Here is a 56,490-nt window from a genome sequence, read left to right on the forward strand (position 1 = left end):
AAGCCGTAGTCCACGAGCCGCTTGGCGACGTCGTCGACGCTCACGCCCGACTCCTTGGTGAGCCCGCGCAGGTCGAGGATGCACTCGTGCGCGACCAGCCCGCCGTGGCCGCGGTAGAGCACCGGGTAGTGCGGCTCGAGGCGGTGGGCGATGTAGTTGGCCGACAGCACGGCGATCGCCGTGGCGCGGGTGAGCCCCTCGCCGCCCATCAGCCGGATGTAGGCCCAGGAGATCGGCAGGATGCCGGCCGAGCCGTAGGGCGCGGCACTGATCGGGCCGATGCCCACGCGCTTCTCCGCCTCGGGGTGCATCGCGTGCGACGGGAGGTACGGCGCGAGGTGCGCGCGCACCGCCACCGGACCCACGCCGGGGCCACCGCCGCCGTGCGGGATGCAGAAGGTCTTGTGCAGGTTGAGGTGAGAGACGTCGCCGCCGAAATCCCCGGGGCGGGCGAAGCCGAGCAGCGCGTTGAGGTTGGCACCGTCGACGTAGACCTGGCCGCCGTGGTCGTGCACGACCCGGCACAGGTCGGTGATGGTGTCCTCGTAGGCGCCGTGCGTCGACGGATAGGTGACCATGATCGCGGCCAGGGTGTCGGCGTGCGCCTCGCACTTCGCGCGCAGGTCGTCGAGGTCGACCGAGCCGTCCTCCGCAGCCTTGACGACGACCACCTTCATGCCGGCCATCACCGCGGACGCGGCGTTGGTGCCGTGCGCCGAGCTCGGGATCAGGCAGACGTCACGCTGCTCCTGGCCGTTCGCCCGGTGGTAGCCGCGGATCGCCAGCAGCCCTGCGAGCTCACCTTGCGAGCCGGCGTTGGGCTGGATCGACACCCGGTCGTAGCCGGTGACCTCTGCCAGCCAGCCCTCCAGGTCGTCGACGAGCCGCCGGTAGCCGCCCGCGTCCTCGGCGGGGGCGAACGGGTGGAGGTCGGCGAAGCCGGGCAGGCTGACCGGCTCCATCTCGGTCGTCGCGTTGAGCTTCATCGTGCACGACCCGAGCGGGATCATGCCCCGGTCGAGCGCGTAGTCGCGGGCCGAGAGGCGGCGCAGGTAGCGCAGCATCTGCGTCTCGCTGTGGTGCGCAGAGAAGACCTCGTGGGTGAGGTACGGCGTGGTGCGCGCGAGGTCGCTGGGCAACGAGCCGGAGGTCGTCCAGGCGACCTCCCCGACGCCGAAGGACTTGAGCACCGCGGCGGAGACCGCGTCGCCTGCCGTCTCTCCGACGCTGATGCCGACGTGGTCGGCGTCGACGAGGCGCAGGTGCAGGCCCAGCGAGCGGGCGTTCGCCACCACGGTCTCGGCCTGGCCCGGGACCCGCGCGAGCACGGTGTCGAAGAGGTGCTCGTGCACGACCTCGACGCCGCCGTCGCGGAGGGCGGCCGCGAGCCCGGCGGCCTGCTGGTTGATCCGCTTCGCGATCGCACGCAGGCCCTCGGGGCCGTGGTAGACGGCGTACATCGACGCCACGACGGCGAGCAGCACCTGGGCGGTGCAGATGTTGGAGGTCGCCTTGTCGCGGCGGATGTGCTGCTCGCGGGTCTGGAGCGCGAGGCGGTAGGCCGGGCGGCCCTCCGCGTCGACGGAGACGCCCACGAGGCGGCCGGGCAGGTGCCGCTCGAGGCCGGCGGCAACCGCCATGTAGCCGGCGTGCGGGCCGCCGTAGAACAGAGGGACGCCGAATCGCTGGCTGGAGCCGACCACGACGTCGGCGCCGAACGTGCCGGGCGCCTCGATCAGGGTCAGCGCCAGCAGGTCGGCGGCCACCACAGCGAGGGCGGCGCGCTCGTGGGCGGCGTCGATGAGCGGCCGCGGGTCGAGGATCCGGCCACTGGCGCCGGGATACTGCACGAGCACCCCGGACAGCTCGCCGTCGGGCAGTCCGTCGGTGAGGTCGGCGACGACGACCTCGATGCCCATCGCCTCGGCGCGGGTGCGGACCACCTCGATGGTCTGCGGGAGGGCATCGGCGTCGACCACGAACGGTCCGGCGCCCTGACGGTTGGCTCGGCGCACTAGCGTCATCGCCTCGGCCGCGGCGGTGCCCTCGTCGAGCAGCGAGGCGTTGGCGGTGGGCAGGCCGGTGAGGTCGCCGATCACGGTCTGGAAGTTCAGCAGTGCCTCGAGCCGGCCCTGGGAGATCTCGGGCTGGTACGGCGTGTAGGCGGTGTACCAGCTCGGGTCCTCGAGCACGTTGCGCCGGATCACCGGCGGCGTGGTCGTGGCGTGGTAACCGAGCCCGATCATCGCCTCGACGGGGCGGTTGAGCGCGGCGAGGCTGCGCAGCTCACGCGCCGTCGCGTCCTCCGTGAGTGCGGGCGGCAGGTCGAGGACCGCCTCGCTGCGGATGCCCCCAGGGACGGCGGCCGACATCACCGCGTCGAGCGAGTCGAAGCCGAGCTGCTCGAGCATGGCGTCGACGTCGGGCTGGCGCAGGCCGATGTGGCGCTCGACGAAGGACGTGGACGGGTCCGGCACGGAAAGGCTCCCAGGGTCGCGGGCGGGGACGCCTCCCCCTCTGTCGGCCCGCCGGAGCGTCCCTTCAGAGTTGCCTGCTCCACGCGGTCCTGGTGCCTGAGAGGTTCCGGGGAGGAATTGCCCCTTCGGCGCCCCGACTCGCTCGAGGACTCTCCCGCGTGGGATGAACGGCGGAACCGAGTCTACCGGGAGTCCGGCGTCAGCCGATCTTTCGCGCCGCCCGGCGGGCAGCGAGCTCGTCGCTGGCCGCCGCTGCCTCTGCGGCATCACCGGTGCGCTCGCTCGGGAGGTCGGAGAGGGTGCCTTCGATCTCGCGCCAGACGCCGCCGATCGCGATGCCGAAGACGCCCTGGCCGCCCTGCAGGAGGTCGATGACCTCGTCGTTGCTGGTGCACTCGTAGACCGAGGCGCCGTCGCTCATCAGGGTCACGCGGGTCAGGTCGTCGGTGCCGCGCTCGCGCAGGTGCTGCACCGCGGTGCGGATCTGCTGCAGCGAGATGCCGGCGTCGAGCAGGCGCTTGACGACCTTGAGGAGCAGGATGTCGCGGAAGCTGTAGAGGCGCTGCGAGCCGGAACCGGAGGCGCCGCGCACGGTGGGCTCGACCAGTCCGGTGCGGGCCCAGTAGTCGAGCTGGCGGTAGGTGATGCCGGCGGCGTTGCACGCCGTGGGGCCGCGGTAGCCGAGGTCGCTCGGGAGCGTCGACACGTCGTCGGTGAACAGCAGTCCCTGCTCGTCGGCCAGCTCGGCCGCCTTGCCGGCGTCCGTCTGGCCCAGCTCGTTCTCGTTCACAGCCACAGCGACCCTCCACGGTCCTTTACTCCGTTGGCCGTAACTCCCGGGGAGACGCGGCGGGTGCGGAGGTGCGGGCAACCACAACGATGGAGTTACAACAGAGACAGTTCAAGGTAAGCGGCCGGGAGCGCACTGGTCAACGTGCCACACGGCGTGTCGCAACTCTCAACCTCAGGTTGAGGGTGAGGTCAGTGCGCGGGACCGCCGGCCTCGAAGTCTTCCGGCGAGACGTGGTCGAGGAACTCCCGAAAGCGCTCGACCTCGTCCTCCTGCTCGACGGGCACCGCCAGGCCGGCCTCGTCCAGCACCTCTTCCGACACCACGATCCGGGAGCCGGTGCGCAGCGCCAGGGCGATGGAGTCGGACGGCCGCGCGCTGACCTCCGCCCCCGAGCCGAAGATGAGTGCGGCGTAGAAGACGCCGTCCTTGACCTCGGTGATCTGGACCTCGGACAGGGTCTGCCCGGTGGCCTCGAGGACGTCGCGCATGAGGTCGTGCGTCAGCGGCCGCGGGGGTACGACGCCCTGCTGGGCGAAGGCGATCGCGGTGGCCTCGACGGCCCCGATCCAGATCGGCAGGTAGCGCTCGCCGGCGACCTCTCGCAACAGCACGATCGGCTGGTTGGTGGGCATCTCGACGCGGACACCGATGACGTCTACTTCGCGCACATCTCCACAGTACCCCCGGCCCGCACGCCTCCGGGCGGACCGGTCAGCGGCGCTTGAGGCCGGTCTTGACCAGGGTGGCGTGCAGGCGCACCGATAGTGCCGCGATCTGGCTCGTGGCGTCCTCGGCACGTCCGCGCGCGGAGGCGTCCCGTCCGCGCTGGAGCGGGGCGACGACCTGCTCCACGAGGCCGACCTCGCGGTCGGCCGCGGTCTTGAAGGCGCGCAGGTGGCGAGGCTCGAAGCCGTAGTCGGCCAGCTCCCGGGCCGTCCTCGCGACCACGAGCGCGTCGGTGTCGTAGTGGCCGGTGCCGGGGCGCGGCGAGATGAGCCCGAACTGCTCGAGCTGGGTGAGCAGCTCCTCGGAGATCTCGGCGATCTTGACGAGCTCGCGGCGGGACAGCCGCAGGTTCGACGTGCGGGCGAACGAGTCGGGCGAGGGCATCCCGTCCGCGGCCAGGGCGACCTGCGGCACGGTCGGCACGACGGGCTCGATCGGCGGCGGCTCCAGGCCCCGGTCGATGGCGTCCAGGTGCTCGCCGATCACCTTGAGCGGGAGGTAGTGGTCGCGCTGCATGCGCAGGATGTAGCGCAGCCGCTCGACGTCGGCGGTGCTGAACTTGCGGTAGCCCGCCGGCGTGCGCTCCGGCTTGATCAGGCCCTTGTCCTCGAGGAACCGGATCTTGGGGATCGTCACCTCGGGATAGTCGACGCGGAGCTGCTCGAGCACCTGGCCGATGTTCATCCGGGCTCGGGCGGCCCCCGAGGAGGCGCTCGCGGCCGTCACGGTCAGCTGTCCGTGTGGGCCGAGAAGAACACGAGGCGGTATTTCCCGATCTGCACCTCGTCGCCGTCCTTGAGCTGCACCGAGTCGATGCGGTCGCGGTTGACGTAGGTGCCGTTGAGGCTGCCGACGTCGCGCACCGAGAAGGTGTTGCCGTCGCGGTGGAACTCCGCGTGGCGGCGGGAGACCGTCACGTCGTCGAGGAAGATCTCGCTGTCGGGATGGCGTCCCGCACCAGTCACGTCGGAATCGAGGAGGAAGCGGCTGCCCGCGCTCGGGCCCCGCTGCACCACGAGGAGCGCGTGCCCCGGCGGGAGGGCGTCGACCGCCGCCGCGTCCACCGGGCTGAGCTGCCGGTCGGACGTGTCCGAGCGGGCAGGCGCGCCGAAGGTGATCGTGGAGGTAGCGTCGCTGCCGCCCGACGAGGAAGCGGCCTCTTGGGTCACGAGGCGCGTGCCGCACTGGGAGCAGAAGCGGGCATCGTCGGGGTTCTGCTTCCCACAGGCGGTGCAGAACGGCATGTGGCCCCTCCTCGGCGGGTCCTCGGTTTCGCGGTGCGATCTCGCTCAGGCCCGCCAACCCTCACCGGCGGGTTGAGGTTGACGGTTTCCCCGAACCTACCACTCAGGCCTGAAGGCCGGCCTGATAGGCGGCGGCGTCCAGGAGCCCGTCGACTGCGGCCGCGTCCGAAGGCACGACCTCGAACAGCCACCCCCCGGCGTACGGGTCGTCGTTGACGAGCTCGGGGGTCGCGTCGAGGGCCTCGTTGCGCGCGACGACCTCACCGGAGACGGGTGCGTAGATGTCGCTGACCGACTTGGTGGACTCGAGCTCGCCGCAGGACTCCCCCGCGGCGACCTGGGTGCCGACCTCGGGCAGGGAGACGTAGACGATGTCGCCCAGGGCGTCCTGCGCGAAGTGGGTGATGCCGATGCGCACCGAGCCCTCGGCCTCGCCGGGCTGACGCACCCACTCGTGCTCGCTGGTGTACTTGAGGTCCTCGGGGTACACGGCTGTCTCCTCGTCGGCTCTGGTCCTGGCTGGGTGGTCGGGGGGCAGGCTACTGGCCCTGGTCGGGCTCTGCCTCGCCGGGACGCGGGAGCTGGCGCACGCTCTCCACGTCGACGGCTTCGAGCTCCTGGACCGTCACCGTCGCCCCGTCGTACTGCTCGAGGGTCTGGATGGGTCCGGAGTTGAACGTGAGCCCGCCGTGCAGCGTGTGCGGGTCGCCGACCACGTCGATGACGTACGGCGCCTCGAGGGGCTGGTCGTCGAGCTCGATGCCGCTGACGGTGGCGTTGAAGGAGGTCTGCGCGACGACGCGGATCCGGTCGTTGAACTCCATCGCCTCGGCGTCGGCCGTGCGCAGCTCCTGGACCATGTCGAGAGCAGGGACCCCACGCTCACGGGCGTGCTGCCGGGCGTGATGGTGACCCGCAGGCCCGGACCCCTCACCGGCACCAGGCCGGCGAGGATGTTGAGGGTCCGCACCCGGGCCTGGGCCTGCTCGAGCGCGGCCTGCCTGCTGCTGGACTCCGACTGCAGCTCGTTGCGGGCCGCCTCGAGCCGGTCGATCTCCGAGCGCGCCCGCTCGGCGGTGCCGGTGAGCGCGTCCAGGATCGCGATGAGCTCCTGGTCGCGCAGCCCGGCGTAGGTGTTGCTCGCCTCGTTGTCGCGCACCTGGGTGACGCCGGCGAAGCCGAGCAGCGCGAGCAGCACCGCGACGACGGCCTGGGCCCGCGAGGGTCGCCGCAGGGCGACGAGCAGTCGGCGACGGGCGCTGTCGCGCTCGTCGGCGACCGGCGGGCCGGACGGCTGGTCAGGCATGGAACAGGTGCCTCCGGATGGCGGCGACGTTGGAGAAGATGCGGATGCCTAGCACCACGATGACACCCGTGGACAGCTGGCCACCGACACCCAGCTTGTCACCGAGGTAGACGATCGCGGCCGCGATCACCACGTTGCTCACGAACGAGACGACGAAGACCTTGTCGTCGAAGATCCCGTCGAGGAAGGCCCGGAGGCCGCCGAACACGGCGTCGAGGGCCGCCACGACCGCGATGGGCAGGTAGGGCTCGAGGCCGAGCGGGACATCAGGAGTGAAGAGCAGCCCCACCACGATCCCGAGCAGCAGACCCAGCGCAGCGATCACGGGTCGACCTCCCTCTCCTTGCCTGCGTTGTCGGCAGCAGTCCCTTCGACCGCGTGGCGCAGGGTGCGCAGCGAGGCGGCCGGGAGGTGCAGCTCGTCGACGTTCTCCGGCTCGTAGACGAACCCGAGTCCGTTGACCAGAGTGAACCACTCGGCACCCTGCGAGGTCTGTAGCAGGTCCGCCTGCAGGGCCGAGTTGTCGCCGACCGCCTCCACGACGTACGGCGGCGTGAGCGGCCGGCCGCCGACGTGGATCGCACGACCGGTGTTCCGGATGCCGGTGAGCGCCGTGAGCCGGAAGTCGTTGACCGCGATCGCCTCGGCGCCGGCTTCCCAGAGGCCGTCGACGAGGGTGGCGAGGTCCTCGTCGCGCACCTCGAAGTCGGGATCGCCGCCGGGTGCGTCGTCGATGATCATCCGGACCCCCTCCCCGCGTACCGGGATGAAGCCGGTGGGCACCTCGAGCCGCCGGATGCGGGCGGCCGCCTCCTCCTGCTGGTCGCGGAAGGCCTGGATCTGCTGGCCCGCCTCCCGGTTGGCTTCCTGGATGGCCCGGACCTCGCGCTGCAGCTCCGCGAGCTCGGCCCGCCGCTCCTCGATGCGCGAGACCAGGGCTGCCCGGCCGAGCTCCTGCACGTCGGCGTCACGGGAGGACTGCACTGCGACGAGGGTCGCGAGCAAGCCGAAGACCGCGACCACCCCGATCCGCAGCCACGACAGGGACCTTCCCTCGACCGGCCCTCCCTTCTGCCTGCGGGCGGCAACCCAGGCGTAGTCCTCGTCGAGGGATCGGGTGGTGATGAGGGTGAGCAGGGGCGTGGTGACGTGCTCGGGGAGCGGCTTGTCAGGCATCGCGGACCGTCCGGCGCACCGGCTCGGTGTCGCGCAGCAGCTTGCGGACCTGCCAGGCGTAGAGGACCCCGGCCCACCAGTAGAGGCCGATCCCCCAGAAGGCGAACGCCCAGCCGAAGACGAGCGCGAGCGTGGGCAGGACACCCTCCCCTTCGCCCAGCAGCAGGAGGGGGAAGGCGTAGAGCAGGTTGAACGTCGCGGCCTTGCCGAGGAAGTGCACCGGCAGGGCGCTGTAGCCGCGGGTGCGCAGGAACGGCACCAGGGCCCACAGGGCCAGGTCGCGCAGCGGCAGTGCGATCGCCACCCACCACGGGATGATGTCGCGCAGCGCGAGACCGATGACGACGGCGAGGATGTAGAGCCGGTCCGCCACCGGGTCGAGGATCTCGCCCAGGCTCGAGCGCTGGTCGAGCTTGCGGGCGAGCCAGCCGTCGAGGAAGTCGGTGATCCCCATGACCATCAGCAGGGCGAGGGCGAGGGCGTCGGCCTGCGGGCCGAGCACCAGCCAGAGGAACAGCGGCACGCCGGCCAGCCGCACCATGCTGAGCAGGTTGGGCACCGTCCACACGCGCGTGGAGGTGTGCCCTCGCGGGGAGCGGCCGGAGGTCTCCTGCCGGGGGTCCGGGTCGGTCATGTCGCCGACACCCTACCTACGCTCGTCACACGTCGCTGGACTCGTGGTGGGCCGCGTCGCGGATCTCGCCGACCAGCTCCTCGATGACGTCCTCGAGGGTCACCAGCCCGAGCAGCATGCCGTCGCTGTTAACCACCCGCGCCATGTGCGCTCCCTTGCGCTGGAGGGTCTCGAGGGCCTCGTGCAGCAGGTCGTCGCGCCGCAGGGACGCCAACGGCCGCACCCACTTGTCGTCGATCCGCCGGTGGCGGCGCTCCTCGTCGACCTCGAGCACGTCCTTGATGTGCAGGTAGCCGAGCAGTCGGCCGTCCTCCTCCACCGGGAACCGGCTGAACCCGGTGGCCGCGCAGACCTCCTCGACCTCCGCGGGCGTCGAGCCCCGCGCCACTGTCGTCAGCGAGTCCACGGGCATCAGCACGTCCTCGACGGTCTTCTCGGTGAAGCCGAGGGCCCCGGCGAGCCGGCCGTATTCGTCCTCCGCGAGGAGGCCCTCGCCACGGGACTGCTCGACCAGCGCGGCGACCTCCTCGCGGGTGTAGGACGAGCTCACCTCGTCGCGCAGCTCCACCCCCATCAGCTTGAGCACCCCGCGGGCGATGGCGTTGATGACCACGATGACCGGGCGCAGCACCACGACGATGCCCCACACTGGCGGCCCGAGCAACAGGGCCGCCTGCTCGGGGCCGGCGAGCGCGATGTTCTTGGGGATCATCTCCCCCATCACGACGTGGAGGTAGACGACGATCCCCAGCGCCACCACGAACGCCACCGGGTGGAGCAGTGCGTCCGGCACGCCGACGAGGTGGAACAGCGGCTCCAGCGCATGGGCGACCGCCGGCTCGCCCACCGCGCCCAGCACCAAGGAGGCCACGGTGATGCCGAGCTGGTTGATCCCGATGACGAGGGAGATGTTCTCCATCGCCTTGAGCGTGGTCCTCGCCATCGCGGAGCCGGCCGCCGCACGCGGCTCGATCTGGCTGCGGCGCGCGGAGATGAGCGCGAACTCGGCGCCCACGAAGAACGCGTTGACGAGCAGCAGGACGAGGGTGACGAGGAGCCCGGTCAGGATGCTCATAGCGAGACCTCCCCGCCCGAGCGACGCTGGAAGTCCCCGTCACCTTCGTGGTCGCCCGTGTCGTGCACCCGCAGCGACACGCGGTCGACCCGCAGCCCGTCCATCGAGACCACGGTGAGCACGCAGAGCCTCTCTCGGACCTCCTCCGGGTCGCTCCGGTCGGGTACGGCGATCTCGGCGAGGTCGCCCGGCTCCGGCACGCGGCCGAGGACGCGCATCACCAGGCCGCCGAGGGTGTCGTAGGACTCGTCCTCGGGCAACTGGACACCCACGACGTCCTCGACCTCGTCGGGCCGGAGCAGGCCGGAGAGCAGCCAGGTGCCGTCGCGGCGCTGCCGGGCCCGCGCGCCGAGCCGGTCGTGCTCGTCGGAGATGTCCCCGACGATCTCCTCGACCACGTCCTCGAGCGTGACGATGCCCGCGTGACCGCCGTACTCGTCCAGCACGATCGCCATCTGGAACCCGTCGCCGCGCAGCAGCGCGAGCAGCGGGTCGAGCCGGAGGCTGTCGGGCACGACGATCGGCTTCACCATGATGTGCTTGATGCGTGTGGTGGCGCGCTCGTGCACGGGCAGCGCGACGGCGTGCTTCACGTGGACCGTGCCGACGACGTTGTCCTCCGCATCGAGCACCGGGAAGCGGGACAGGCCGGTCTGGCGGGCCAGCTCGATGACCGCGCTGGCGCGGTCGCCCGCCTCCACGGTGGTCGTGCGGACGCGCGGCGTCATGATCTCCCCCGCTGTGCGCGACCCGAACTCCACCGACCGCTCCATCAGCTCGGCGGTCTCGGCGTCGAGGGTGCCCTCGTGGGCCGAGCGCTGGATGAGCGAGGCCAGCTCGGTGGAGCTGCGGGCGGACCGCAGCTCCTCCTGCGGCTCGATGCCCAGCCGGCGTACGAACGCGTTGGCGCTGCCGTTGAGCAGCCGGATGGGCCACCCCATCACGGCGGTGAAGGTGCGCTGGAACCGCTGGGTGGCCCGGGCGGTCTCCATCGGCCGCGCGATCGCGAGGTTCTTCGGCACCAGCTCGCCGAAGATCATCGTGAGCAGCGTGCCGAGCGCGAGCCCCAGGGCGATCGCGATCGGCCGGACCGCCCCCTCGGGCAGGCCGGCCGCGGCCAGTGGGGTGTCGACGATCTCGGCGATCGCCGGCTCGGCCAGGAAGCCGATGGCCAGGTTGGTGATCGTGATCCCCACCTGGGCACCCGAGAGCTGCGTCGACAACGAGCGCAGTGCCGACTGGACGCCCTTGGCCGCGTTGTCCCCCGCCGCGGCGTCACGGTCGACCGCGCTGCGGTCGACGGTCACGAACGCGAACTCGGCAGCCACGAACACACCGCAGGCCGCGATGAGCAGGAGGGAGGTGAGGAGGAGCAACCAGGGCGTCACGATGCGGCCCAGCGTATCGGCCGGGGACGTCGCTCCCCTCACACGGTGCGGCCCGGGTGCCGCTTTGGGGACCTGCCCGGCCTGCCCATACCCTTGACGTGAGTACGAGCGAGGACAAGGGACGAGATGCGCGGTTGGTGGCGGGGCGGGATGACCGCGCTCCTGGCCACCCTGCTCGTCGCGCTCGGCGGCGCGGTGACCGGTCTCCCGGTCGAGGACGCGGACGCGGACGGCATCCGGGTCGTGCAGGCACAGGCGCAGGTGCGGGCGCAGGAGGCCGAGGCCGGTGCCCGCCCGAACATCGTCTTCGTGATGACCGACGACATGCGCGACGACGACCTGGCCGCCATGCCGCTCACCCGCCACCTGCTCGGCGAGCAGGGCATGGAGTTCGGCGACGCGGTCTCCCCGCACCCGCTGTGCTGCCCTGCGCGCGCCCAGCTGGTGACGGGGCAGTACGCGCAGAACAACGGCGTGCAGCACAACGTCGGCCCCTTCGGCGGCTTCCAGGCGCTCGACCCCACGCACGAGATCAGCTCCTGGTTCACCGCGGCCGGCTACCGGACCGGTTTCGTCGGCAAGTTCCTCAACGGCTACTCCGCCGAGGAGCCGCGCCCCTCGGGCTGGTCCACCTGGGACGCCCTGGTCCGCGGCGTCTACGACTACCGCGACTTCGCGTTCGCCGACGGCGACCGCCGTCCGCGCAGGTTCCAGGACTCCTACGTCACCGACGTCATCGCCCAGCGCACGAACTCCCTGGTGCGCGACCTCGCAGCGGACGACGAGCCGTTCCTCGTCTACTCGTGGCACCTGGCGCCGCACTATCGCCTCGCCGACGGCCGCAAGGCGATGCCGCCCGCGGCACAGCGCGACCGCAAGGCGTTCGCCCGCGCGCTCCCGCCGTCACTGCGCACGCCTGCCTACAACGAGCGCCGCGTCACCGACCAGCCGCGACCGTTCCGCCAGCGGCGCGAGACGTCGTACGCCGAGGTGGTGCGCGAGCACCGCGCGCGCCTGCGCAGCCTGCGTGCCGTGGACCGGGCGGTCGCGTCCCTGGTCGAGACCCTGCGCGAGTCCGGCGAGCTCGACAACACCTACATCGTGTTCACCTCGGACAACGGCTACTCGCTCGGCGAGCACCGCTTCATCGGCAAGAACGTGCTCACCGACGAAGCGCTCCAGGTGCCCCTGCTCGTGCGGGGGCCCGACGTCTCGCGTGGCGCGACGTCCGAGCTGCCCGTGACCCTGGTCGACCTGCCCGCCACGTTCGCCGCGATCGCGGGCGTGGAGCCGCGGTGGATGCTCGACGGCACGTCGCTGCTGCCCGCCCTGCACGGCCAGGCGGGGACCTTCCGGGACACCACGCTGGTCCAGACCGGCGACGACGCCGGTGACGGCTGGGCCTATCGCGGCGTCCGCACCGACCGCTACCTCTACGGCGCCAACGGCTCCGACGTGTTCCTCTACGACGATCTCCTCGACCCCCACCAGCTGGTCAACCGCGCGGACGACCCGGCGTACGCAGAGGTCCGCGCGGAGCTGGAGGCCCGGCGGGCCCAGCTGGTGACCTGCGCCGGCTGGACCTGCAACCAGCAGTTCGGGCTGATGCCCGAGCCTCACTAGGCCTGAACCCGTCGGTCGGCGGAGGGCGTCAGGGCGGCACCGAAGACGTGGTGCGGATCCACGGTGGTCTTCACCCGGCGCAGCCGTGCCTGCGTGTCCGGTGTCCAGGCCCTGCTCCGTGCCACGTCATCGGCATGGCCTGCGAAGTTGACCAGCGACGTGCCGGTCGACCAGGGCTCGACCGCGTCGACCACCTGGGCGGTGACCGCGAGAGCGGCGGCCATCAGCGGGGGCGGCGCCGGTGCCACGGCGTACAACGAGAACGCCCCCTCGCGTCCCGCGACGGCGTTCGGCACCCTCGCGGGGCGGCCGAGGGCCCCTCCCATGAGCCGGAGCTCGACCACAGCCAGCGGCACGTCCACGCCGGGACCGGCCACCCCCAGCAGGCTGTCCACCAGGCGGTCGGGCATCGAGTGCACCAGCCCGCCCCTGGTGACGGCGGGCAGCGGATCCGTGGGGTCCATGTGGATGCTGTCGACGGCGGCGTACGACATCGGTCCCACCGTGTCGAGCACCGGGGTCGCGACCGTGCGCATCGGCGCGAGGAGCGCCTGCCCACGCTCCGGGGAGCCGGTGAACGCGAACCGCAGGGCGAGGCTGACGGTCCCTCGTAGAGGTGGCGGCACGTCCTCGACCGGGGGAAGCCGCAGGATCGCCACCGAGGTGGTGACCTCCTCCGGCATCGTCGGCGCCCAGGCGGCGAACGCGCGGAGGACCCTTTCGACGGCGGGCGCCGGGAAGATCATGGCGCCGCCGAAGAACTCCGCCACCGGGAGCAGGTCGAAGGACATCGCCGTCACGATCCCGAACCTGGCCTGGCCGCCGCGGACCGCCCAGAACAGGTCCGGGTCGCTGTCGGCGGTGACCGTCCTGACCTCTCCCCCGGTGGTCACCAGCTCGATCGACCGGACGTGGTCGGCAGCGAAGCCGTGGCGGCGCGCCAGGTGGCCCATGCCTCCCCCGAGGGTGTAGCCGACGACCCCGACGCCCGAGGACGATCCGGACAGCGGTGCGAGGCCATGCGGTACGGAAGCGTCGATCACTCTCCGCCAGCGCACTCCGGCCTCGACCCGTGCCACCCGGGTGGCCGGGTCGACGTGGACACCCTGCATGCGCCTCGTGGAGACGAACACCGTGCCCTCGGAGGGCACCGCTGCCCCGTGCCCGGTGGCCTGGACCGCGACCGGGAGGCCTTCCTCGCTCGCGTAGCGGACAGCCGCCGCCACGTCTCCCGCGCTGCTCGCCGCCACCACTGCTGCGGGACGGTGCGCGACTGCCGTGTTGAATCCGGCCGTCTCGGCCGCCGCAGCGGGGGCGCTGCCGTCGAGCACCACCCCGGACAGCCGGCGCGCGAGCCGCTCGTGCTTGTACGAAGATTCCATCTCGTTCCTCCTCGTCGCCTCCGCACGGTGCGGATAGGCATGGCGACGACTCTGGGACTAAGGGCTCGCCCCGGACCTGAGGAATTCACGCCGTCCCCGCTCAGCCCTGGACAGGTCCTGGTGGGAGGGCCTGGACGTCAGAGGACGTCCAGCAGGCCACGCCGCTGGGCGACCGTGACCGCCTCGGTGCGGCTGGAGACGTTCAGCTTCGCCATCAGGTTGCTCAGGTGCACGCTGGCCGTCTTCTCACTGATGAACAGCCGCTTCCCGATCTCTCGGTTGGTCAGCCCCTCAGCCACCAGCGCGAGGACGTCCTGCTCCCGCCTGGTCAGCACCGACTCCGCTGTGGTCTCCCCGCCGCCCAGCCGGGCCTGGCTCACCGTCGCCGCCACGGCTCGCCGCAGCGGGAGGGCCTGCATCCGCTCGGCCGACGCGGCCGCTGCCTCGGCGTGCCTCCGGGCGGCATCCCGGTCACCGGCGGCGATGAGCGCCTCGGCCAGCCGCCAGTGGCAGCGAGCCTGCTCGTAGACGTGCCCGTAGCCGTAGGCCTCGAGAGCCCGCCGCCACTCCTCCACGGCTGGCTCCCCGCTCAGCCGGGCGTGCTCCGCCAGCGCACGGGCGTGCCAGGCGCGGCCCTCGGGCCCCAGAAGTCCGGGACGTCCGTGCCCACCCTCGACGAGCTGCTCGACCCGGTGCAGGAGCACGTCCCCGCGTCGCAGGGCGGCCGACGCCCCGGCCTCGTCGCGCCGCCGGCGGCAGGTCGTCGCTTCGTCGGCCAGCGCAGCCAGCCCCAGGGCCGACAACCAGAGGCCGCCGTACATCCCTTCGCCGGCCACGGTGTCCAGGTGGACCTGCGCGCGCTCGGCGACCGCCACCGCTCCCGCGGTGTCGCCCTCCCAGGCCAGGTGATCGGCCTCGCAGCCGCCTGCCACCAGGGCCACCTGTGGATCGGCGTGCCAGCTCTCGCGCAGGCCGGCCAGCCGTCGTACGGCATCGGGATGACCGCAGGCGACGGCCGCGTAGCAGCCCACCGCGGCAAGCCTCGCGGCTGCCACGTCGGGTGGCCGCGTCTCGGGCGCGTGGGCCGCCTCCAGGCTGGCGTGGAGCTCACCCGAGGCGTAGAGGGCGATAGCGTGGAGCAGCCTCAGCTCGAGGCCCGGAGCGCTCCAGAGCAGGCCGCTCTCCGTGACTCGGGCCATGGCCTCCCTGAGCACGGGCAGCGACCCGCCCACGTCCCCGTTGTAGTAGTGGAGGGATGCCAGCGCGTAGTGCGCGCGCAGCTCTGCCGCCAGCTCACCCTCTGCCCGCGCCAGCAGCAGGGCCGTGCGGAGTCGGCGGGCTGCGGCCTCCAGGTCGCCGTCGATCTCGTCGAGGAAGGCCTCCGTCGTCAGCGCTTCCACCTCGAGCGAGGGCACCTCGGCACCCTTGGCCTCAGCGAGCGCGCGCTCGGCCTGCGGTCGGGCCTCGTCCGTACGACGGGCTGCCAGCAGTGCCCGCGCCAGCACCGTGCGGGCGAGTGCTCCGGTGCTCGCGTCGACGCCGGCCGACTCGGCAAGGCGGACGGCCTCCTGCGCTGGCCCGACCGTCTGGTCGGTGGCATCGATCTCCACGAGCTGCCGGACGAGCTCGGCGCGCGCCTGCACCCCTCCGGACCCGTCTCCCTCGGCGTCACAGAGCTGGATCGCCCGGCGCGCCCACTCGATGGCCTGAGTCGGTTCGCCAGCGAGCCGCGCGGCCCGCGCCGCCTGCACGGCCACGCGGCCCTGCGATCGACCGGCGAGCGCCGCTGGGTCGTCCACCAGCGGCCATGCCTCGAGTGCCTGTGCCAGGTGGTGGTGCGCCTCGCCCGGGGCCAGCACCCGCATCGCCTCGTCGGCGGCCCGGATCGACCACTGCAGCGCCCGGGCCGCATCCTGGGCCTGCGCGAAGTGATGTGCGACCTCGGCAGGAGCAGCCGGGCCGGCGGTCCAGGCCTCGAGCACGCCCCCCACGGTGAGGTGCCACCGCGCGCGCTCGCCGGGCAGCAGGTCGTCGTACACCGCGTCGCGCAGCAGGTCGTGGGTGAACGAGTAGCCCTCTCGCTCCGGCGTCACCAGCCCTTCTGCGACGGCAACCCCCATCGCGTCCGTCACGGCGGCGTCAGACAGCCCCGCCGCGCCGCGCAGCAGCCGGTCGGGTGCATGGCGGCCGACGACCGCCGCGCAGCGCAGCACCGTGCGCACGTCGTCAGGAAGCCGGTCCAGCCTTCCGACGAGGAGGTCCGACAGCCCCCGCGGCATCCCTTCGTCGATCCTGCCGTGGTGGAGGGCTCCCGCCGCGAGGGTCTGCACGTAGTAGGGATTCCCCTGGGTGCGGCGGAACACGACGTCGGCTACCCCCGCGTCGACCGGACCGCGGTCGAGATGCGCCAGGAACTCGGCCACCTCTGTCGCGTCGAAGGGCTGCAGGTCGAGGCGCTGCACCCACGGCAGCCGACCCAGCTCGCTCACGAGATGCCGCGTCAGGGGCCGCCCCGCCAGCCCGTCCGTGCGCACCGTCGCGACCACGAGGAGCCGTTCGGCCTGCACCCGGCTGAGCAGGAACCGGAAGCACTCGGCAGAGGACCAGTCGACCCACTGCAGGTCCTCGATGGCGACCAGGACGGGACCGCGGATGCGTCCGACTCCCGCGAGCAGGGCCGTCATGGCGTCGAAGACCTGGAGCCGGCGCGACTCGTCGACGGCGTCATCGCGGACCGCGTTGCGGTCGGTCAGCCTTGTGAGCACGGGCAGCCCGTCGAGGATCGAGGCGACCTCTGAATCGGTCGCGCCCACCGCCTGCACCGCCCGCACCAGGTCGACGACAGCCAGGTAGGGCAGGCCCGGGTCGCCCAGGTCGACGCACTGCGTGCGGAGCACCAGTGGCTCAGGACGGGACGGCTCTTCCAGCAGCGCGCGGACCAGGCGGCTCTTCCCGCCGCCCGCTTCGCCTGCGATCAGCACGGCACCCGGCGCGCCCTCGGCCGCCCGCCTCACTGCGGCTCGCAGGGCCGTCAGCTCGCGCACGCGACCGACGAACGGCACGTCACCCGGGGAGACCGCCACGAACGCCATCATGGCACCGGCGAGCAGGTCGGAGCAGGCAAAGGTCACCCAGTCACCGACTGGCTGGGTGAGCCGCGGAGCTCCACCGAGTGGGTCGACCGTGGCTGACACACTGAAGGGGTGATCAGCCTCGACCTCGCACGGCAGCTCAAGAACGCTGGCGTGACCTGGTCTCCTGCGCCCGGCGACACGTTCATGATCCCCCACCGGGACCTGGACGACCAGGTCTTCGCCGTCAGCGACATGGTCGTCGAGGTCCTGGACCTGCCGACCGGGCGCGTCCTTGCCTTCAACGGGACCACCGAGTGGGCGCTGGACAGCATCATGCAGCGCGACGTGGTGTGGCTCCCCCGGGAGGACCAGCTGCGGTCGATGCTGGGCGGCGGGTTCGTCTCCCTGCAGGCGGTCCCCGGGGGATTCGTCGTCGAAGTTGCCAGCGGCAGCCGCACGGAGCGGCACGTCGATGTCGACGCCGAGGGCGCCTACGCCCGCGCGCTGCTGAGCGTCCTGGCCCGTCCGCAGCCGCTCACGTGATGCGCGACCGCTGCCGAACACCAGGCAGCATCCGGGGGAGCAACCGCTTGCCGAGCACCATGCCCAGGTGCGCTCCCAGAGCGGCGAAGAACGCGAGGTGGCCGGCGACGTGGAGCCACAGCAGGTCGTCGTCAGCGGCCACGAGAAGGATGCCGGTGGCCGGGACGACGAACTGGAGGGTCAAGAGCACCGTCTCGGTGGCGTGGACAACGCGCTGGTCGCCTGGTGTCAGGCGTGGGTCCCATGGCGGAAGTGGGGTCATCCTGCGCCACAGCAGCCGGAGGACGGCCAGGGAGATGATGAGCAGCCCCAGGAGCACGTGGACTTCTGCGGAGGACACCCCGTCGCCGAGAACGTTCCCACCGCCGGTCAGCTCGGACCAGGCGGTGCCCACCGCGCCCTCCGCCTGCTCCTCGCGGCGTTCCTGGGCCGCCTCGCACCGCTCTTCGAGTCGGTCGAGCCTCTCCTCTTCGGGGTCGGAGGTGTCACCACCGCTCTGGTCCTCGCCGGGTGGGTCGCAGTCGACCGCTCGGACGTCAGCTTCGGTCTCCATGGTGTAGCCGACGTAGAACTGGGTGGCGAAGGCGAACACCGTGAGCCAATGCAGCGCCTTGGTGACGGCGCCGTACCCGTGCTCGCCGTTGCGCAGCCTCATGCGCCCTTTCTACCCGCCTGCACGGGGCATCACGGCTCTGGAGGATGCCGCCAGCGCTGGAAGGCTGATGCTGTGTCATCCAGTGCCCTGTCGAGGCGGTCGAGGATGCTCTGCCCCAGGCTGGAGAGGTCGCGGTCAGCCTCTTCCAGTCCTGCGGCCAGATCAGCGACGAGGGTGGCGCCGAGGTTGAGAGCGCTGCCCTTGAGGCGGTGGGCCGCCGCTCTCACGCGCTCACGATCGTCTGCGGCCACGGCCTCGCGGAGGTCGGCGAGCGTCGTGGGACCCGCTGCCATGAAGTTGTCGATCGCCCTCTCCACCAGGGCTGCCGCTCCACTCCCCATCTCCAGCAGGTCGTCGAGACGACGCGGGTCCAGCACCGCATCCGGCAGTGTCCACCCGTCGTGGCTCGCGGGCTCCGCGATGGCCGTCGCCGCGCGCGTCTCGTCCGGCCGGATCAGGGCCTGGAGGACAGACGCGAGTCGGTCGATCTGCACCGGCTTGGTGAGGAAGTCATCCATGCCCGCAGCGGTGCAGCTCTCTCGCTCGCTCTCAGTGGCTGATGCGGTCAGGGCGATGATCGGCACTCGGGCCCCGGACGATTCGGCGTTCCTGATCGCTCGGGTGGCGGCGTACCCGTCCATGGTCGGCATCTGGAGGTCCATGAGGATGGCGGCATAGCTGTCGCGAGTCGCACGTGCGACGGCCTCGTCCCCGTTCGCGACCACCTCGGCGGTGTAGCCCAGGGACTCGAGCAGGCCGACAGCCACGAGCTGGTTGATCTCGTTGTCCTCGGCGACAAGCACCCGTCCGGCGGGTCGTGGCAACAGGCGTGAGCCCTCGGTGGCCGTCGTGAGTGGATCGAGGCCGGCGGCCGTGCGGAAGATGGCATTGAACCGGAACGTGCTGCCGTGCCCGGGCCGGCTCGTGACCGTGATGCGACCGCCGAGTGCCTCGGCGAGCTGGCGGGAGATCGCCAGGCCAAGTCCGGTGCCACCGAAAGCTCGTGTGGTCGAGGCGTCGGCCTGCCGGAAGGGCTCGAACAAGGTGTTGAGGTGCTCGGGCTGGATGCCGATCCCCGTGTCCTGAACCTCGACGGTGACCTCGACGTCGCCGTCCGGCGTGCCGGTGGCGTCGAGACGGACGAACACATGCCCGTGCCTGGTGAACTTCACCGCGTTGCCCACGAGGTTGGTGAGTATCTGACCGAAGCGGGTGGGGTCGCCCACCACGTGCTCGGGCACTCCGTCGCTGACATGCATGCGGAGGGAGACCTCGCGGTCGATGGCAGCGCCTTCGATGAAGGCCAGCACCTGCTCCACGACTGTGCGTGGGCGGAAGACGGTCGACTCGAGCTCCAGCTCGCCCGCTTCGATCTTGGAGAAGTCGAGCACGTTGTTGATGACCGACAGGAGTGTGCGCCCTGCCGTCTTGACTCCCTCCGCGAGCTGTCTCTGCCGGGGGTCCAGCCCGGTGCGTAGGAGCAGGTCGTTGAGGCCGATCACGCCGTTCATGGGCGTGCGTATCTCGTGGCTCACAGTGGCGAGGAAGTACGACTTGAGACGAGATGCCTCCACCGCGCTGTCTCGGGCAGCGGCGAGCTGGCGGGCTGCGGTCTCGCGCTCCACCACCCGGGCGAGCTGCTCGGCGACCTGCTCCACCAGCGACCGCAACATCGCGTGTCGTTCGAACGGGGTGGCTGCGGTGATCACGACGCTCGCCACCGGAGAACCGTCGAAGAGAACGGGGAACCCGATCTGGGGAGTCTGTGGCTCGGAGTCCTCCTCGAATACCGTCTCTAGGCCCTCGAGTGCTCGCTCTGCTGTGCGTAGCTCTCGCGGAGACGGCCCTGGAGCGTGGCCGACCACCGGCTCAGCGACGAGCCATCGACCGTGTTCGTCGGAGGCGACGCTGAAGGCGACCGCGCGCTGCCAATCGGGGTGCGCCAGCAGCAGCTGCTGGATGAGCTCGAGTGCCTCCCGGAGAGTGGCTGCCTTGTTCGAGGCAGTCGCGATGAACTGCATCAGCGTGTTGATGGTCACCTGGTCCTCGAGCTCGAGCTGGGTCCGCTTGAGCTCCGTGATGTCCTGAGCCGTTCCCTGCATGCGGATCGGAACGCCGCCGCTCCCGTCGTAGGTGACTCGTCCAAGTCCGTGAAGCCAGCCGATGGTCCCGTCCCGACGCGTCATCCGGGCCTCGAACTCGAACGCGCCCTCCTTCTCTCCGTGCTCGAACGCCTCCAGGACGAGAGCCCGGTCATCGTCGAGAACCAGGTCAAGGAACCCCTCCCACGTAGGCACGAAGGACATCGGGTCCACGCCGAACATCGTGTAGAGCTCACGCGACCAGACCAGGCTGCCGGTCACCATGTCGAAGTCCCAGCTTCCGAGCTTGGCGATGCCCTGGGCCTCGTCGAGGAGGTCCCGGCTGCGGGACAGCTCGCGGAGGAGCATCTGTCGGTCCGCGTCAGCCGTGAGCCGGTGGACATAGGCGACGGGACGCCCTGCGTCGTACACCGTGGACTCACCCACGAGCAGGTGCACGGAGCTGCCGTCCTTCCGCAGGTAGCAGCACTCGACCTCGTGGGGCGTCTCGCCGACCTCCCTCAGTGCCTCGAGGTGGGTCCTGAACTGGTCCCTGCCTGCGTCGTCGAGGACGTCGAGGACGGAGGTCTGCATCATCTCCGCGCGGGTTCGTCCCAACAGCTGAGCAGCTCGCTCATTGGCGAACAAGGTGCCGCCGTCGGGGTCGATGACCCAGTAGCCGTCGCGCGACCATTCCACGATCTGTCGGTAGAAGTGCCCCGACTGGTCCAATGCCGTCCTCCAAGCGCTCCGGCCCAGCATAGACAGCGCGGCACGTGCGTTCGGCCGCGGCCGACAGACGACCCGGCGCGGGAGTTTCGCTCTCAGAGGAACTCACCACGGAGCGGCTTGGCAGGCGCATCCTCCGGCTAGCATCACGTCATGGCTGAGCTGCTGCCCATGCGTCCGAAGGCCGAGCCGGTCGAGCCGCTATGGCGTGAGCTCGCTGGCGACGTGCTTCGCCAGCGTCGCCACGAGCGCGGGGAGAAGCTTCGTGACACCGCGGGGCGGGCCGGCATCTCCACGCAGTACCTCTCCGAGATCGAACGCGGCCGCAAGGATCCGTCCTCCGAGGTGCTTGCTGCCGTGGCCGGGGCCCTTGGCCTGAGCCTGCTCGACCTCACGGTCGGTGTTGCCCGTCGCCTGCACGTGCCTGACGTCCAGGCCCCGATCCGACGGGATGCGAGCAAGGTACGGGGCCCGCTCGCCCTTGCAGCCTGATCGGCTGCCCGGGCCCGGGGGTGACGTCACCGTCGCCTGATGACCTGATCGGCCAGGCCGTACGAGACCGCCTCCTGGGCTCTGAAGATCCGGTCCCGGTCGGTGTCTCGCCGCAGCGTCTCGATGTCCTGGCCGGTGTGGAGGCTCAGCGCCCGCTCCATCTCCTCGCGCACCAGCAGGATCTCGTCGGCGGCCAGGATCAGGTCTGGAATGGTCCCGCGCCCCTGGCCCGAAGGCTGGTGGAGCAGGACCCGGGCGTGCGGGAGCACCGAGCGCTGCCCGGGCTCCCCGGCGGCGAGGAGCAGCGCCGTGCTCGAGAAGGCCTGTCCCACGCAGGTGGTCGACACGGGAGCCCGACAGAACTGGATCGTGTCGTAGAGCGCGAAGGTGGCAGTGATGGATCCGCCCGGTGAGTTGATGTACAGGTTGATCGGTGTGTCGGGGCTTTCCGCCTCCAGGTGGAGGATCTGCGCGATGAGCGCATTCGCGACACCGTCATCGATCGCGGTGCCGAGGTAGACGATCCGTTCCTCCAGCAACCGGCTGTAGACATCCATCACCTTGTCACCACGCGGTGTGCGACTCACCACGTTGGGAATCGTGTAGGTGCTCATCGTTCGCCCCCCGCAGGTGTGTGGTGATGCTGAAGTCCGGTCCTGCGGCGCGGGCTGGGACGGATCTGGCCGAGGTCGGTGATCACCTCGTCGATGAAGCCGTAGTCACGCGCCTCCTCGGCGGTGAACATGTGGTCGCGCAAGGAGTCCTCGAAGACCCGCTCGACGGTCTGGCCGGTGCGCTCGGCGATGATCCCCAGCACGGTGTCGCGCATGTGTCGCAGATCCCCGGCCTGGAGCTCGATGTCGACGGCGTTGCCACCGATGCCAGCGGATCCCTGGTGCAGCAGGACCTTGGCGTGCGGGAGGGCGTACCGCTTGCCCTCGGTGCCGCAGCAGAGCAGGAACTGACCGGCGCTGTAGGCCATGCCCATCACGACGGTGGAGACGTCGTTGGGCACCAGCCGCATCGTGTCTGCTATCGCCAACATCGCAGGTACGGAGCCGCCGGGCGAGTTGATCCAGAAGCTGATGTCGGCAGTCGGGTCCTCGGCGGACAGCAGCACGAGCTGGGCACACAGGAGCGCGCCGATCTCGTCGTCCAGCGGTGTGTCGAGCAGCATGATCCGCTGCGCGAGCAGGTCTTCGGCGATGCGCTTCCTCAGCACCAGGGGTCGTCCTTCGTCACTCATGCCACGATCGTGTCCCGACGAAGCGGCGCGACGAAGCAGATCTGCTCACAGCGGTTCTGCTGGGAGCAGATCTCCCGGACACCCCAGCTGGCACCCCATCCGCCCTCGTCGTCGACCCGAGAGGACCATTGACAGCAGTGTGACCCCTGCCATATCGTCGAAACGCTTCGTCGAAGCGTTTCGATGATTCCTGAGGGAGGCGCCGTGGTCACCATGCACGACGTCGCGCGGCACGCCGGGGTGTCGGTCAGCACCGTCTCGTACGTCCTCACCGGAGCGCGACCGATCTCGCCGGCGACCCGGAAGCGGGTCCTGGCAGCGATGGCGGAGCTCGACTACCAGCCCAACGCCATGGCCCGCGGACTGGCGAGCAGGCGCAGCCGCATCCTGGGCTTGCTCATGCCGATGGACGACCGCGGGACCGGGGCGACGGAGACTGCCTTCGTGACCGGCGCTGCCGAGGCCGCCGCCCGGGCCGCCCATCACCTGCTCTTGTCGCCGATCCCCGCCGGCGACGTCGACGCCCTGAGAAGGCTGGCCAGCCAACGCATTCTCGACGGCGCCCTGGTCATGGAGGTGCAGATGGAAGACCCGCGTGTGGAGGTCCTGCGGGAGCTCGGTGTGCCGTTCGTGCTGATCGGGCGCACCCGTGACACCACCGGTGTCCCATTCGTCGACATCGACTTCGACCACACCGTTCGCGGAGCGGTGGAGCACCTGCTCGACCTCGGGCACCGCTCCATCGTGTTCGTCAACCACTCCCAGGAGGCGCTGGCCAGCGGTTATGCGCCGGCGCTGCGCACGCAGGAGAGCTTCACGACCGTGATGGCCGAGCACGGCCTGGAGCCGCTGGTGGTCACTGCCGAGGACACGGCGGCCGCCGGCCGCGCGGCCTTGCGAACGGCCCTGGTGCAGTGCCCTGGCCTCTCCGCCGTGCTCGCCATGAACGAGCACGCGCTCTTCGGCGTCCTCGGGGAGCTGGCTCTCCAGGGGCTGAAGGTGCCGGACGACGTCTCCGTCGTCTCCATGGTCACGTCGGCGCAGGTCGCGGACCTCGCCACCCCGGCCCTCACCACGATGACCTCCCCCGGTTCCACGCTGGGCCGGCTGGCGGTCGAGGTGTTGCTGCGGACGCTCGAGGGTTCGGGCGGCCCCAGCCACCAGGAACTGGTCACGTGCTCGCTCGAGGTGCGAGGCAGCAGCGGTCACCTACGTCGCACGCCGGAGCGGACGCCCGGCGGGGTCGCGTCTCGCTGACGGACTTGGTCACAACAGCTCTACACCCAACGAGGAGATTGAGAATGTTCAGGAAGCGCAAGCTCGCGGCGGCCGTGGCTCTCGGCCTTTCCGCGGCGACACTCACCGCCTGCGGCGACGACAGCAGCAGCGCAGAGGAGGCCACGACCCTGCGTCTGTGGCACTACGAGTCCGCCAACAGCGCGATGGGCGTCGCCTGGGACCGCGCCATCGAGATCTTCGAGGAAGAGCACCCCGATGTGACGGTGACGTTCGAGCGCAAGGCGTTCGAGCAGATCCAGCAGAACGCCGCCATGATCATCAACTCCGAAGAGGGCCCGGACGTCATGGAGTACAACAAGGGGAATGCCACCGCCGGGCTCCTGTCGTCACAGGGGCTGCTGACCGACCTCACCGCCGAGGCCGAGGAGCGGGGTTGGGCCGACCAGCTCAGCGACAGCCTCGAGACCACGGCCCGGTACGACGAGCGCGGCGTGATGGGATCGGGCAACTGGTACGGCGTGCCGAACTACGGCGAGTACGTGATGGTCTACTACAACCAGGAGCTCTTCGAGAAGCACGGCGTCGAGGTCCCCACCACCCTGGACGAGATGACCGCGGCGATGGACACCTTCGTCGACAAGGGGGTCGCCCCGCTCGGCATGTCCGGTGCGGAGTATCCCGCGGGCCAGCTGTTCTACCAGCTCGCCCTCGCGGAGGCCGACCGCTCCTTCATCGACAGCTACCAGCTCTACGACGGTGAGGTCGACTTCCAGGCCGACCCGCTGGCGTCTGCCGCCGAGACCTTCGACGAGTGGGTGAAGAAGGGCTACATCTCACGGGACTCCGCCGGCCTCAAGGCCGAGGACATGGGCGTCCAGTTCATGAGCGGCAAGGTGCCGATGATCGTGTCTGGCAGCTGGTGGTACGGCCGGTTCAAGGACGAGATCCCGTTCGAGTGGGACAGCTTCCTCTTCCCCGGCAACACCTTCCACGCCGGGTCTTCCGGCAACCTGTGGGTCGTCCCGGAGACGAGCCAGGCCAAGGACCTCGCCTACGACTTCATCGACATCACGATGCGGCCGGAGATCCAGGAGCTCATCGGCAACAACGGCGGCGTGCCGATCGACGCCGACCCCTCGAAGATCGAGGACCCCAAGGACAGCAGGCTGATCGAGAACTTCAACGCGGTCACCGAGCAGGACGGGCTGGCCTTCTACCCGGACTGGCCGGTCCCGGGCTACTACGACGTGCTCGTGTCCGCCCTGCAGGGGTTGATCAACCAGTCCCGTTCCCCCGAGGAGGTCCTCGACTCCCTCGAGGGTCCTTACCAGGAGGGCGTCGAGGAGATCGACGCCCGGTGACGGCACGGGCGGGCGCGCCAGCCTCTCGCGGCGCGCCCGCCCCTCTGGAAGGACACGCACCATGACCACAGCGGCCACCCTGACGGCCCGCGAGTCGCCCCCGCGCTCGAAGCCCCGCCGCGATCCGGCGTACTGGCTGTACCTGCTGCCCGGCGCGACGTTGTTCGTGCTCATCATCGCCGTGCCGCTCGTCTACACCGTCTATCTGTCGATGACGCGTTGGTCGGGCATCGGTGACCCGCAGTGGGTGGGCCTGGAGAACTACCAGCGCCTGCTCGAGGACGAGGTCTTCTGGATCTCGTTCAAGAACACCATCGCGATGATCGTGGCGATGGTGGTGGTCCCCACCCTGCTCGGCCTGGTGCTGGCGTCCGTGCTCTTCGACGTCGTCGGCCGTCGCTTCCACCCGCACACCGCGTCCGTCCTGCGCGCCGCGATCTATCTGCCACAGGTGCTGCCCGTCGTGGTGGCCGGGATCGTGTGGGGCTGGATCCTCCGGCCTGACGGGGCGCTCAACGCGGTGCTCTCCTCGGCAGGTCTCAGCTTCCTGGAGGGCGACTGGCTCGGAGATCCCGACAAGGCGCTGCCCAGCGTGATGATGGTGATGATCTGGGTCCAGATCGGCTACCCGGTCGTCGTCTTCATGGCGGCGATGGAGCGGGTCGACCCCGAGCTGTTCGAGGCAGCCGAGCTCGACGGCGCCGGCTGGCGCCAGCGCTTCACCGCCATCACCCTCCCCCAGGTGCGCCCCGAGACGTTCGTCGTCGCGCTCACCTGCACGATCGCGGCACTCAAGGTCTTCGGCCCGATCTACGCCCTGACCCGGGGTGGGCCGGAGAACGCCACGAACGTGCCTTCCTACTACGCGTACTTCACCTTCTTCAAGAAGCTGCAGGTCGGCTACGGCTCGGCGATCGCGATCGTCCTGACCCTGATCATCGTCGTGGTGGCGATGGCATTCATGTGGGCGCAACAGCGCGGCGAGCGCCGCGAGGCAGGAGCCTGAGATGGCCACGACACTGATGCCCTCGGCGGTCACCGAGACGCAGCCCGGGCCACCTCACACCAAGGACCGCTACCGCCGGGGCGCAGCGCGGTGGGTGGTCCTGGGGCTTGTGGCGGTCGTCTGCTTGGCCATGCTGGTGCCCTTCGGCTTCATGGTCCTCAACGCCTTCAAGTCCCCGGGTGACTACTCCACCAACGGCCCGCTGAGCTGGCCCAGCGGGTTCTACACCGAGGGCCTGGAGACCTACTGGCGGGAGGCTGACTACCCGGTGAAGCTGTGGAACTCCACGCTGATCGCAGGCTCAGTGGCCGTCCTGGCGGTCCTGGTCTCTCTCCTGAATGCCTTCGCGCTCGGCATCGGGAGGGTCCGCGGGCGAGTGTGGATCGTGGGGCTCTTCCTGCTGGCCAACATGATGCCGCAGGAGGCGCTGGTCTACCCCCTCTACCACTTCGCCAAGGAGGTCGGGCTCTACAACACGAGGCTCTCGGTGATCATCATCTTCACCGTCATCCAGAGCGCGTTCGGCACCTACCTGCTCGCGTCGGTGCTGAGCACCTTCCCGCGCGCCCTCCTCGAGGCAGCGGCGGTCGACGGGGCCGGCAAGTGGCGGATCCTGTGGCGGATCGTGTTCCCCAACCTGCGGCCGACGCTCGCCGTCCTGCTCATCTTCTTCTTCATCTGGACCTGGAACGAGTTCCTCATCCCCCTGGTGATGCTGATCGACAACTCCACCCAGACCATCCCCGTGGCGCTCGCGTCCCTGCAGGGAGACCGGCTCATGGACGCCCCCACCACCAACGCCGGGTCGCTCATCAGCCTCCTCCCGGCCATCGTCTTCTTCCTCATCTTCCAGCGCACCTTGACCCGCGGGATCACCGCAGGAGCAGTGAAATGAAGTTCACCGACGGCTACTGGCAGCTCCGACCCGGGGTCAGCGTCCTGCGTCCCCGCAGCGTCGATTCCGTGGAGAGCGGCGACCGCGGCTTCACGGTGTTCGCGCCGACCGGCGAGATCACCGGACGGGGCGACACCCTCAACATGCCGGTGGTCACGGTGGAGTTCTCCAGTCCGGCCTCCGGCGTGATCGGGGTGACGATCGGCCACCACTCCGGTGGCCTGCCGAAGGAGCCGCGCTTTGCGCTCGCCGAGACTCACGACCACCCGGTCAAGGTCGAGGTCACCGACACCGAGGCGACTCTCACCTCGGGCGGGATCAGCGCGCGGGTCAGCCTCGGCGGGGCCTGGCATGTCGACTTCCTGCGCGGGGGCGACGTGATCACCTCCTCCACCGAACGCAGTGTCGGCATCGTCACCGACGGCGAAGGGCGGCGTTTCGTGCATGAGCGACTCGCCCTGGGCGTCGGCGAGGCGGTCTACGGCCTCGGGGAGCGGTTCGGCGCCTTCGTGAAGAACGGGCAGACCGTCGACATCTGGAACGCCGACGGCGGCACCGCCAGCGAGCAGGCCTACAAGAACGCGCCGTTCTACCTCAGCAACGCCGGGTACGGCGTCTTCGTCGACCACCCGGGGCATGTCTCGTTCGAGGTGGGATCGGAAGTCGTCTCGCAGACCCAGTTCAGTGTCGCTGGCGAGTCGCTGACCTACTTCCTCATCGACGGGCCCGACCCCAAGGAGGTGCTGCGCCGCTACACCGCGCTCACCGGCCGCCCCGCCCGGGTGCCGGCCTGGTCCTTCGGCCTGTGGCTGTCCACGTCGTTCACCACCTCCTACGACGAGGCGACCGTCACCTCCTTCATCGACGGCATGACGGAGCGCGATCTGCCGCTGTCGGTCTTCCACTTCGACTGCTTCTGGATGCGGCAGTTCCACTGGGTCGACCTCGTGTGGGACCCGGACACCTTCCCGGACCCGGAGGGCATGCTGCGCCGGCTGCACGACCGGGGCCTGAAGGTCTGCGTGTGGATCAACCCCTACATCGCCCAGCGGTCCTACCTCTTCGAGGAGGGCCGGGCCGCGGGATACCTCGTCACGAACCCCGACGGGTCGGTGTGGCAGTGGGACAAGTGGCAGGCGGGCATGGCCCTGGTCGACTTCACCAACCCTGACGCGGTTGCGTGGTTCTCCGGCAAGCTGCGCGCCCTGCTCCGCATGGGCGTGGACTGCTTCAAGACCGACTTCGGCGAGCGGATCCCGACCGACGTCGTCTGGCACGACGGCTCGGACCCCGAGCGGATGCACAACTACTACGCGCTGCTCTACAACCGGGCGGTCTTCGAGCTGCTCGAGCAGGAACGGGGCATCGGCGAGGCGGTGGTCTTCGCCCGCTCCGCGACGGCCGGCGGCCAGCAGTATCCCGTGCACTGGGGCGGCGACTGCGAGTCCACGTTCGGGGCGATGGCGGAATCGCTGCGCGGCGGCCTCTCCCTGGCCGCATCCGGGTTCGGCTACTGGAGCCACGACATCGGCGGCTTCGAGGGCACGCCGGACCCGGCCGTGTTCAAGCGATGGATCGCCTTCGGGCTCCTCTCCTCCCACTCCCGGCTCCACGGCTCGGGCTCCTACCGGGTGCCGTGGGCGTACGACGAGGAGGCGGTCGACGTGCTGCGGCACTTCACGCGGTTGAAGATGTCGCTGATGCCCTACCTGGCCGCCGCCGCGGAGGAGGCGCACCGTGAGGGCGTGCCGATGATGCGGCCGATGGTCGTGGAGTTCCCCGATGACCCGACGAGCGCCTACCTCGACCGGCAGTACATGCTCGGGCCGGACCTCCTGGTGGCCCCGGTCATGCACGAGCGGGAGGTGACCTTCTACGTGCCCGCCGGCACCTGGACCCACGTCGTCACCGGCGAGCAGCTCACCGGGCCGGGTTGGTTCACCCAGGACCACGGGTTCGACAGCCTGCCGGTGCTGGCTCGTCCCGGGGCCGTGATCCCGTTCGGCGCGGTGCACGACCGGCCCGACTACGAGTGGGCTGACGGCGTGCAGCTGAAGGCCTTCGCCCCCCAGGAGGGGCAGCGCACCCGGGTGAGCATCCCGTCCGCCGCGGGCGGCCCGGACGCGGAGTTCGACGTCACCGTGACGGGCGGAGTGGCCCAGGCCCGCCTGGTCGCGGGTGCCTCCGCGGCGTACGAGGCCATCGTGGTCGGCGGCGGTCGCCGCTGATGGCGGCGGCAGACTTCCCCGCCGGCTTCACCTGGGGCGCCTCCACAGCGGCGTACCAGATCGAGGGCGCGGTCGCCGAGGACGGGCGCGGGCCGTCGATCTGGGACACCTTCTCCCACTCCCCCGGCCGCACCGCCCGCGGTGAGTCCGGGGACGTCGCCGCCGACCACTACCACCGCTGGGAGGAGGACCTGGACCACCTCGCGGCCCTCGGGGTCGACGCCTACCGCTTCTCGATCGCCTGGCCGCGGACCCAGCCGTCTGGCCGCGGCGAGCTGAACGGCGCCGGGCTCGACTTCTACTCGCGGCTCGTCGACGGGATGCTCGAGCGCGGCATCCGCCCCTTCGCCACGCTCTACCACTGGGACCTCCCCCAGCCGCTGGAGGACGCGGGCGGCTGGCCGGAGCGGGACACGGCGCTGCGGTTCGAGGAGTACGCCGAGGGCTTGCTGCGCCGCCTGGGAGACCGGGTCCACACCTGGATCACCCTGAACGAGCCGTGGTGCACGGCCTTCCTCGGCTACGCCTCGGGGGTCCACGCGCCCGGACGCACCGAGCCGGCCGCAGCGCTGGCGGCCGTGCACCACCTCAACCTCGCCCATGGCCTCGCCGGGCGGGTCGTGCGCGCAGAGGCCCCCGCGGCACAGCTGTCCGTGGCGCTGAACTTCCACGTCCTTCGCCCGGCCTCGGAGTCGGAGGCCGATCTGGACGCCGTGCGCAGGATCGAGGCGTTGGCGAACCGGTCCTTCCTCGGGCCGATGCTCGAGGGCGCCTACCCAGCGGACCTCCTCGAGGGCACCGCCGGGGTGACCGACTGGCACTTCGTCCGCGACGGTGACGTGGAGACAGCCGCTGTCCCGCTCGACGCGCTCGGAGTCAACTACTACGCCACGAGCACCGTGCGGGCATGGGACGGCGAGTCCCCACGCTCCCTGGACGACGGCCACCGCACCGCCGGCCACTCGCCCTGGGTCGGAGTCGACGACGTGGAGTTCCTCCCGCAGCCCGGGCCCCACACCGCCATGGGCTGGAACATCGACCCGGACGGCCTCACCGACCTGCTGACCTCGCTCCACCACGCCTATCCGGGACTGCCGCTCGTCGTGACCGAGAACGGTGCCGCCTTCCACGACGAGGTGGCTCCCGACGGCGCTGTCCACGACACCGACCGGGTCCACTACCTGGCCGGCCACGTGGCCGCGCTGCAGGCCGCGATCAAGGACGGTGCCGACGTCCGCGGCTACTTCGTGTGGTCGCTGCTCGACAACTTCGAGTGGGCGTGGGGATATGACCGCCGGTTCGGGATCATCCGGATCGACTACGACACGTTGCAGCGGACCTGGAAGGACAGCGCTCACTGGTACCGCAGCCTCGTCGTCGGCGGGCGCTGACCGCGTCGTACGTCCCGAGCGCTGCCTGCAGCGACTGGTCGTAGACGACAACCGCCCGGCCCCGCGGAGAGCGGGACCGGGCGGTCGTTCGTGCGTCGACTCAGGAGAGGGAGAACGTGGCGACCCTGACGCCCGGGCTGAGCACGAGGTAGACGTCGCGCAGGCCTGAGACGTCGTCGAGCAGCGTGTCGACGCTGACCTCGGTGTAGTCGTACTCCCCGCCGGTGGACACCGGCGCGGTCGCCAGCAGTGGTCCGGTCGGCGAGTCGAGCCGCACCTCGAGCGTGCCGGCACCCTGGGTCGCCTTCGCCACCGAGGCCGTGAACCCGGTCGGCCGGTCGAGTCCGGAGGCTGCGAACTTCACCCAGGCCTGCCGGTCACCGGCGGCGACAGACGTTCCCCGCTCCTTCGTGGTGGGGACGAGCAAGGCGCCGTCGTAGTCGTCGAAGTTCTCGGCGACCGTCTCGAGTGCGAGGTTGCGGGGCGGGATCACCTCACCGGCCACGTCCACGGCGGTGGTCTGCCGGATGTCCTCCGCGGAGGAGCCCACCATCAGGTCATACGTCGACCGCTCGACCACCCACCTCTCGCGAGTGACGTCCCAGTGCGCCAGCTGGTCGGCGTTGACCCGGAAGCGCACCGTGACGGTGCGGCCCGGCGCCAGCGTCACCCGGCGGAAGTCCTCGAGCTCCTGCAGCGGTTGCGTCGCCCGGGAGGTCCGCTGGTGGCTGTAGAGCTGGACGACCTCCGCGCCCGCCCGGGACCCGGTGTTCGTGACGTCCACGGTCACCGTGATCCGCCCGTCCTGGCCGACGCGCTTCGAGTCGACCCGCAGGTCGGAGTAGCGGAAGTCGGTGTAGGACAGGCCGTGCCCGAACGGGTAGCCCGGCTCCCCCTCGAAGTAGAGGTAGGTCTGGCCGGTCTTGACGATGTCGTAGTCGAAGACGTCCTCGGGGAGGTCGGCGTCGGAGCGGTACCACGTCTGGGTGAGCCGGCCCGAAGGGTTGCTGTCACCGAAGAGGGTGGCAGCGACCGCGTTGCCCGTCTCGGAGCCGGCGTGCGTGGTCCACAGGAGTGCGCCAGGGTCGACGTCCATGGTCACGGGATAGCTGGACTCCAGGACCACGGCCGCCCGGGGGTTGGCCTGCTGCACCGCCTCGAGGAGGTCCTGCTGGCTGCCGCCGAGCGCCGTGCTGGCCCGGTCGTGGACCTCCCGTCCGTAGACGAACGGGTTGCTGCCCACCACGGCCACGACGGCGTCCGCCTCGGCGGCTGCTGCGGCGGCCTCCGCCGCCCCGTCACGGAGGACCTCCCGATCGAACCGGGCGGCCTGCTCCTTCGTGCCGGTGCCGACGGTCCCGTCCGGGGCGACGGTGACGTAGTGGCCGGGGATCCACCACCAGGGCTCGTTGGTCTCGTAGCCGATGTACTGGAGCAGGACGGTTCCATCGGGCTGCTCCTCGAACCGGAACTGCTGCTGGACGTACCAGCCGGTCGGGATGGTGGCGCTCGTGTTGAAGGGCCCGAAGTTGCCGGTGAGGTAGCGGCCGTTGCCCGCATTGCGCAGGGTGGCGACGTCGGCCATCCACTCGTTCACGTCCCACTGGGCGGCTTCACCGGGCTCGCCCTCGGTCCCGACGACGCGGTCCGCGCTGGTGGTCCCAGTGGCGCTCAGGTAGCGCCCGGTGGTGGTGTCACGCAGGGCCACCCGGTCGAGGCCCTCGACGCTGGTGACGACAGCGTCCTTGCCGAGACGTTCGCGGATCCCGTCGAGCGGGGTCACCTCGTAGGGCAGCTTGCCGCCGTACCAGTCGCTGAACAGCGAGTCTGCGAGCGGGCCCACGACGGCCACCTTCGTGGTCTGCTTCGGGTCGAGCGGAAGCAGGTCGTCGTCGTTGCGGAGGAGCACGAGCGCCTCCTCGGCAGTCTTCCTGTTCAGTCGCCGGTGAGCCGGGCTGTCGAGGACATCCGGCGAGGCTCCGGCGTACGGGCCGCCGTCGGGATCGAAGTGGCCGAGCCGGCAGCGGATCGTCAGTGCGTGAGTGACAGCCCGGTCGACGTCGGCCTCCGTGATCAGGCCCCTCGCCAGCGCGTCCTTGAGCGTCGCGATCATCGGCTTGCTGTTGCTGTCGTCGACGACGAACGCGTCGAGGCCCGCCTTGAGCACGTGGGCGTATGCCACCGTCTCATCGTCGTAGAAGTGCTGGGCCTGGGTCACCGCGTGAGGTCCCCACGCGTCACTCATGTTGTAGAGCGTCTCGTCGGTCCAGGAGCGCACGTCCTCGTTGAGGGCGCGGTCCACGTGCGTGGGGCGGCCGTTGACCTTGTTGTAGGACGCCATCACGCCGGTCGCGGCGCCGGCTTCGATGGCCGGCCTGAAGGCGGCGTACTCGTACTCGTGTCGCAGCTGCTGGCGTAGGTTGGACGAGCTGGCGCTGCGGTTGGTCTCGTTGTTGTAGGCGTAGAAGTGCTTGAGCACCGGCGCCGTCTTGAGGTAGGTCGGGTCGTCGCCGGAGAGGCCCTTGCCGTAGGCCGTCGCGATCTCGCTGGTGAGCAGCGGGTCCTCGGAGTAGCCCTCCTCGTTGCGGCCCCAGCGAGGGTCGCGGAGCAGGTTGACCACCGGCGCCCAGACCTGGAGCCCCCACTGCCTGGGGTTCAGGGTGTTGTAGGCGCGGGCCTCGTCACCGACGGCCGAGCCGACCCGGCGTACCAGCGCAGGGTCCCACGTGCTGGCCAGGCCGACGGCCTGGGGGAAGACGGTCGCGCGGTCTGCGAGCACCTGCTTCCAGCCGTCGTCGATGTCGTTGGACCAGGCGACACCGTGCAGCGCCTCGGTGCCGGCCTTGAAGTAGGGGATGTCCAGGCGCGGGATGGCGGCCTGGGACTGGTGGAGCAGTGACAGCTTCTCGTCCAGGGTCAGCCTGCCCAGCAGGTCGGCGACCCGCTGCTCGACCGGAAGGTCGGGGTTGCGGAACGGCAGAGCGTCCAGTTGGCTCGCCACGACGGGGAGGGCGGTGGCGGGCGCGGGCGTGGTCACCACAGGAAGCAGGGCCAGTGAAGCTGCGAGGACGGCTCCCAGGCCCCTGCGACGGGGCTTCAGTCGTCTCATTCTCTCTCCTTGTGAGCAGGTGCGCCGACGCCCGGTGCGACGACGCTTCATCATCGAAGCGTTTCGACTGCCTAACGTAGAGAACGGGCATCAGTGTGTCAACGGTCACACTCCCCCGCCCTAAGCAGCCCCAGGTGGCGGCGGATCTGGCACTATGACGGAGCAGAATTTCGACGAAGCGGTTCGACGGGCGATTCGATGACCGCCCGGCAGCAGGCAACTGGAGGAGGCGCCATGACCACGATCGCCGACGTCGCGAGGGCGGCCGGCGTCTCGGTCAGCACGGTGTCGTACGCCCTGAGCGGTAGGCGGCCCATCTCCGCCGAGACCCGCGAGCGGATCCAGGCCGCGATCGACGAGCTCGGCTACCGCCCGCACGCGGGGGCGCGTTCACTTGCCAGCCGGCAGACCCGGGTGATGGCGCTGGCCGCACCGCTGCGCACCGATCTCTACGTGCCCGTGATCATGCAGTTCGTCGCGGCCGTGGCCACGGCCGCGCGCGCTCACGACCACGACGTCCTGCTGCTGATGAACGACGAAGGCCCCGCTGGGCTCGAGCGCGTCGCGGGTGGCTCGATGGTCGACGCCTTCGTGGTCATGGACGTCGCCACGAACGACCCCCGGTTGCCCGTCCTGCGTCGGCTCCGGGAGCCCACCGTGCTCATCGGCCTACCCGGCAGGGCCGACGGCCTCAGCTGTGTCGACCTCGACTGGGAGGCCGCCGGCCGACTGGCGGTGCAGCACCTGGTGGACCACGGTCACACCGCCGTCGCTCTCGTCGGACCGCCGCCGGCCGCCTACGAGCGTGGCACGACCTACGCGCACCGGTTCCGCACGGGCTTCGAGACTGCTGCGGCCGAGACCGGGATCCGCGGCCTGGCCGTTCCCTGCGAGCCCAGCCATGACGGGCTCGGGGCCAGCCTGGCCCGCGTCGACACCGAACAGCCCGGCACCACCGGCTTCGTCGTGCACAACGAACCCGTCGTGGGGACCCTGCTCCACGCCCTCAGGGGTTCGGGCCGGGAAGTCCCGCACGACGTGTCGGTCCTCGCGGTCGGCCCGCACGAGCTGGCCGAGGGGCAGGCGGTCAGGCTCACCTCGATCGGCATCCCGGCCGACGAGATCGGCGCACTGGCCGTGGAGATGGTCGCCGACCTGCTCGCCGGCCGAAGCCCGCAGACCACGCTCGTGGCCCCGCGCCTGGTCGAGCGCGACAGCTGCGCACATCGAAGCGATTCGAGCGCAGGAGTCTGATGTCGGTGCCGTCAACGCCCCGGACGGTCACAGGGCATTGATGGCCCTGGCGGCGATCACGCCGATGGTCACCAGCGAGACGGACCCGATGGCCGCGACCAGGACCTTGGCCCGACCCGACAGCGGCGCCGTGTCGGTGGGGCTGAAGGCGGTGGCGGCGGTGAACGAGACGAACAGGTAGTCGAGGAAGGAGGGCCTCCAGGTCTGCGGATCCCATCCGGGGACGCCCGTCATCTGCGGGAAGAGCAGGTCCGGGCGGTCGGCGGGGCGGCCATGCCGCGGATCCCGGGCGAACGGGCCGCTGCGATCCATCTCCCAGAGCCCGAGTGCTCCGGTCACGACGTTGGTGGTCCAGATGAGCAGGGCGGCCTGGACCAGCACCCGCGGGTCCGTCGATTCGCCCGACGTGACCGCGGCGACCAACCGGGCCAGGTGCACCGCATTGACCACGGCCAGTGCGAGCACCAACAGGAGGGCGAGGCTTCGCAGCACCGCGGTCTCACGGTCGAGCCGGACCGGGTTCGTGACGACCAGCGGCAGCAGGAGCATCAGCTCGAGCGCTGGCGTCAGCCACCACGTGCCTGCCGCGATCTGGTGTGGGAGCACGACCTGGAGGGCCAGCACGGCCAGGACGGCCACGCTGGCCGGCCAGCGCCGCTCGTGCTCACGATGCTCGGCCATGGTCGGTCACCCTCGTGCTCGGCCGCGGCCCTCTTCCGCGAGCGACGTACCGCCCCAACACCAGCAGGGCCACGACGAGGACCGCCAGTCCGACCAGTCCCAGCCGGTGCTCCAGCATGGGGTAGGACGCCCCCGCGAGATCGGCCGCGAAGGCCACCGCCGACGCCCAGACCATCGCGCCGGCCAGATTGGCCACGGTGAACCGGCGCCGGCCTATGCCACTCATGCCGGCGGCCCCGGGCACCAGCGCACGCAACGTGGCGGCCCACCGCCCCAGGGCAACCGCCAGGGCGCCGTGCCGGCGGACGAGGTCCAACGCCCGGTCGAGTCCGGCTGAGTCACGCGCTCTTCGCGGGAGGCGTTGCACCAGGCCTGCGCCATACCGTCGACCGACCGAGTATCCGACTTGGTCCCCGACCACGGCGCCCCCGACGGCAGCCAGGATCACAGCCCAGAGCGGCACCAGGCCCGCATGCGCGGCCACCCCACCGGCGACGACCGCCGTCTCGCCGGGGGTCACGACTCCGACCATCGTGGATGCCTCCAGCGCCGGCAGCGCAGCGACGCTGCCGAGGACCAGCCACCAGGGAAGTCCGGTCAACGCGGCCACGAGACTCATGCGACCCAGAGTCGAGCACGTCAGATGAGAGGCCGATGAGGATCGGTCCGTCACGCCTCGCCGAGCCGCGGGTGGGGAAGCCGGACCGTCAGGACAGCGCCGCCCAGCGGTGGTCCGTTCCGTGCTTCCACCGCGCCTTCGTGTGCAGAGACGATGGCCCGGACGATGGAGAGCCCCAGCCCGGCCCCGGAACGGCCCGGGGTGCGGGCCTGGTCGCCCCGGACGAAGCGCTCGAAGGCCGCCGACAGGATGCTCGCCGGGAAGCCGGGTCCATCGTCGGCGATGACGACGCTGACCCAGCCGTGGTCGCGGGACACCTCGATCTGCACGGTGTCCGCGCCGGCCTGGGAGCTGTTGTGGAGCGCGTTCGCGATCACCTGGCGCAGCCGGTCCGGGTCACCCTCGACGACCGCCGGCTCGCCCGTCACGGCCACGGACAGCCGCAGACCCGGGCCGAGACGCCGGGCTTCGGTGGCTGCCAGCTCCACGAGGTCCACCGGCTCGTTGCGCACCACCAGCGAGCCGGCTCGTTCCCGTGCCAGCAGCAGCAGGTCCTCCGCCAGACGCGTCAAGCGCTCGGTCTCGGTGAGGGCGGCCCGCAGGGAGCGCTCGGTCTCGGCAGGGTCGTCGAGCGCGGACAGGGCCAGCTCGAGCTCTCCGCGCAGCACGGCGATCGGGCTGCGCAGCTCGTGGCTGGCGTCGTCGACGAAGCCCCGCTCGCGCTCGAGCGAGACGCGCAGCCGCGTCAGCATGTCATCGAGGGTCCGGGACAGCCGGGCGATCTCGTCGTTCCCGGGCACCGCGGGCAGATGGCGCGGCTCGTGGAGTGACGAGATGGCGGCCGCCTCCCGCGTCAGCAGGTCCACCGGCCTTAGCGCCGCCCAGACCGCCCACCAGCCGATGAGCGCCACCATCCCGACCAGGACCGGGCCCACGAGCAGCAGGACGAGCAGGAGCCGGTCCTGCGCCTCCTGCAGTGGCCTCGCCGACACCGCGACGCTCAGGGTCCGGGTCGCGTCCACCGGGGTCGACAGGATGCGGACGGTGGACAGGCCAGCCGGGCCGTCGGGGCCGAGAGCCACCGTCTCGAGGGTCGGGTCGGCCACCCGTCGTACCTCCTCCACGGGCAGCAACCGGAGGTCGCCGAGCACGTCCGAGCCCGCCAGCAACCGCCCGTCCGCGGCGTAGAGCTGGGCCGTCGGGTCACTCTCGACCACCTCGACGTCACCCGCTCGGACTGCCGCGACCAGGTCTGCGGCGCGTGCCCTCAGGTCCGCGTCCATCACGGCGGCCAGCTGCCGGTCGAGGGTGGCGTAGATCAGGGCGATCCCGACGCACAGCACCGCCATCGAACCCAGCGTGAACAGCGCCGTCACCCGGGCACGCAGCGACCGGGGAAGCCAGCGACTGCGCCGCACCTTCTCACCGCCCTCTCATCCTGGACCGAGCATGCTGCCGACATGATCGCCGATGCTGCCCCTACGATGGGTGACGTGCGGTTGCTCGTCGTCGAGGACGACTCCGGCATGAGGGCCCTGCTGGTGCGAAGTCTGAAGCGTGAGGGATACGCCGTCGACGTGGCCGACAACGGTCAGGACGCTCTCTGGAACACCCAGGAGAACGACTACGACGCCGTCGTCCTCGACGCGATGATCCCCGCGCCGGACGGGTTCGAGGTCTGTCGGCGGATGCGGGCCGAAGGCCTGTGGGCGCCGGTCCTCATGCTGACTGCACGGGACGCGGTGCAGGACCGCGTCAGGGGACTCGACGCCGGCGCCGACGACTACCTCACCAAGCCGTTCGCGCTGGCGGAGCTGTTCGCCCGGGTCCGGGCGCTCACCCGCCGCGATCCGCAGGAGCGACCCGCCGCTCTCCGGGTGGCGGACCTCACCCTGGATCCAGCCTCTCGCGTCGTGCGTCGCGGGAGGGTCGAGATCACCCTGTCGCCCAAGGAGTTCTCACTGCTGCAGGAGCTGATGCGGCGGCCGGGCGAGGTGGTGACGCGAACCTACCTGATCGACCACGTGTGGGACTTCGCGTACGACGGCGCCTCGAACGTCGTCGACGTCTACATCCGCTACCTGCGGGACAAGGTCGACCGGCCCTTCGGGCGGGACACGATCCGCACCGCCCGCGGCGCGGGCTACCGCCTCGACCCCGACGCCTGAGCCGAGCTCCCATCCCGCTCTCATAGTCCTCTCATCGAGACCGGTCGAGGCTGGGGCCGTCCCCTTGCACCTCGACCCCAGGAGTCCTCGATGACACGGCGCACCCCTACCCCCTTCGTGCGGCCGGCCATCGGCCCCGCCCGGACTGCCGAGCCTGAGCCGGCTCCGCGCCGGCCGCCGGCCGCGCCTCCGGTCACCCCACCGCGACGGACCTGGCTGGTCCTCCTCGCGATCGCGATCTTCCTGGCCATCCTCCTCGGCCAGCGGCTGGTCACCTCGGCCACGACCGAAGAGCTGACCTACACCCAGTTCCTGGCCGACCTCCAGCACCACGAGGTCACCGCCGTGGAGGTGGGGGACGCAGGCCAGCTCACCGGCACGCTGAAGGACGGCCGCGACTTCGTCACCCAGGCCCCGCCCTGGGCGCTGAGCACGAACGCCCTCGCGCACCAGCTGCAGGCCGCCCACGTCACGATCAGCGCCGCCGGAATGAGCACCTTCGGACAGCTGGCGATGGCGCTGGCACCGGGCCTGCTCATCGTCGGCCTGCTCGTCTGGATGGCGCGGCGCACCCAACGGATGCTCGGCTCCGGCGGAGGCGGCCTCGGCGGGCTGATGCGGACCAGGAGCCGGGTCACCGACGCCGAGCGGCCGGCCGTGCGATTCAGCGACGTCGCCGGGTACGACGGGGTCAAGCAGGAGATCCGAGAGGTCGTCGACTTCCTCCAGAACCCCGAGCGGTACAGCCGCGCGGGTGCCCAGGGCCCGCGCGGGGTGCTCCTGGTCGGCCCTCCGGGCACCGGCAAGACGCTTCTCGCCCGAGCGGTCGCCGGCGAGGCACAGGTGCCGTTCTTCGCCGTGACCGGCAGCAGCTTCGTCGAGGTGTTCGTCGGGCTCGGCGCCTCACGGGTGCGGGACCTCTTCGCCGAGGCCCGTAGATCGGCCCCGGCCATCGTGTTCATCGACGAGATCGACGCCATCGGCGGGCACCGGTCGAGGGGCGGCTTAGGCGCCAACGACGAGCGGGAGCAGACGCTCAACCAGCTGCTGGCAGAGATGGATGGTTTCGCCCAGGACGCCTCCGTCGTCGTGCTCGCGAACACGAACCGGCCCGATGTCCTCGACCCGGCGCTGCTGCGGCCGGGACGCTTCGACCGCCAGGTCCACGTGCCGCTGCCGACCATGCGGGACCGGCAGCGCATCCTCGAGGTCCATGTGCAGGACAAGCTGTTGTCGCCGTCGGTCGACCTGTCGAGGGAGGCGCGCGCGGCCGCGGGCTTCAGCGGCGCGGACCTCGCCAACCTGGTGAACGAGGCGGCGATGCGCGCGGCGCGAGACGACCGGGTCGAGCTCCTCCCGGCGGACTTCGACGAGGCCCGGGACCGGCTCACCCTCGGTCTGCGGGAGGAGTCCGGCACCTTGCTCCCCGAGGAGCGGCGTACCGTCGCGATCCACGAGAGTGGCCACGCCCTGGTGGCGGCGTTGTCACCGGCAGCCGACCCCGTCGCCAAGATCACCATTCTCCCGTCAGGGCCGGTGCTGGGCGCCACGCACCAGCTGCCGGAGGACGACCGCCGCCTCTACACCGAGGAGTTCCTCCGAGACACCCTGGTGGTCCAGCTGGGCGGACGGGCCGCCGAGCGGGTGGTCCTCGGCCAGGTGTCGACCGGGGCCGCCAGCGACCTGGCCGGCGCCACCCGTCTCGCCGTCCGGATGGTGCGCGAGTTCGGCCTCTCGGCCACCCTCGGCCCCGCGGCGTACCCCGTCGACGACGTGGGCCGGCTGGGCGCTGAACGGCCGTACGCCGAGGCGACGCAGCGGCTGGTCGACCGCGAGGTGTCCCGGCTGCTGCGTGAGGCCGAGGAGCGGGCGATCGCGGTGCTGGTGCAGCACCGAGCCGCACTCGACGAGCTGGCCCAGCGCCTGCTCGACGAGGAGACGGTGGACGGGTCGGTCGTCTACGACATCGTCGGAAAGATCGTCACCGGGCCGCCGGCGCCCACGCCGCTGGCCCGCATCGGTGCTGGGCCCGGCCACCCAGCCCTGCACGTCACCGTCGGGCCTCTCGGGCCCCGGTCATCAGCTCCCACCACCCAACCCAACCCTGAGCACGGAGGTGCCTCATGACGGTCTCAACGCAAGCGATCCATGGAAGTCGGCGCCCGCCTGCCCGCTGGCTTGCTGTTCTCCTTGGCGGCACGGCGCTCTTCGTGCTGCTCTACGCGGTGCTGCGCGACACCGGCAACCCCATCTACGTGCCGTCACTGTTGCTGCTCGGCGCAGCGGTCGTGCCCGCCACGTTCGCGATGTTCTTCCACGAGGCCTTCGGTCGCGCTCAGCTCTCCACCGGCCTGCTCGTCATCGGCGCGCTGCTCGGCGGGACCCTGGCCACGATCGTCGCCGGCCAGCTCGAGTTCGACACCCTTCGCACCCTCGGCGGCATCCCGACCCTGCTCATCGGGCTCATCGAGGAGTCGGCCAAGCTCGCCGTGCCGGCCCTGCTCCTCGCGCGGCGGAGGGTCCGGGCGGTCGACGGGCTGATCCTGGGCGTCGCGGTCGGGTCTGGCTTCGCCGCGCTGGAGACGATGGGCTACGGCTTCGTCGAGCTGCTGACCACCCGCGGCCATCTGGCGCCGGTGGCAGACCTTCTCCTGGTCCGCGCGGTCTCGTCGCTGGGCGGACACGCGGCATGGACGGGACTGGCATGTGCGGCACTGTTCGCGGTGTGCGGTGCCACGAACAAGGGGCGCGCGTGGCTGCGGTTCGCGGCCGTGTTCGCCGGCGTCGTGCTCCTGCATGCGGCGTGGGACACCCTCCTCACCGGTCCATGGCATGTCGCCATCGGCCTGCTGAGCTTCGGGCTCCTGCTCGCCGTCGCCTGGCGGCTGCGCCCGGCCAGGACGCGTTGAGCGGATGTCTGGGAAGCCTTCACCCCGCCGTGGCCCTCAGGGCTCGTCCTCCCGCACGAACCAGATGCCGACCGCCGGCTCGTCCGAGCGGTTGCGATAGCAATGCGGGGTCCGGGACTCGAAGCTGATCGCGTCCCCCGGGCGGAGCACGTGCTCCTCGAAGCCAAGGGTGAGCACCAGCTCCCCGCTGACGAGGTAGCCGTACTCCGTCCCGGGGTGACGCATCAGCCGGTCCGACGAGGACGAGGACGCACCGGGCGGGTAGGTGACGCGCAGGAACTCGGTGTGTACGCCGGGCACCTGGCCGAGCAGCTCCCAGGTGACCCCGGACTCGAGCTCGATCGGCTCCAGGTCGCCCGGCCGCACCACCGGCCCGACCCGGCGTCGTACGCCGCCCACGTCGGCCCTGTCGTCGCGACCGGCCTGGGGGTGGCCGTCGCCGCCCTCGGAGAGCAGGTCCTCGACGCCGATGCCCAGCGCCGTGGCGATCGCGTAGAGGGTGCTCACGGACGGCTGCGCCTTCGCGGTCTCGATCTGGGAGATCAGGCTCGCCGAGACCCCCGCGTCGCCGGCAAGGCCGCGGACGGTCAGGCCGCGGCGGCCACGCTCGGCGCGGATGCGCTCTCCGATCGGGGGCAGGTGCGATGTCGGCACGGCGTTCCTCCTCCGGACCCATTGACTGGGATGTCCAGGCGAGTTTAACTGCTGTTCAGCCATACTGAACGCGACGCGTCTCGAGGAGATGGTGTCCGTGGCCATCCGCACGTACGGGCCCAACGCCGTGGACTGGGAGGAACGGATCGACCTGGGCCGTCTGCGCACTGACCGGCTCGACCGGCTGAACGCCACGCTCGAGGAGTCCTGGCTCGGCTCCCTGCTGAGCTTCGACTTCTCCAACATCCGCTACATGACATCGACCCACATCGGCACCTGGGCGATGGACAAGCTGATCAGGTTCGCACTCCTCCCCCGCGGCGCCCCGCCCGTGGTGTGGGACTTCGGGTCTGCCGCGAAGCACCACCAGCTGTTCAACCCGTGGCTGGACGGGACCGCTCGGGCACGCGCCGGCATCTCCACCCTGCGGGGGGCCTTCCCCCCGGAAGCCCCGATCGCCGCAGACGTCGCCCGCAAGATCGCCGACGAGCTCCGCGAGCACGGTCTGGACGGTGAACCGGTCGGCGTCGACGTGGTGGAGATGCCGATCCTCGCCGCCCTGCGCGACGAGGGACTCGACGTGGTGGACGGCCAGCAGGTGTTCCTCGAGGCGCGCCGGATCAAGACGGCCGACGAGATCGGGCTCCTGGCCCAGGCCTGCGCCATGGTGGACGCGGCCTACGACGCCCTCTACGCGTTCCTCCGTCCCGGCGTCCGCGAGAACGAGTGCGTCGGCCTGGTCGCCAAGACGCTCTACGACCTGGGGAGCGAGTACGTCGAGGGGGTCAACGCCATCTCCGGCGAGCGCTGCTCGCCCCACCCGCACGTCTACTCCGACCGGGTCCTCCGTCCCGGCGATCCCGCCTTCTTCGACATCCTGCACAGCCACCTCGGCTACCGAACGTGCTACTACCGCACGTTCGCCGTCGGCAGCGCGTCGGCCGCCCAGCGCGACGCCTACACGCGGTGCCGGGAGTACATGGACAGGGCCATCGCGATCGTCAAGCCGGGGGTCACGACCGCAGACATCGTGGAGCTCTGGCCCACCGCGCAGGAGTTCGGCTTCCCGGACGAGGAGGCGGCGTTCGCGCTGCAGTACGGCCACGGGGTCGGGCTCTCGATCTGGGAGAAGCCGATCTTCTCCCGGCTCACCTCCCTGGACCATCCAGAGGTGCTCGAGGAGGGCATGCTGTTCGCGCTCGAGACGTACTGGCCGGCCGCGGACGGCTGGGGCGCGGCCCGGATCGAGGAGGAGGTGGTGGTCACCGCCGACGGGTGCGAGGTGATCACGAAGTTCCCTGCCGAGGAGCTGCTGGTCGCCGGCCGCAAGTACTGGACCGTGGGGGGCCAGCTCGACACCCTCCGCGACGCCCAGTCCCACCTCAACACCGCGGCCGGCCGGGGCGAGGACCGATGACGCACCAGCTCCTCGACCGCTACGAGCAGATGGCCGTGATCCGGCGCACCGAGAAGGCGGCCCACGACCTCTTCCTGGCGGGCAAGGTGAAGGGCACCACCCATCTGGCCTCCGGGCAGGAGGCCGTCGCGGTGGGCGCCAGCGCCGCACTGCGCGCCGACGACTATGTGTTCGCCACCTACCGCGGGCACCACCACGCGCTGGCGCGCGGCGCCAGCCCTGCCGCGTGCCTGGCCGAGCTGATGAGCAGGTCGACCGGTCTGTGCCGTGGCAAGGGTGGCTCGATGCACCTCACCAAGGCGGACGCGGGCATGCTCGGCTCCTACGCGATCGTCGGGTCCCACCTGCCGATGGCGGTGGGCGCGGCCTGGTCCGCGGCCTATCGCGGCACCGGACAGGTCGCGGTTGCGTTCTTCGGCGACGGCGCCACCAACATCGGCGCGTTCCACGAGGCACTCAACCTGGCCGCGGTGTGGCGACTGCCGGTGCTGTTCGTGTGCGAGAACAACCTCTACATGGAGTACACCCCGATCGGGTCGGTCACCCCTGTGCCGAACCCGGCGGCCGACCGGGCAGGGTCCTACGCCCTGCCGTCCGAGCTGATCGACGGCAACGACGTCGAGGTGGTGGAGGACGCGGTGCGGACCGCCGCGGACCGGGCTCGCGCAGGTGAGGGACCGACGGTGATCGAGGCCCGCACCTACCGGCACCACGGACACAGCAGGACCGATCCGGCGACGTACCGGCCCGCCGACGAGGTGGAGGAATGGCTGGCCCGCGACCCGCTGCTGCTCGCGCGCGCCCGGCTGGCGGAGCTCGGTGTGCCCGAGGGGAAGGTCGACGCCGCCGATGAACGGGCCGAACGGCTCGTCAAGGAGGCGGTCGCCGAGGCGGAGGCCGCGCCCGGGGCCGATCCTGCAGACGCCCTGACAGACGTGTGGGCGGACGGAGGCGCGACGTGGCGGAGCTAGTCACCTACCGGGAGTCGGTCGCCGAGGGGATCGCCCGGGAGATGCGCCGCGACCGCGACGTCGTCTGCCTGGGCGAGGACATCGGCGCTGCGGGCGGCGTGTTCAAGACCGCCGTCGGGCTGTTCGACGAGTTCGGCCCGGAGCGGGTCCGGGACACCCCCATCTCCGAGCAGGCGATCGTCGGCGCGGCGATGGGTGCGGCGATGACCGGGCTGCGTCCGGTGGCCGAGATCATGTTCTCCGACTTCCTGGCCTGCTGCTGGGACTACCTCGCCAACGAGATCCCGAAGGTCCGCTACATGACCGGCGGCCAGCTCGGCGTGCCGCTGGTGGTGCGCACCGCCAACGGCGGCGGTCTCGGCTTCGGCGCCCAGCACTCCCAGGCCGTGGAGAACTGGGCCTTCACGGTGCCCGGCCTCAAGGTCGTCGCGCCGAGCACACCGAGCGACGTGGTCGGGCTGATGGCTGCCGCCATCCGCAGCGACGACCCCGTCGTGTTCTTCGAGCACAAGGGCCTGTTCGCCGCCAAGGGCGAGCCGGCCCCTCCCGACCACGTCCTGGAGCTGGGCCGGGCCGCGACGGTGCGCCGGGGCGACGACGTCACCCTGGTCGCCCTGGCCTGGACCGTCCCCATGGCGATGGCCGCCGCCGAGGAGCTGGCCCGCGAGGGCATCTCCGCCGAGGTCATCGACCTGCGCAGCCTGGTCCCCCTGGATGCCGCGGCCGTGCTCGAGTCCGTCGGCCGGACGTCCCGCCTGGTGATCGTGGAGGAGAACCCCTACCAGGGCGGGTGGGGCGCGACCGTCGCCTCGATCGTCGCCGACGAGGGCTTCGAGTCCCTGGACGCGCCCGTACGCCGCGTCGCCGCCGAGTGCGTCCCGCTTCCGTTCGCCGACGCACTCGAGGATGTGGTCCTGCCCTCGGTCGACAAGGTCACCGCCGCGGTCCAGGCGCTGGCGGCCTACTGAGCCCCACCCCACCCTGCAGCACGAAAGGAGAGGCCATGACAACCAGGAAGCTCATCCGCGGCGGCACCGTGCTGAGCATGGACCCGCAGATCGGCGAGCTCGAGGGCGACGTCCTCGTGGAGGACGACAGGATCGCGGCTGTCCAGCCGGGCATCGATGCGGATGCGGAGGTCGTCGACGCCAGCGGCTGCATCGTGATCCCCGGGTTCGTCGACACCCACCGGCACACGTGGGAGGCCGCGATCCGCGGCTGCGCGCCGGACGCCACGCTGGATGACTATTTCGTGGAGGTGCTCGACACCTTCGCTCCCCTCTACCGGGCCGAGGACGTGCACGCCAGCAACCTGGCCGGGGCCCTCGAGTGCCTGAACGCCGGGATCACCACGCTCGTCGACTGGTCACACATCAACAACACTCCCGAGCACCCCGACGCGGCCGTCACCGCGCTGCAGGAGTCGGGGATCCGCTCGCAGTACGCCTATGGCAGCGCCAACCTGTCGCTGGCCGACTACTGGTTCAACTCGGAGATCGCGATCCCCGCCGACGACGTACGCCGGGTCCGGGACACGTACTTCAGCTCGGACTCCGGGCTGCTCACGATGGCGCTGGCCACCCGTGGGCCCGGGTTCTGCGTCGAGGACGTCGTGCGCAAGGAGTGGGAGCTCGCGCGTGAGCTCGGCCTCCCGATCACGATCCATGTGGCGATGGGCCGGCTGGCCGGCCGGTTCGGGATGATCTCGATGCTGGACGGCTACGGGCTGCTCGGCCCGGACACGACGTACATCCACTGCTGCCACTTCAGTGACGAGGAGTGGGAGCTGGTCAGGGACAGCGGCGGCACCGTCTCGGTCGCGCCCCAGGTCGAGCTGCAGATGGGCCATGGCTGGCCTCCGCTCCTCAAGGCCAGGGGCCTGGGCCTGCGGCCCGGGCTGTCGATCGACGTCGTGACCACCGTGCCCGGGGACATGTTCACCGAGATGCGGTCGGCCTTCGGCGCCGACCGTGCCCGGGTCCACGAGAAGCACTACGAGCCGAACGAGCAGGTGCCCAAGGACGTCCTCACCGCCCGGCAGATCCTCGAGGCAGCGACGATCGACGGCGCACACGTCGCCGGGGTCGAGGACCGGACCGGCTCGCTGACGCCGGGCAAGCAGGCGGACATCGTGGTGATCGAGGGGAAGTCGCTGAACATGGCACCGGTGATCGACCCGGTCGCCGCGGTCGTGCTCTGCGCCGACGTCTCGAACGTCGACACCGTCCTGGTTGCCGGCGAGTTCCGCAAGAGGGACGGTGCCCTCCTCGCCGACGTCGACAGCGCCCGGGCCGGAGTCGAGGCCTCGCGCGACTACCTCCTCGGCGCGATCGCCGCCAAGCGGTCTGCATGAGGGGCTGGCCGTGAGCGGAGGGCACGTCGTTCGCAGGGGAGACGAGATCAGGCCGCAAGCCGGAGCGGGCTGGGCGGCCACGGCGACTGGCTACCGGTCCGAGGCGGCGGTGGGCGAGGAGCAGCGGGCCGTTCACACCGGGTTCGTCATCTGCGAGCTCGACCCCGGCGGCGCCCTGCCCTCCCACGTGCACTCCTTCGAGGAGAGCTTCTTCGTCGTCGAGGGCACCGGGATCGTCGACACCACGCACGGCTCGGTCCGGGTCTCACCCGGTGACTACGGCGTGCTGGCGGTGGGCCTCCCCCACCGCTGGCGCAACGACGCGGAGCGGTCGGTCCGGTGGGTGGAGATGCAGGCACCCATGCCACGAGCGGCGCACCAGGACGACACGTTCGTCGTCCCCGATCCCCCGTACGCCGAGGCCGTGCCCGTCGACGTCCGCGACCCGCGGTCCGGCTGGCTGGGGAACATCACGCCCTCGCACATGGACGTCGGGCGCCAGTCCCAGGACTTGCTGGCGGTGTCCGCGAGCATGCGCACCGCCCTGCTCGTCTACAGCGGCATCACGGTCAAGATGATGGTCGACTCCGACCTGGGCGCCCGGCTGTCGACCATGTTCATGGTGCAGTACGCGCCCGACGGCGTCGCGGGGGCGCACGACCACCCGTTCGAGGAGACCTACTACTTCCTCGAGGGCGAGGCCGAGGCGACCTTCGACGGAGAGCCATACCGCCTCGGACCGGGGGACCTCGCCTGGGCGGGGGTCGGCTGCCAGCACAGCTTCCGCAACCTCGGCGACGGGCCGCTCCGCTGGCTGGAGACGCAGGCGCCGCAGCCCCCGTCGCGGCACTCCTACCGCTTCGCGCGTGACTGGGACTACCTGAGAGAGGTGACCTGATGGCAGCGAGGACCCTGGTCGTCGTCGGAGGCACGTCCGGGCTCGGCCTGGAGATCGCCAGGAGCGCGGTGGCCCGCGGGGACCGGGTGGTCGTCACCGGCCGGCACGCCGCCCGCGCAGCGGAGGTGGCCGAGACGCTCGGCGACCACGCCCGCGGGCTCGGGGTCGATCTCGCGGAGCCGACGATGATCGGTGCGGCCCTGGCCGACGTGGAGGCCGTCGACGGGCTGGTGCTGGCCGCGATCGAGCGTGACGCCAACGCCGTCAAGGAGTACGACGTCGCGCGGGCGCTGCGCCTGGTCACGCTCAAGCTGGTCGGCTACACCGAGGTGGTGCACGCGCTGCTCCCCCGGATGGCGGCCTCAGCCGAGACCGGCATCGTGATGTTCGGCGGCCGAGCCAAGGACCGTCCCTACCCCGGCTCCACCACGGTCTCCACGGTGAACGGAGGGGTTGAGGGCCTGGTCCGCACGCTCGCACTGGAGCTCGCGCCCATCCGGGCGAACGCGATCCACCCGGGCATCGTCGGGGACAGCCCGTTCTGGGCGGCGAAGCCGCCTGAGGTGCTGGCCGCCTATCGCGCGCGCACGCCGTCCGGTGAGCTGGCGACCATGGCCGACGTGGTCGACGCAGTGGAGTTCCTCCTGCGGAACCGGTCGGTGACCGGGGCGAGCCTGAACGTCGACTGCGGATGGGAGGTCACATGACCCTGCGCGTCGCCGTGGTCGGCACCGGCAGGATGGGATCGGCCATGGTCGGCCGGGTCACCGGCGGCGGTTTCCCGGTCGTGGTCCACAACCGCAGCCGGGACAAGGCCGAGGTGGTCGCCGAACGGCACGGGTGCGAAGTGGCCGACACCGCCCGCGATGCCGTAGCCGGCGCGGACGTCGTCCTCGTCTCACTGCCCGACGACGCGGCCGCGCACGCGGCGTACGGCGGAGACGCAGGGATCGTCGCCGGGCTGGCCCGGGGCGCCGTGGTCACCGACACCAGCACGATCGCGCCAGCCACGGTGCGACGGCTGGCCACGGACGTGGCCCACGCCGGCGCCACCCTGCTGGACACACCGGTGTCCGGCAGCGTGAGCACCGTCGAGGCGGGCCAGCTCACCGTGATGGCCGGCGGCGACCCGTCCGCTCTGGATCGCGCCCGGCCGGTGCTCGAGACGATGGCCTCCAGCATCGTGCACTGCGGCCCTCAGGGCAGTGGCGCCGCGCTCAAGCTGGCGGTGAACACGATCGTTCACGCCCTCGATATCGCGCTCTCGGAGGCGCTGGTGCTGGCGGAGAAGGCCGGCCTCGACCGGGAGACGGCGTACGACGTGTTCGCGCACAGCGCCGTCGGCGCGCCGTTCGTGCACTACAAGCGCGCGGCGTTCCTGTCCCCGGGGGTGACACCGGTCGCCTTCGCGCTGGACCTCGTCGCGAAGGACCTCGAGCTCGCCGCAGCCCTGGCGAGCGAGGTGGGCGCGCGGACTCCGCAGCTCGAGCGCAACCGCGAGGTCGTGGCCGACGCCGTCTCGACCGGCCTGGGTGGAGCGGACCTCTCCGCGGTGGCGGAGTATCTGCGGCGCTGATCGTTGCCCGACAGGATGCGCCGCGCCGGGAACCGCAAGCATGGTTGAAGCGCCAACTGCCCACGCGAGGTGCAACCTGAGTCAGCGCAGCAGCTGCCGCGCCCGCCGCGCCATCGCCGCGTCGACCATCGAACCGTCCGGCAGGGAGGCGACACCGGCGCCGCCCAGTGCCTCGAGGACCGCGTGCGCCCAGGCGAGCTCCTCCTCGGTCGGTGCGAACGCCTTCCGGATCACCGGCACCTGCGCGGGGTGTACGGCGGTGCGGCCCCACATGCCCATCCGTCGCCCGCGGCGGCAGGAGGCGGCCAGTCCGTCGAGGTCGCGGACTCCCGGGTATGCCGACATCATCGGCGCCGGCAGCCCGGCGGCCGCAGCCGCCACCACCACGCGCGAGCGCACCCAGGCGAAAGCCTCCTCGTCGGCGAGCCCGAGCTCCGCGGCGAGGTCGGCCTCGCCGAGCGAGAGTGACACCACCCCCGGGGCGCGGGCGATCTCCGCGGCCGCCTCGATGCCACGGGCCGACTCCAGCAGCGCGTGCACCCGGCGCCCGGCCACCGCGGCCAGGTCGGAGACCGCCTCGACCTTGGGGAGCCGCAGGTCGACCTGCGCGGGGAGCGAGGCCAGGTCGGCGGCCAGGTCGGCGGAGCCGGGCGCGTTGACCCGCACCTGCACCGGGCCGTCGTACGACCCCAGCCAGGCCGCCACGGCCTCCCGCGCCGCCGGGCGCTCGGCCGGCGCCACCGAGTCCTCCAGGTCGAGGATCACCTCCGCGCCGGTCGCGGCCGCCTTGTCGAACCTGTCCGGTCGTGAGCCGGGGACGTAGAGCGCGACCACCGATGCCCCGCCGGTCACACCGCCCCCTCCGCTCGCAGCCGGGCGATCTCCTCCTCGGACAACCCGGCCTCGGCGAGCACCTGGTCGGTGTCGGCGCCCGGTGCCCGTCCGGCCCAGCGCACCTCCCCCGGCGTCGCCGAGAGCCGGAACAGCACGTTCTGCATGACAAGCGGCCCGAGGTCCTCGTCGTCGACGGTGAGCACGGTGCCGAGCGCCTGGTATTGCGGATCCTCGAGGATCCCGCGCACGTCGTACACCGGCGCGACGGCGGCCTGCGCCTCCTCGAACGCCGCGAGCACCTCGTCGCGGTCCCGCTCGGCGATCCAGCCACCGACCGCCTCGTCCAGCTCATCGGCGTGTTCCGCGCGCTGGCCCCCGGTGGCGAACCACGGCTGCTCGACCAGGTCGGGACGACCGACCAGCCGCAGCACCCGCTCGGCGATGCTCTGCGAGCTGGTGGAGACCGCGACCCAGTGCCCGTCGCCGGTGCGGTAGACGTTGCGCGGCGCGTTGTTCACCGACCGGTTGCCGGTCCGGGGCTGCACGTAGCCCAGCTGCTGGTAGGCCGTCAGCGGGGCGCCGAGCATCATCAGGATCGGCTCGACGATGGCCATGTCGACCACCTGGCCCTCCCCTGTCGCGTCGCGGTGCCGGAGCGCCGCCATCACGGCGTACGCCGTGGCCAGCGCGGCTATCCCGTCCGCCAGCCCGAACGGCGGCAGCGTGGGCGGACCGTCGGGCTGGCCGGTGACCGCTGCGAAGCCGCTCATCGCCTCCGCCAACGACCCGAAGCCGGGCCGTCCGGCGTAGGGCCCGGTCTGGCCGAACGCCGTCACCCGGGCGATCACCAGGCGCGGGTTGTCGGCGAGCAGCACGTCGGGGCCGAGCCCCCAGCGCTCGAGCGTGCCCGGGCGGAAGTTCTCCACCAGCACGTCGGCATCCGCGAGCAGCCGCCGCAGCGTCGCGGCGCCGGCGGGATGCCCGAGGTCGAGCGTGACCGTGCGCTTGTTGCGGCCCAGCGTCTTCCACCACAGGCCGTGGCCGTCCTTGACCTGGCCGTGCCCCCGTGCGGCGTCCGGCCGCCGCGGGTGCTCGATCTTCACCACGTCGGCGCCGAAGTCACCGAGGTAGGTCGCGGTCAGCGGTCCGGCGAACAGCGTCGCCGCGTCGACCACCTTCAGGCCCTGCAGGGGTCCACTCATGCCCGCTCCTCGAGGTCGACGACGCACCGGAACCCGATGCACTCCGAACGACCGGTGCCGGCCTGCGTCAGGAGGAACCGTACCGACCACTCGGGCTCCTGCGGCCCGCCGTCGACGTACCAGTCCGACCCGGTCGCGGCGAACGACGAGCCGCCCTTGAGCACCGACCACCGGGTCCGGCCGTCACGGTGCTCGCTCTCGGTCCACTGCCACACCAGCGGCTCGGCGCGCCGGAAGCCCGGCTCCTCCGCGGCCGCCTGCCACTCGTCCTCGGTGGGCAGCCGGGCGCCGCGCCACCGCGCGTAGGCACGGGCGTCGTCGAGGTCGACGTACCGCACCGGCTCGTCCGCGGTGCCGGGCTCCGGGACGCCGTCCCGCCAGTGCGCCAGGAACCGGTGCGCGGTGTGCGGTCGGTGCCCGCTCGCGGCCAGGAACCGCGCGAAGTCGGCGTTGCTGACCTCGACCGCGTCCACCGCCACCGCCCCGAGCCGCACCACCCGGGTGTCCTCGCGCAGCTGGTGCAGCCGCGGCGGCAGCGGCTTCCAGTCGTCGACGAAGGGCGCGGCCTCGTAGAGGCCCGTCTCGCGGTGCCGCCACCGCACGGCCAGCCGTCGCTCCCCTGGCGTCGGACGGACCGCGCCCGCTGGCGCGACGCCGAGGGCGGGGGCAGGCAGCACGCGCTGGGGCGACGGTGGGGTGACCGGCCCCTCCGCCGGCGCGGCGGAGGGCACCGGATCGGCGGCGTTCTCGGCGACCAGCGTCCCCAGCCAGCCTGGCGCGCTCGCCCCGGCGGGCACCCGGACCAGTCCGGCGATGCCGCCGGAGGGCACCGTGCCGTCGCCGAGGACGACGTGGACCGCGCCGCCCTCGGGAGCGTCCACCAGCAGCGGTCCGTCGTACGCCGTGCCATCGCGCTCGCCGGACCCGGCGAGCGTCCACAGCTCGACGCCGTCCAGTCGCCAGCACGAGGCGGCCACCCCGGCCACGGTCGCGTCCGGGTGCAGCTCGGCGAGCGGCTCCCACTCGCCACGCAGGAAGTGCGCCTCGGCGTGCCGCTGGACCCGCCGCATCGCGCGCAGCGCTGCCCGGTCGCGGGGCTGCCAGTCCACGCGGACGCCGAAGACGACGTCCCAGACCAGCACACCGGCGCCGTTCACCCAGGCCGAGCGCAGCTCGGCGCCGTGGTCGCGGTTCCACCGGCGGGTGTGGTGCATCATGTGCCGCTGCTCGAACCAGCGGGCCCGGAGGACACCGGGGACCGGGCTGTCGGCGAACCACTGCGCCCACGAGGCCTGGTGGTCGGTGATCCGGGCCAGCGGCACCCGCGACTCCCCCTCGAGCACCGGCCGGGGCCGCAGCTGGGCGAGCGTGTCCAGCAGCCCGGGGTCGCCCTGCTTGAGGGTGTCGAGGAAGACGCCGTCCGCCCCGAGCCGGGTCACGGTCTCGGCGAGCTGCTGGGCGTCGCTGCGCCCGGTGCGCCGGGTGCCGACGTCCCACGGGTTGTAGTCGAGGAAGACACGCACCCCGCGCGCCTGCAGCCCGGTGACGAGGTCCTGGAGCCCGGGCACGTCGTACCAGTCGAACTGGTTGCGCGGGTCGACGCCGATGACCGGGTAGGCGTGCCACAGCACGACCGCGTCCAGGCCGCCGAGGTCGTCGTACGCCGCGAGCAGCCGGTCGGCGTCGAAGCACTCGCCGCCCCAGTCGCGGACGACCTCGTCCCAGAGCCACACCAGGGCGACGTTCCACGCGGTCGCGGCCCAGCGGCCGTCTCCGGCGTCGTAGAGCGACCCGTCGTAACCGATCCGGCCGCGTGCCTCCTCCCGCCAGCGTTGCAGCGCTGCTCGCCAGGCGGGCCGGTCCCCGGGGTCGTCGGGTGCGGCGATGATCTTGGCCTCGTCGAGCACGGAGAGGTCTGCTCCCGGCTCGAGCGGCACGGGGGTGGGCAGGTCGATCGGCCGTGGCGCGTAGGGGTCGCGCGGGGCCTCGACGGGGAGGGTCATCGGCTCGCTTCCTGCCGCAGGCGTGCGGCGATGGCGTCGGAGGTGGGGATGGACGGGACGGCGCCGGCCGTCTCGACGGCGAGGGCCCCGGCGACCACCGCGCGCCGGGCGGCGGCGTCCAGGTCGGGGTCCGTGGCGAGGGTGGCGGCGAGGACGCCGGTGAAGGTGTCGCCGGCCCCGGTGGTGTCCACGACGCGAGCCGTCAGGCCGGGCACACGCCGTTCACCGTCGGCGTCGAGCAGCAACGCCCCCTCGGCGCCGAGGGTGACCACGACCGCCCCCGCCAGCCGGAGGAGCGTGCGGGCGGCGGAGGAGGGGTCGGCCTCGCCCGACAGGTGGCGGGCCTCGTGCTCGTTGACGACCAGCACGTCGACGCAGCGCAGCAGCTCCTCCGGCAGCTCGGAGGCGGGCGCGGCGTTGAGCAGGAACCTGGCGCCCGAGGCCTGCGCCGCCTCGGCCGCCTCGCGCACCGCGCTCAGTGGCGTCTCGAGCTGGGCGACCACGACGGCCGCCTCCGACACCGCGGTCCGTTCGGTGAGGGTCAACGAGGTGAGCGTGGCGTTGGCGGCGCCGTCGACGACGATCGCGTTCTCCCCGTCGGGGCGGACCATGATCCAGGCGGTGCCGGTGGGGCCGTCGGCGCGACGGACCAGCCCGGTGTCGACCCCGGCGGCGGCGGCCTCGGCCAGCAGCATCTCGGCGCCCTCGTCGCGCCCCACGACGGCGACGAACGTGGTGGCGGCACCCGCGCGGGCGGCCGCGACCGCCTGGTTGAGGCCCTTCCCGCCGGCGCGCACCTCGCGCCCGCGGGCGAGCACGGTCTCCCCCGGGGCGGGGATTGCCGGCACGGCGGCGAACAGGTCGACGTTGGCGCTGCCGACGACGACCACCCCGGCGCCCGCTGTCACCGGGCACCTCCCCGGGCCAGCGCGAGGGTGCGGTCGGCGAGCGCGTCGAGCCCGATCCCGTCGAACCCGGGCAGGCTGCTGGCCACCCGGTTGCCCAGGGGGGCGACCCAGCGGGACGGCAGCGCGGCGGCACCCGCGACGGCCCCGCAGACCGACCCGACGGTGGCGCCCACCGAGTCGGTGTCCCAGCCGCCGGTCACCGCGGTGCAGATGCTCCGCTCCAGATCGCCGTCGCCGACGGTGAGCGCGTACGCCGCGAGCGCGGCGTTGTTGAGGACGTGCACCCAGTGCCGGTGGCCGTGCTCGGCGTACAGCTCGTCCAGGGCCTCCTCGATCGCCAGCCCGGAACGGCCCAGCTCGACGCCGAGGCGGACCGCCTCGGCGTAACGGCTTCGCGGCGGCACCACGGAGAGGCCGGCCTGCAGCGCGTCGTGGACCGTGCCGCCGGTGACCGCGCGGGCACAGGCGGCGGCCACGAGCATCGCACCGTAGACGCCGTTGCGCACGTGGCTGAGTCGCGCGTCGGTCCACGCGGCCCGGGCGGCCGCCGCGGGGTCACCGGGGTGCACCCAGCCGTAGAGGTCGGCGCGGATCTGCGCGCCGATCCACTCCCGGAACGGGTTGTGCCGGGTGGCCGTCCTTGGTGGGTCCTCGCCGAGCAGCAGGTTGCGGTAGGCGACCCGCTCGGCGGTGAACACGCGACCCCCGGGCAGCCCGGCCAGCCAGGCGTCGGCGACGTCGTCGGTGGCGAAGCCGCGGCCCTTCTGCTCGACCAGGCCGAGGGCGAGCATCGGGAAGTTCAGGTCGTCGTCCTCGGGCACGCCGGCGATGTTCTCGGCGAGGCTGGTGGGTGCGCTGCGGCGGTTCCACGGCCAGCGGTCGGCGATCTCGGGGGCCAGCCCCTCGGCGGTGAACCAGTCGCGCAGGGGCCAGCGGCCCTGGCTCTGCAGGATCTCGCGAATCCCCTCGCGCGGGATCTTCTCCACCGGCTTGCCCAGCAGGCACCCGACCGCCCGGCCGGTCCACGCGCCCAGCAGCCGGTCGGGCAGCGCGGGGTCAAGGGCGGCATCGACCGTGACAACCTCCGGCGGCCCCGGCAGCGAGGCCTCGATCGCCGCCAGGTCGTCGGGCTCGCGGTCGGCGACCTCGGGCGGGACCGGACGGGCGTCGAGCTCGTCGAGCAGCTCGACCGCCAGCGCCCGCAACGTCGGGTCGCCGGGCTGGCCGAGGCCGGCACGCGGGGCCTCGGCCCGCCCGCCGGCCCTGGTCCAGCGGTCGCGGACGTCCTGGACCGGCTTGCCGTCGTCCGCGCTCGCCACCAGCTCGTGGGCGAGCAGGTCCGGTGGCTGCACCCAGGTGAGGCGGCTCATCGAGCGGCTTCCCCCCGGGTCAGCGTGGCGCGCCGTTGGTCCCGCTGCCGGGCGCGCTCGGCGTCGCGGGCGAAGACCTCGCGGGCGACCACGGCGAGGGTCTCGCCTGCCGGCTCCAGCGGGGTGCGGCTGGCCTCGGCGACCGTGGTCGCCCAGTCGGAGCGCACCGCGGCGTGCCCTCCGAGCGCGCCGCAGATCGCCCCGGCCATGCTGGCGATGGAGTCGGCGTCGCGGCCGTAGTTGACCCCGCCCAGCACCGCGGCCTCGTAGTCGCCGTCCGCGACCAGCACCATGCCGAGCGCGATCGGCAGCTCCTCGATCGACTTCGTCCGGCTGGGCAGCCGGGCGTCCATCGCGGGCTCCCGGTAGTGCGGACCCACGGTGTCGTACGGCGCGACCGCCGACCGCAGCCTGGGCAGCGCCTCCCGCCAGTCCGAGACGCCCAAGGCGGCCTCGGCGACCGCCTCGATCGCCGCCCTGGTGCCGTCGTGTGCGATGGCGAGCGCCTGCTCCACGACGTCACGCGGCGTGGCTCCGTCGACGCAGGCGGCCGCGACCGCGGCGGCGAGCACGCCCGCCGCCTCCTTGCCGTAGCTGTGCTGGTGCGCGGAGGCGACGTCGATCGCCTCGGCGTAGGCCCCGGCCGGGTCCGCCGCGTTGACGATCCCGACCGGTGCGACGTACATCGCGGCACCGCAGTTGACGATGTTGCCGACGCCCGCCTCGCGTGGGTCGATGTGCCCGTAGTGGAGGCGGGCGACCAGCCACTTCTCGGCGAGGAACACCCGCTGCAGCAGCAG

Annotated in this window: 50 protein-coding genes and 1 riboswitch (2 of these 51 cut by a window edge); of the genes, 21 read left to right on the top strand and 29 right to left on the bottom strand. The window is 71.6% G+C overall.

What is annotated here, in order from left to right; translation table 11 throughout:
- The 7 genes from gcvP to DDE18_RS06715 all read right to left on the bottom strand — a co-directional run.
- Positions 1–2,477: the 5' portion of an aminomethyl-transferring glycine dehydrogenase gene (gcvP, locus tag DDE18_RS06685; RefSeq protein WP_116571433.1), read on the bottom strand. Its footprint begins 352 nt before the window's first position; 2,477 of the gene's 2,829 nt are visible here — the first part of the coding sequence; it begins with the start codon at positions 2,475–2,477; the stop codon falls past the left edge of the window.
- A gap of 74 nt (positions 2,478–2,551) precedes the next feature.
- A riboswitch (glycine riboswitch) is annotated at positions 2,552–2,644 on the bottom strand.
- 32 nt (positions 2,645–2,676) lie between these two features.
- A complete protein-coding gene (locus DDE18_RS06690) occupies positions 2,677–3,267 on the bottom strand; it encodes a MerR family transcriptional regulator (RefSeq protein ID WP_211754449.1) in 591 nt (196 codons plus the stop codon).
- Between the two features lie 191 nt (positions 3,268–3,458).
- Complete coding sequence (locus DDE18_RS06695) at positions 3,459–3,938, bottom strand: bifunctional nuclease family protein (protein WP_116571435.1); 480 nt, start codon at positions 3,936–3,938, stop codon at positions 3,459–3,461.
- Between the two features lie 43 nt (positions 3,939–3,981).
- Positions 3,982–4,722: a transcriptional regulator FtsR gene (ftsR, locus tag DDE18_RS06700; RefSeq protein WP_245916484.1), complete on the bottom strand. Its 741-nt coding sequence runs from the start codon at positions 4,720–4,722 to the stop codon at positions 3,982–3,984.
- A 2-nt stretch (positions 4,723–4,724) separates the two neighbouring features.
- Complete coding sequence (locus tag DDE18_RS06705; RefSeq protein WP_116571437.1) at positions 4,725–5,240, bottom strand: zinc-ribbon and FHA domain-containing protein; 516 nt, start codon at positions 5,238–5,240, stop codon at positions 4,725–4,727.
- Positions 5,241–5,343: 103 nt separating this feature from the next.
- Complete coding sequence (gcvH, locus tag DDE18_RS06710; protein ID WP_116571438.1) at positions 5,344–5,730, bottom strand: glycine cleavage system protein GcvH; 387 nt, start codon at positions 5,728–5,730, stop codon at positions 5,344–5,346.
- Between the two features lie 49 nt (positions 5,731–5,779).
- A complete protein-coding gene (locus tag DDE18_RS06715; RefSeq protein WP_116571439.1) occupies positions 5,780–6,100 on the bottom strand; it encodes a DUF881 domain-containing protein in 321 nt (106 codons plus the stop codon).
- 30 nt (positions 6,101–6,130) lie between these two features.
- Here DDE18_RS06715 and DDE18_RS06720 point away from each other — a divergent pair, with 30 nt between their 5' ends.
- Entirely contained in the window at positions 6,131–6,373 is a 243-nt protein-coding gene (locus tag DDE18_RS06720; RefSeq protein ID WP_116571440.1) for a hypothetical protein, read from the top strand.
- Between the two features lie 165 nt (positions 6,374–6,538).
- Here the strand turns inward: DDE18_RS06720 and DDE18_RS06725 are convergent, their stop codons facing one another.
- From DDE18_RS06725 to DDE18_RS06745, 5 genes are read right to left on the bottom strand one after another with little or no spacing between them, the layout of a single operon-like run.
- A complete protein-coding gene (locus DDE18_RS06725; RefSeq protein ID WP_116571441.1) occupies positions 6,539–6,871 on the bottom strand; it encodes a small basic family protein in 333 nt (110 codons plus the stop codon).
- On the bottom strand, positions 6,868–7,722 hold the full coding sequence (locus DDE18_RS06730; protein WP_116571442.1) for a DUF881 domain-containing protein: 855 nt from the start codon (positions 7,720–7,722) through the stop codon (positions 6,868–6,870). The genes DDE18_RS06725 and DDE18_RS06730 overlap by 4 nt, the downstream gene beginning before the upstream one ends.
- Complete coding sequence (gene clsA, locus DDE18_RS06735) at positions 7,715–8,356, bottom strand: cardiolipin synthase ClsA (protein ID WP_116571443.1); 642 nt, start codon at positions 8,354–8,356, stop codon at positions 7,715–7,717. Before clsA ends, DDE18_RS06730 begins: the two co-directional genes overlap by 8 nt.
- 25 nt (positions 8,357–8,381) lie before the next feature.
- The gene (locus tag DDE18_RS06740; RefSeq protein WP_116571444.1) at positions 8,382–9,431 is read right to left on the bottom strand and encodes a hemolysin family protein; all 1,050 of its coding nucleotides are present in this window, start codon (positions 9,429–9,431) and stop codon (positions 8,382–8,384) included.
- Positions 9,428–10,819, bottom strand: coding sequence for a hemolysin family protein (locus DDE18_RS06745; protein WP_116571445.1), 1,392 nt, complete (start codon positions 10,817–10,819; stop codon positions 9,428–9,430). Before DDE18_RS06745 ends, DDE18_RS06740 begins: the two co-directional genes overlap by 4 nt.
- Before the next feature lie 150 nt (positions 10,820–10,969).
- Here DDE18_RS06745 and DDE18_RS06750 point away from each other — a divergent pair, with 150 nt between their 5' ends.
- Positions 10,970–12,442 carry a sulfatase family protein gene (locus DDE18_RS06750; protein WP_116571446.1) on the top strand — a complete coding sequence of 491 codons (1,473 nt, stop codon included), beginning with the start codon at positions 10,970–10,972 and terminating at the stop codon, positions 12,440–12,442.
- Here the strand turns inward: DDE18_RS06750 and DDE18_RS06755 are convergent.
- Complete coding sequence (locus DDE18_RS06755; RefSeq protein WP_116571447.1) at positions 12,439–13,824, bottom strand: FAD-binding oxidoreductase; 1,386 nt, start codon at positions 13,822–13,824, stop codon at positions 12,439–12,441. The genes DDE18_RS06750 and DDE18_RS06755 overlap by 4 nt on opposite strands.
- 137 nt (positions 13,825–13,961) lie before the next feature.
- Entirely contained in the window at positions 13,962–17,018 is a 3,057-nt protein-coding gene (locus DDE18_RS23950) for a helix-turn-helix transcriptional regulator (RefSeq protein WP_133241178.1), read from the bottom strand.
- Between the two features lie 9 nt (positions 17,019–17,027).
- Here DDE18_RS23950 and DDE18_RS06765 point away from each other — a divergent pair, with 9 nt between their 5' ends.
- Positions 17,028–17,441 (top strand): pilus assembly protein CpaE, encoded by a 414-nt coding sequence (locus DDE18_RS06765; protein ID WP_116571449.1) that lies wholly within the window; start codon positions 17,028–17,030, stop codon positions 17,439–17,441.
- Here DDE18_RS06765 and DDE18_RS06770 read toward each other — a convergent pair.
- Positions 17,434–18,096, bottom strand: coding sequence for a cytochrome b (locus DDE18_RS06770; RefSeq protein WP_116571450.1), 663 nt, complete (start codon positions 18,094–18,096; stop codon positions 17,434–17,436). The genes DDE18_RS06765 and DDE18_RS06770 overlap by 8 nt on opposite strands.
- Before the next feature lie 29 nt (positions 18,097–18,125).
- A complete protein-coding gene (locus DDE18_RS06775; protein WP_116571451.1) occupies positions 18,126–20,939 on the bottom strand; it encodes a PAS domain-containing hybrid sensor histidine kinase/response regulator in 2,814 nt (937 codons plus the stop codon).
- Positions 20,940–21,059: 120 nt separating this feature from the next.
- Here DDE18_RS06775 and DDE18_RS06780 point away from each other — a divergent pair, with 120 nt between their 5' ends.
- The gene (locus DDE18_RS06780) at positions 21,060–21,398 is read left to right on the top strand and encodes a helix-turn-helix domain-containing protein (protein ID WP_116571452.1); all 339 of its coding nucleotides are present in this window, start codon (positions 21,060–21,062) and stop codon (positions 21,396–21,398) included.
- Positions 21,399–21,424: 26 nt separating this feature from the next.
- Here the strand turns inward: DDE18_RS06780 and DDE18_RS06785 are convergent, their stop codons facing one another.
- Positions 21,425–22,012 carry a ClpP family protease gene (locus DDE18_RS06785; protein WP_116571453.1) on the bottom strand — a complete coding sequence of 196 codons (588 nt, stop codon included), beginning with the start codon at positions 22,010–22,012 and terminating at the stop codon, positions 21,425–21,427.
- Entirely contained in the window at positions 22,009–22,644 is a 636-nt protein-coding gene (locus DDE18_RS06790; protein ID WP_116571454.1) for a ClpP family protease, read from the bottom strand. Before DDE18_RS06790 ends, DDE18_RS06785 begins: the two co-directional genes overlap by 4 nt.
- 183 nt (positions 22,645–22,827) lie before the next feature.
- Between DDE18_RS06790 and DDE18_RS06795 the strand changes: the two genes are divergently transcribed.
- From DDE18_RS06795 to DDE18_RS06820, 6 genes are all read left to right on the top strand, one after another.
- On the top strand, positions 22,828–23,901 hold the full coding sequence (locus tag DDE18_RS06795) for a LacI family DNA-binding transcriptional regulator (protein ID WP_245916485.1): 1,074 nt from the start codon (positions 22,828–22,830) through the stop codon (positions 23,899–23,901).
- Positions 23,902–23,945: 44 nt separating this feature from the next.
- Positions 23,946–25,244 (top strand): ABC transporter substrate-binding protein, encoded by a 1,299-nt coding sequence (locus tag DDE18_RS06800; RefSeq protein WP_116571455.1) that lies wholly within the window; start codon positions 23,946–23,948, stop codon positions 25,242–25,244.
- Positions 25,245–25,305: 61 nt separating this feature from the next.
- On the top strand, positions 25,306–26,250 hold the full coding sequence (locus DDE18_RS06805) for a carbohydrate ABC transporter permease (RefSeq protein WP_116571456.1): 945 nt from the start codon (positions 25,306–25,308) through the stop codon (positions 26,248–26,250).
- 1 nt (position 26,251) lies between these two features.
- Positions 26,252–27,145, top strand: coding sequence for a carbohydrate ABC transporter permease (locus DDE18_RS06810; RefSeq protein WP_116571457.1), 894 nt, complete (start codon positions 26,252–26,254; stop codon positions 27,143–27,145).
- Positions 27,142–29,373 (top strand): alpha-xylosidase, encoded by a 2,232-nt coding sequence (gene yicI / locus DDE18_RS06815; RefSeq protein WP_116571458.1) that lies wholly within the window; start codon positions 27,142–27,144, stop codon positions 29,371–29,373. The genes DDE18_RS06810 and yicI overlap by 4 nt, the downstream gene beginning before the upstream one ends.
- Positions 29,373–30,764 (top strand): GH1 family beta-glucosidase, encoded by a 1,392-nt coding sequence (locus DDE18_RS06820; RefSeq protein ID WP_116571459.1) that lies wholly within the window; start codon positions 29,373–29,375, stop codon positions 30,762–30,764. The genes yicI and DDE18_RS06820 overlap by 1 nt, the downstream gene beginning before the upstream one ends.
- A gap of 100 nt (positions 30,765–30,864) precedes the next feature.
- Here DDE18_RS06820 and DDE18_RS06825 read toward each other — a convergent pair whose 3' ends face one another.
- Positions 30,865–33,873, bottom strand: coding sequence for a glycoside hydrolase family 3 protein (locus DDE18_RS06825; RefSeq protein ID WP_165821065.1), 3,009 nt, complete (start codon positions 33,871–33,873; stop codon positions 30,865–30,867).
- Between the two features lie 234 nt (positions 33,874–34,107).
- Between DDE18_RS06825 and DDE18_RS06830 the strand changes: the two genes are divergently transcribed.
- Positions 34,108–35,127, top strand: coding sequence for a LacI family DNA-binding transcriptional regulator (locus tag DDE18_RS06830; protein ID WP_116571460.1), 1,020 nt, complete (start codon positions 34,108–34,110; stop codon positions 35,125–35,127).
- Positions 35,128–35,154: 27 nt separating this feature from the next.
- Here DDE18_RS06830 and DDE18_RS06835 read toward each other — a convergent pair whose 3' ends face one another.
- The 3 genes from DDE18_RS06835 to DDE18_RS06845 are packed head-to-tail and all read right to left on the bottom strand — an operon-like array spanning position 35,155 to position 37,803.
- Complete coding sequence (locus DDE18_RS06835; RefSeq protein ID WP_116571461.1) at positions 35,155–35,808, bottom strand: hypothetical protein; 654 nt, start codon at positions 35,806–35,808, stop codon at positions 35,155–35,157.
- A complete protein-coding gene (locus DDE18_RS06840; RefSeq protein WP_116571462.1) occupies positions 35,792–36,427 on the bottom strand; it encodes a DedA family protein in 636 nt (211 codons plus the stop codon). Before DDE18_RS06840 ends, DDE18_RS06835 begins: the two co-directional genes overlap by 17 nt.
- Before the next feature lie 50 nt (positions 36,428–36,477).
- Positions 36,478–37,803, bottom strand: coding sequence for a sensor histidine kinase (locus DDE18_RS06845; RefSeq protein WP_211754437.1), 1,326 nt, complete (start codon positions 37,801–37,803; stop codon positions 36,478–36,480).
- A gap of 117 nt (positions 37,804–37,920) precedes the next feature.
- Here DDE18_RS06845 and DDE18_RS06850 point away from each other — a divergent pair, with 117 nt between their 5' ends.
- The 3 genes from DDE18_RS06850 (at position 37,921) to DDE18_RS06860 (ending at position 41,504) form a co-directional block, all read left to right on the top strand.
- Entirely contained in the window at positions 37,921–38,595 is a 675-nt protein-coding gene (locus tag DDE18_RS06850) for a response regulator transcription factor (RefSeq protein WP_116571546.1), read from the top strand.
- A 90-nt stretch (positions 38,596–38,685) separates the two neighbouring features.
- Positions 38,686–40,722, top strand: a complete 2,037-nt coding sequence (ftsH, locus tag DDE18_RS06855) for an ATP-dependent zinc metalloprotease FtsH (protein ID WP_116571463.1) — start codon at positions 38,686–38,688, stop codon at positions 40,720–40,722.
- A complete protein-coding gene (locus DDE18_RS06860) occupies positions 40,719–41,504 on the top strand; it encodes a PrsW family intramembrane metalloprotease (protein ID WP_116571464.1) in 786 nt (261 codons plus the stop codon). Before ftsH ends, DDE18_RS06860 begins: the two co-directional genes overlap by 4 nt.
- 36 nt (positions 41,505–41,540) lie before the next feature.
- On the opposite strand, the gene DDE18_RS06865 is transcribed toward DDE18_RS06860, so the two are convergent.
- A complete protein-coding gene (locus DDE18_RS06865) occupies positions 41,541–42,158 on the bottom strand; it encodes a helix-turn-helix domain-containing protein (RefSeq protein ID WP_211754438.1) in 618 nt (205 codons plus the stop codon).
- A gap of 97 nt (positions 42,159–42,255) precedes the next feature.
- Here DDE18_RS06865 and DDE18_RS06870 point away from each other — a divergent pair, with 97 nt between their 5' ends.
- Genes DDE18_RS06870 through DDE18_RS06900 form a run of 7 tightly spaced genes read left to right on the top strand, consistent with a single transcriptional unit; the run spans position 42,256 to position 49,373 of the window.
- The gene (locus tag DDE18_RS06870) at positions 42,256–43,575 is read left to right on the top strand and encodes a M24 family metallopeptidase (protein ID WP_245916486.1); all 1,320 of its coding nucleotides are present in this window, start codon (positions 42,256–42,258) and stop codon (positions 43,573–43,575) included.
- Positions 43,572–44,546: a thiamine pyrophosphate-dependent dehydrogenase E1 component subunit alpha gene (locus DDE18_RS06875; protein ID WP_116571467.1), complete on the top strand. Its 975-nt coding sequence runs from the start codon at positions 43,572–43,574 to the stop codon at positions 44,544–44,546. Before DDE18_RS06870 ends, DDE18_RS06875 begins: the two co-directional genes overlap by 4 nt.
- Positions 44,534–45,514: an alpha-ketoacid dehydrogenase subunit beta gene (locus DDE18_RS06880; protein ID WP_116571468.1), complete on the top strand. Its 981-nt coding sequence runs from the start codon at positions 44,534–44,536 to the stop codon at positions 45,512–45,514. Before DDE18_RS06875 ends, DDE18_RS06880 begins: the two co-directional genes overlap by 13 nt.
- Before the next feature lie 35 nt (positions 45,515–45,549).
- Positions 45,550–46,899, top strand: coding sequence for an amidohydrolase family protein (locus DDE18_RS06885; RefSeq protein WP_116571469.1), 1,350 nt, complete (start codon positions 45,550–45,552; stop codon positions 46,897–46,899).
- A gap of 10 nt (positions 46,900–46,909) precedes the next feature.
- Positions 46,910–47,797, top strand: coding sequence for a cupin domain-containing protein (locus DDE18_RS06890; RefSeq protein WP_211754439.1), 888 nt, complete (start codon positions 46,910–46,912; stop codon positions 47,795–47,797).
- The gene (locus DDE18_RS06895; RefSeq protein WP_116571470.1) at positions 47,797–48,504 is read left to right on the top strand and encodes an SDR family NAD(P)-dependent oxidoreductase; all 708 of its coding nucleotides are present in this window, start codon (positions 47,797–47,799) and stop codon (positions 48,502–48,504) included. The genes DDE18_RS06890 and DDE18_RS06895 overlap by 1 nt, the downstream gene beginning before the upstream one ends.
- Positions 48,501–49,373 (top strand): NAD(P)-dependent oxidoreductase, encoded by an 873-nt coding sequence (locus tag DDE18_RS06900; RefSeq protein ID WP_116571471.1) that lies wholly within the window; start codon positions 48,501–48,503, stop codon positions 49,371–49,373. Before DDE18_RS06895 ends, DDE18_RS06900 begins: the two co-directional genes overlap by 4 nt.
- An 81-nt stretch (positions 49,374–49,454) precedes the next feature.
- On the opposite strand, the gene DDE18_RS06905 is transcribed toward DDE18_RS06900, so the two are convergent.
- The 6 genes in view from DDE18_RS06905 to DDE18_RS06930 are tightly spaced (each overlapping or abutting the next) and all read right to left on the bottom strand, a layout consistent with a single transcriptional unit that may run on beyond the window.
- Complete coding sequence (locus DDE18_RS06905; protein WP_116571472.1) at positions 49,455–50,225, bottom strand: HpcH/HpaI aldolase/citrate lyase family protein; 771 nt, start codon at positions 50,223–50,225, stop codon at positions 49,455–49,457.
- Positions 50,222–51,409 (bottom strand): CaiB/BaiF CoA transferase family protein, encoded by a 1,188-nt coding sequence (locus DDE18_RS06910; protein WP_116571473.1) that lies wholly within the window; start codon positions 51,407–51,409, stop codon positions 50,222–50,224. The genes DDE18_RS06905 and DDE18_RS06910 overlap by 4 nt, the downstream gene beginning before the upstream one ends.
- Positions 51,406–53,412, bottom strand: a complete 2,007-nt coding sequence (locus DDE18_RS06915; RefSeq protein WP_116571474.1) for an SUMF1/EgtB/PvdO family nonheme iron enzyme — start codon at positions 53,410–53,412, stop codon at positions 51,406–51,408. Before DDE18_RS06915 ends, DDE18_RS06910 begins: the two co-directional genes overlap by 4 nt.
- Positions 53,409–54,320: a ribokinase gene (locus tag DDE18_RS06920; protein WP_170313269.1), complete on the bottom strand. Its 912-nt coding sequence runs from the start codon at positions 54,318–54,320 to the stop codon at positions 53,409–53,411. Before DDE18_RS06920 ends, DDE18_RS06915 begins: the two co-directional genes overlap by 4 nt.
- A complete protein-coding gene (locus tag DDE18_RS06925) occupies positions 54,317–55,690 on the bottom strand; it encodes an ADP-ribosylglycohydrolase family protein (RefSeq protein WP_116571475.1) in 1,374 nt (457 codons plus the stop codon). The genes DDE18_RS06920 and DDE18_RS06925 overlap by 4 nt, the downstream gene beginning before the upstream one ends.
- Positions 55,687–56,490, bottom strand: partial view of an ADP-ribosylglycohydrolase family protein gene (locus DDE18_RS06930; protein ID WP_116571476.1) — the 3' portion only. It continues 345 nt past the right edge of the window; the window shows 804 of its 1,149 coding nt (coding positions 346–1,149); the start codon falls outside the window, past its right edge; its stop codon occupies positions 55,687–55,689. The genes DDE18_RS06925 and DDE18_RS06930 overlap by 4 nt, the downstream gene beginning before the upstream one ends.

The organism is Nocardioides gansuensis (assembly GCF_003076135.1).
Classification (GTDB): domain Bacteria; phylum Actinomycetota; class Actinomycetes; order Propionibacteriales; family Nocardioidaceae; genus Nocardioides; species Nocardioides gansuensis.

What these genes read in the sequence shown, in the direction of transcription:
- DDE18_RS06705 (WP_116571437.1), bottom strand. Translation starts at nt 5,240, where the DNA reads ATGCCGTTCTGCACCGCCTGTGGGAAGCAGAACCCCGACGATGCCCGC.
- DDE18_RS06715 (WP_116571439.1), bottom strand. Translation starts at nt 6,100, where the DNA reads ATGGTCCAGGAGCTGCGCACGGCCGACGCCGAGGCGATGGAGTTCAAC.
- DDE18_RS06730 (WP_116571442.1), bottom strand. Translation starts at nt 7,722, where the DNA reads ATGCCTGACAAGCCGCTCCCCGAGCACGTCACCACGCCCCTGCTCACC.
- clsA (WP_116571443.1), bottom strand. Translation starts at nt 8,356, where the DNA reads ATGACCGACCCGGACCCCCGGCAGGAGACCTCCGGCCGCTCCCCGCGA.
- DDE18_RS06740 (WP_116571444.1), bottom strand. Translation starts at nt 9,431, where the DNA reads ATGAGCATCCTGACCGGGCTCCTCGTCACCCTCGTCCTGCTGCTCGTC.
- DDE18_RS06750 (WP_116571446.1), top strand. Translation starts at nt 10,970, where the DNA reads ATGACCGCGCTCCTGGCCACCCTGCTCGTCGCGCTCGGCGGCGCGGTG.
- DDE18_RS06755 (WP_116571447.1), bottom strand. Translation starts at nt 13,824, where the DNA reads ATGGAATCTTCGTACAAGCACGAGCGGCTCGCGCGCCGGCTGTCCGGG.
- DDE18_RS06770 (WP_116571450.1), bottom strand. Translation starts at nt 18,096, where the DNA reads ATGAGGCTGCGCAACGGCGAGCACGGGTACGGCGCCGTCACCAAGGCG.
- DDE18_RS06775 (WP_116571451.1), bottom strand. Translation starts at nt 20,939, where the DNA reads ATGCTGGGCCGGAGCGCTTGGAGGACGGCATTGGACCAGTCGGGGCAC.
- DDE18_RS06780 (WP_116571452.1), top strand. Translation starts at nt 21,060, where the DNA reads ATGGCTGAGCTGCTGCCCATGCGTCCGAAGGCCGAGCCGGTCGAGCCG.
- DDE18_RS06785 (WP_116571453.1), bottom strand. Translation starts at nt 22,012, where the DNA reads ATGAGCACCTACACGATTCCCAACGTGGTGAGTCGCACACCGCGTGGT.
- DDE18_RS06790 (WP_116571454.1), bottom strand. Translation starts at nt 22,644, where the DNA reads ATGAGTGACGAAGGACGACCCCTGGTGCTGAGGAAGCGCATCGCCGAA.
- DDE18_RS06795 (WP_245916485.1), top strand. Translation starts at nt 22,828, where the DNA reads ATGATTCCTGAGGGAGGCGCCGTGGTCACCATGCACGACGTCGCGCGG.
- DDE18_RS06800 (WP_116571455.1), top strand. Translation starts at nt 23,946, where the DNA reads ATGTTCAGGAAGCGCAAGCTCGCGGCGGCCGTGGCTCTCGGCCTTTCC.
- DDE18_RS06805 (WP_116571456.1), top strand. Translation starts at nt 25,306, where the DNA reads ATGACCACAGCGGCCACCCTGACGGCCCGCGAGTCGCCCCCGCGCTCG.
- DDE18_RS06810 (WP_116571457.1), top strand. Translation starts at nt 26,252, where the DNA reads ATGGCCACGACACTGATGCCCTCGGCGGTCACCGAGACGCAGCCCGGG.
- yicI (WP_116571458.1), top strand. Translation starts at nt 27,142, where the DNA reads ATGAAGTTCACCGACGGCTACTGGCAGCTCCGACCCGGGGTCAGCGTC.
- DDE18_RS06820 (WP_116571459.1), top strand. Translation starts at nt 29,373, where the DNA reads ATGGCGGCGGCAGACTTCCCCGCCGGCTTCACCTGGGGCGCCTCCACA.
- DDE18_RS06825 (WP_165821065.1), bottom strand. Translation starts at nt 33,873, where the DNA reads ATGAGACGACTGAAGCCCCGTCGCAGGGGCCTGGGAGCCGTCCTCGCA.
- DDE18_RS06830 (WP_116571460.1), top strand. Translation starts at nt 34,108, where the DNA reads ATGACCACGATCGCCGACGTCGCGAGGGCGGCCGGCGTCTCGGTCAGC.
- DDE18_RS06835 (WP_116571461.1), bottom strand. Translation starts at nt 35,808, where the DNA reads ATGGCCGAGCATCGTGAGCACGAGCGGCGCTGGCCGGCCAGCGTGGCC.
- DDE18_RS06840 (WP_116571462.1), bottom strand. Translation starts at nt 36,427, where the DNA reads ATGAGTCTCGTGGCCGCGTTGACCGGACTTCCCTGGTGGCTGGTCCTC.
- ftsH (WP_116571463.1), top strand. Translation starts at nt 38,686, where the DNA reads ATGACACGGCGCACCCCTACCCCCTTCGTGCGGCCGGCCATCGGCCCC.
- DDE18_RS06860 (WP_116571464.1), top strand. Translation starts at nt 40,719, where the DNA reads ATGACGGTCTCAACGCAAGCGATCCATGGAAGTCGGCGCCCGCCTGCC.
- DDE18_RS06875 (WP_116571467.1), top strand. Translation starts at nt 43,572, where the DNA reads ATGACGCACCAGCTCCTCGACCGCTACGAGCAGATGGCCGTGATCCGG.
- DDE18_RS06885 (WP_116571469.1), top strand. Translation starts at nt 45,550, where the DNA reads ATGACAACCAGGAAGCTCATCCGCGGCGGCACCGTGCTGAGCATGGAC.
- DDE18_RS06895 (WP_116571470.1), top strand. Translation starts at nt 47,797, where the DNA reads ATGGCAGCGAGGACCCTGGTCGTCGTCGGAGGCACGTCCGGGCTCGGC.
- DDE18_RS06900 (WP_116571471.1), top strand. Translation starts at nt 48,501, where the DNA reads ATGACCCTGCGCGTCGCCGTGGTCGGCACCGGCAGGATGGGATCGGCC.
- DDE18_RS06910 (WP_116571473.1), bottom strand. Translation starts at nt 51,409, where the DNA reads ATGAGTGGACCCCTGCAGGGCCTGAAGGTGGTCGACGCGGCGACGCTG.
- DDE18_RS06915 (WP_116571474.1), bottom strand. Translation starts at nt 53,412, where the DNA reads ATGACCCTCCCCGTCGAGGCCCCGCGCGACCCCTACGCGCCACGGCCG.
- DDE18_RS06925 (WP_116571475.1), bottom strand. Translation starts at nt 55,690, where the DNA reads ATGAGCCGCCTCACCTGGGTGCAGCCACCGGACCTGCTCGCCCACGAG.